At 71.3% G+C, this 57,671-nt stretch carries 40 protein-coding genes and 4 tRNA genes (2 of these 44 only partly in view); 24 read left to right on the plus strand and 20 right to left on the minus strand.

Annotation, left to right across the window (positions count from 1 at the left end):
• Window positions 1-1,193, minus strand: the 5' portion of a protein-coding gene (locus HZF07_RS12830) for a TRAP transporter substrate-binding protein (protein WP_309504906.1). 130 nt of this gene lie to the left of the window's left edge; only the first 1,193 of its 1,323 coding nucleotides appear in the window; it begins with the start codon at window positions 1,191-1,193; the stop codon falls past the left edge of the window.
• Here HZF07_RS12830 and HZF07_RS12835 point away from each other — a divergent pair.
• Together HZF07_RS12835 and HZF07_RS12840 are read left to right on the plus strand one after the other, a co-directional pair.
• Entirely contained in the window at window positions 1,078-3,171 is a 2,094-nt protein-coding gene (locus HZF07_RS12835; protein ID WP_309504721.1) for a sensor histidine kinase, read from the plus strand. The genes HZF07_RS12830 and HZF07_RS12835 overlap by 116 nt on opposite strands.
• Window positions 3,168-3,836 carry a response regulator gene (locus tag HZF07_RS12840; RefSeq protein ID WP_157342142.1) on the plus strand — a complete coding sequence of 223 codons (669 nt, stop codon included), beginning with the start codon at window positions 3,168-3,170 and terminating at the stop codon, window positions 3,834-3,836. Before HZF07_RS12835 ends, HZF07_RS12840 begins: the two co-directional genes overlap by 4 nt.
• Window positions 3,837-3,940: 104 nt before the next feature.
• On the opposite strand, the gene HZF07_RS23920 is transcribed toward HZF07_RS12840, so the two are convergent.
• A complete protein-coding gene (locus tag HZF07_RS23920) occupies window positions 3,941-4,069 on the minus strand; it encodes a hypothetical protein (protein ID WP_258562567.1) in 129 nt (42 codons plus the stop codon).
• 487 nt (window positions 4,070-4,556) lie between these two features.
• Here HZF07_RS23920 and HZF07_RS12845 point away from each other — a divergent pair, with 487 nt between their 5' ends.
• Window positions 4,557-7,697 (plus strand): AfsR/SARP family transcriptional regulator, encoded by a 3,141-nt coding sequence (locus HZF07_RS12845; RefSeq protein WP_157342144.1) that lies wholly within the window; start codon window positions 4,557-4,559, stop codon window positions 7,695-7,697.
• A 96-nt stretch (window positions 7,698-7,793) separates the two neighbouring features.
• Here HZF07_RS12845 and HZF07_RS12850 read toward each other — a convergent pair whose 3' ends face one another.
• Window positions 7,794-9,701, minus strand: coding sequence for a pectate lyase family protein (locus HZF07_RS12850; protein ID WP_157342146.1), 1,908 nt, complete (start codon window positions 9,699-9,701; stop codon window positions 7,794-7,796).
• Window positions 9,702-10,445: 744 nt separating this feature from the next.
• Between HZF07_RS12850 and HZF07_RS12855 the strand changes: the two genes are divergently transcribed.
• Window positions 10,446-11,315, plus strand: coding sequence for a hypothetical protein (locus HZF07_RS12855; protein ID WP_157342148.1), 870 nt, complete (start codon window positions 10,446-10,448; stop codon window positions 11,313-11,315).
• 657 nt (window positions 11,316-11,972) lie between these two features.
• Here HZF07_RS12855 and HZF07_RS12860 read toward each other — a convergent pair.
• The 4 genes from HZF07_RS12860 to HZF07_RS12875 all read right to left on the minus strand — a co-directional run bounded on the left by HZF07_RS12860 (window position 11,973) and on the right by HZF07_RS12875 (window position 17,791).
• Window positions 11,973-14,561: an alpha-L-rhamnosidase gene (locus HZF07_RS12860; protein ID WP_157342150.1), complete on the minus strand. Its 2,589-nt coding sequence runs from the start codon at window positions 14,559-14,561 to the stop codon at window positions 11,973-11,975.
• 45 nt (window positions 14,562-14,606) lie between these two features.
• Window positions 14,607-15,434 carry a carbohydrate ABC transporter permease gene (locus tag HZF07_RS12865; protein WP_181645139.1) on the minus strand — a complete coding sequence of 276 codons (828 nt, stop codon included), beginning with the start codon at window positions 15,432-15,434 and terminating at the stop codon, window positions 14,607-14,609.
• 1 nt (window position 15,435) lies between these two features.
• Window positions 15,436-16,320 carry a carbohydrate ABC transporter permease gene (locus HZF07_RS12870; protein ID WP_157342152.1) on the minus strand — a complete coding sequence of 295 codons (885 nt, stop codon included), beginning with the start codon at window positions 16,318-16,320 and terminating at the stop codon, window positions 15,436-15,438.
• A gap of 133 nt (window positions 16,321-16,453) precedes the next feature.
• Window positions 16,454-17,791 carry an ABC transporter substrate-binding protein gene (locus tag HZF07_RS12875; protein WP_198346395.1) on the minus strand — a complete coding sequence of 446 codons (1,338 nt, stop codon included), beginning with the start codon at window positions 17,789-17,791 and terminating at the stop codon, window positions 16,454-16,456.
• 135 nt (window positions 17,792-17,926) lie between these two features.
• On the opposite strand from HZF07_RS12875, the gene HZF07_RS12880 reads away from it, so the two are divergent.
• Window positions 17,927-18,979 carry a LacI family DNA-binding transcriptional regulator gene (locus HZF07_RS12880; protein ID WP_198346396.1) on the plus strand — a complete coding sequence of 351 codons (1,053 nt, stop codon included), beginning with the start codon at window positions 17,927-17,929 and terminating at the stop codon, window positions 18,977-18,979.
• 94 nt (window positions 18,980-19,073) lie between these two features.
• Here HZF07_RS12880 and HZF07_RS12885 read toward each other — a convergent pair whose 3' ends face one another.
• Window positions 19,074-21,383, minus strand: a complete 2,310-nt coding sequence (locus tag HZF07_RS12885) for a beta-glucosidase family protein (RefSeq protein ID WP_157342154.1) — start codon at window positions 21,381-21,383, stop codon at window positions 19,074-19,076.
• A gap of 246 nt (window positions 21,384-21,629) precedes the next feature.
• Here HZF07_RS12885 and HZF07_RS12890 point away from each other — a divergent pair, with 246 nt between their 5' ends.
• The 4 genes from HZF07_RS12890 to HZF07_RS12905 all read left to right on the plus strand — a co-directional run bounded on the left by HZF07_RS12890 (window position 21,630) and on the right by HZF07_RS12905 (window position 23,784).
• A complete protein-coding gene (locus HZF07_RS12890; protein WP_157342156.1) occupies window positions 21,630-21,959 on the plus strand; it encodes a phosphorylase family protein in 330 nt (109 codons plus the stop codon).
• On the plus strand, window positions 21,947-22,582 hold the full coding sequence (locus tag HZF07_RS12895) for an effector-associated domain EAD1-containing protein (RefSeq protein ID WP_157342158.1): 636 nt from the start codon (window positions 21,947-21,949) through the stop codon (window positions 22,580-22,582). The genes HZF07_RS12890 and HZF07_RS12895 overlap by 13 nt, the downstream gene beginning before the upstream one ends.
• Before the next feature lie 301 nt (window positions 22,583-22,883).
• Window positions 22,884-23,369 (plus strand): hypothetical protein, encoded by a 486-nt coding sequence (locus HZF07_RS12900; RefSeq protein ID WP_157342160.1) that lies wholly within the window; start codon window positions 22,884-22,886, stop codon window positions 23,367-23,369.
• 342 nt (window positions 23,370-23,711) lie between these two features.
• Window positions 23,712-23,784 (plus strand) — tRNA-Lys (locus HZF07_RS12905).
• A 135-nt stretch (window positions 23,785-23,919) separates the two neighbouring features.
• On the opposite strand, the gene HZF07_RS12910 is transcribed toward HZF07_RS12905, so the two are convergent.
• On the minus strand, window positions 23,920-24,456 hold the full coding sequence (locus HZF07_RS12910) for a GNAT family N-acetyltransferase (RefSeq protein ID WP_157342162.1): 537 nt from the start codon (window positions 24,454-24,456) through the stop codon (window positions 23,920-23,922).
• A 66-nt stretch (window positions 24,457-24,522) separates the two neighbouring features.
• Here HZF07_RS12910 and HZF07_RS12915 point away from each other — a divergent pair, with 66 nt between their 5' ends.
• Window positions 24,523-25,161: a PaaI family thioesterase gene (locus tag HZF07_RS12915; protein WP_232523047.1), complete on the plus strand. Its 639-nt coding sequence runs from the start codon at window positions 24,523-24,525 to the stop codon at window positions 25,159-25,161.
• A 3-nt stretch (window positions 25,162-25,164) separates the two neighbouring features.
• On the opposite strand, the gene HZF07_RS12920 is transcribed toward HZF07_RS12915, so the two are convergent.
• Window positions 25,165-26,652: an NAD(P)/FAD-dependent oxidoreductase gene (locus HZF07_RS12920; protein WP_157342166.1), complete on the minus strand. Its 1,488-nt coding sequence runs from the start codon at window positions 26,650-26,652 to the stop codon at window positions 25,165-25,167.
• A gap of 251 nt (window positions 26,653-26,903) precedes the next feature.
• Between HZF07_RS12920 and HZF07_RS12925 the strand changes: the two genes are divergently transcribed.
• The 3 genes from HZF07_RS12925 to HZF07_RS12935 are packed head-to-tail and all read left to right on the plus strand — an operon-like array spanning window position 26,904 to window position 28,554.
• Window positions 26,904-27,830 carry an ATP-binding protein gene (locus HZF07_RS12925; RefSeq protein WP_181645140.1) on the plus strand — a complete coding sequence of 309 codons (927 nt, stop codon included), beginning with the start codon at window positions 26,904-26,906 and terminating at the stop codon, window positions 27,828-27,830.
• Complete coding sequence (locus tag HZF07_RS12930; RefSeq protein WP_181645141.1) at window positions 27,827-28,231, plus strand: FluC/FEX family fluoride channel; 405 nt, start codon at window positions 27,827-27,829, stop codon at window positions 28,229-28,231. The genes HZF07_RS12925 and HZF07_RS12930 overlap by 4 nt, the downstream gene beginning before the upstream one ends.
• Window positions 28,228-28,554, plus strand: coding sequence for a fluoride efflux transporter FluC (locus HZF07_RS12935; RefSeq protein WP_181645142.1), 327 nt, complete (start codon window positions 28,228-28,230; stop codon window positions 28,552-28,554). The genes HZF07_RS12930 and HZF07_RS12935 overlap by 4 nt, the downstream gene beginning before the upstream one ends.
• On the opposite strand, the gene HZF07_RS12940 is transcribed toward HZF07_RS12935, so the two are convergent.
• Window positions 28,545-28,901: a metallopeptidase family protein gene (locus tag HZF07_RS12940; protein WP_157342170.1), complete on the minus strand. Its 357-nt coding sequence runs from the start codon at window positions 28,899-28,901 to the stop codon at window positions 28,545-28,547. The genes HZF07_RS12935 and HZF07_RS12940 overlap by 10 nt on opposite strands.
• Window positions 28,902-28,965: 64 nt before the next feature.
• Window positions 28,966-29,042, minus strand: a tRNA-Asp gene (locus HZF07_RS12945).
• 159 nt (window positions 29,043-29,201) lie between these two features.
• On the opposite strand from HZF07_RS12945, the gene HZF07_RS12950 reads away from it, so the two are divergent.
• Genes HZF07_RS12950 through HZF07_RS12965 form a run of 4 tightly spaced genes read left to right on the plus strand, consistent with a single transcriptional unit; the run spans window position 29,202 to window position 36,464 of the window.
• Window positions 29,202-32,258, plus strand: a complete 3,057-nt coding sequence (locus HZF07_RS12950) for an FtsX-like permease family protein (protein ID WP_157342172.1) — start codon at window positions 29,202-29,204, stop codon at window positions 32,256-32,258.
• The gene (locus HZF07_RS12955; RefSeq protein ID WP_157342174.1) at window positions 32,255-34,885 is read left to right on the plus strand and encodes an ABC transporter permease; all 2,631 of its coding nucleotides are present in this window, start codon (window positions 32,255-32,257) and stop codon (window positions 34,883-34,885) included. Before HZF07_RS12950 ends, HZF07_RS12955 begins: the two co-directional genes overlap by 4 nt.
• Complete coding sequence (locus HZF07_RS12960; protein WP_157342176.1) at window positions 34,882-35,763, plus strand: ABC transporter ATP-binding protein; 882 nt, start codon at window positions 34,882-34,884, stop codon at window positions 35,761-35,763. The genes HZF07_RS12955 and HZF07_RS12960 overlap by 4 nt, the downstream gene beginning before the upstream one ends.
• Window positions 35,760-36,464: an ABC transporter ATP-binding protein gene (locus HZF07_RS12965; RefSeq protein WP_181645143.1), complete on the plus strand. Its 705-nt coding sequence runs from the start codon at window positions 35,760-35,762 to the stop codon at window positions 36,462-36,464. Before HZF07_RS12960 ends, HZF07_RS12965 begins: the two co-directional genes overlap by 4 nt.
• Before the next feature lie 104 nt (window positions 36,465-36,568).
• Here HZF07_RS12965 and HZF07_RS12970 read toward each other — a convergent pair.
• Window positions 36,569-36,641, minus strand: a tRNA-Glu gene (locus HZF07_RS12970).
• A gap of 101 nt (window positions 36,642-36,742) precedes the next feature.
• On the opposite strand from HZF07_RS12970, the gene HZF07_RS12975 reads away from it, so the two are divergent.
• A tRNA-Phe gene (locus HZF07_RS12975) sits at window positions 36,743-36,816 on the plus strand.
• A 44-nt stretch (window positions 36,817-36,860) separates the two neighbouring features.
• Here HZF07_RS12975 and HZF07_RS12980 read toward each other — a convergent pair.
• The 3 genes from HZF07_RS12980 to HZF07_RS12990 all read right to left on the minus strand — a co-directional run bounded on the left by HZF07_RS12980 (window position 36,861) and on the right by HZF07_RS12990 (window position 43,561).
• Complete coding sequence (locus HZF07_RS12980) at window positions 36,861-40,739, minus strand: Ig-like domain repeat protein (RefSeq protein WP_157342178.1); 3,879 nt, start codon at window positions 40,737-40,739, stop codon at window positions 36,861-36,863.
• 85 nt (window positions 40,740-40,824) lie between these two features.
• The gene (locus tag HZF07_RS12985) at window positions 40,825-41,208 is read right to left on the minus strand and encodes a hypothetical protein (RefSeq protein ID WP_157342180.1); all 384 of its coding nucleotides are present in this window, start codon (window positions 41,206-41,208) and stop codon (window positions 40,825-40,827) included.
• An 85-nt stretch (window positions 41,209-41,293) separates the two neighbouring features.
• Window positions 41,294-43,561, minus strand: coding sequence for a DUF6351 family protein (locus HZF07_RS12990; protein ID WP_181645144.1), 2,268 nt, complete (start codon window positions 43,559-43,561; stop codon window positions 41,294-41,296).
• A 102-nt stretch (window positions 43,562-43,663) separates the two neighbouring features.
• Between HZF07_RS12990 and HZF07_RS12995 the strand changes: the two genes are divergently transcribed.
• Complete coding sequence (locus HZF07_RS12995; protein ID WP_157342182.1) at window positions 43,664-44,374, plus strand: thermonuclease family protein; 711 nt, start codon at window positions 43,664-43,666, stop codon at window positions 44,372-44,374.
• Here HZF07_RS12995 and HZF07_RS13000 read toward each other — a convergent pair.
• Window positions 44,346-45,401 carry an LLM class flavin-dependent oxidoreductase gene (locus HZF07_RS13000; protein WP_181645145.1) on the minus strand — a complete coding sequence of 352 codons (1,056 nt, stop codon included), beginning with the start codon at window positions 45,399-45,401 and terminating at the stop codon, window positions 44,346-44,348. The genes HZF07_RS12995 and HZF07_RS13000 overlap by 29 nt on opposite strands.
• Window positions 45,402-45,435: 34 nt before the next feature.
• Between HZF07_RS13000 and HZF07_RS13005 the strand changes: the two genes are divergently transcribed.
• From HZF07_RS13005 to HZF07_RS13015, 3 genes are all read left to right on the plus strand, one after another.
• Window positions 45,436-48,588, plus strand: coding sequence for a response regulator (locus HZF07_RS13005; protein ID WP_157342186.1), 3,153 nt, complete (start codon window positions 45,436-45,438; stop codon window positions 48,586-48,588).
• Between the two features lie 22 nt (window positions 48,589-48,610).
• Entirely contained in the window at window positions 48,611-49,846 is a 1,236-nt protein-coding gene (locus HZF07_RS13010; protein ID WP_157342188.1) for a hypothetical protein, read from the plus strand.
• Window positions 49,847-49,931: 85 nt separating this feature from the next.
• The gene (locus HZF07_RS13015) at window positions 49,932-51,008 is read left to right on the plus strand and encodes a Glu/Leu/Phe/Val family dehydrogenase (protein WP_157342190.1); all 1,077 of its coding nucleotides are present in this window, start codon (window positions 49,932-49,934) and stop codon (window positions 51,006-51,008) included.
• A 91-nt stretch (window positions 51,009-51,099) separates the two neighbouring features.
• Here the strand turns inward: HZF07_RS13015 and HZF07_RS13020 are convergent, their stop codons facing one another.
• From HZF07_RS13020 to purF, 3 genes are all read right to left on the minus strand, one after another.
• Window positions 51,100-51,288, minus strand: a complete 189-nt coding sequence (locus HZF07_RS13020; protein ID WP_157342192.1) for a DUF3073 domain-containing protein — start codon at window positions 51,286-51,288, stop codon at window positions 51,100-51,102.
• 120 nt (window positions 51,289-51,408) lie between these two features.
• A complete protein-coding gene (gene purM, locus HZF07_RS13025; RefSeq protein WP_181645146.1) occupies window positions 51,409-52,479 on the minus strand; it encodes a phosphoribosylformylglycinamidine cyclo-ligase in 1,071 nt (356 codons plus the stop codon).
• Between the two features lie 8 nt (window positions 52,480-52,487).
• Entirely contained in the window at window positions 52,488-54,032 is a 1,545-nt protein-coding gene (gene purF / locus HZF07_RS13030; protein ID WP_181645147.1) for an amidophosphoribosyltransferase, read from the minus strand.
• 68 nt (window positions 54,033-54,100) lie between these two features.
• On the opposite strand from purF, the gene HZF07_RS13035 reads away from it, so the two are divergent.
• On the plus strand, window positions 54,101-55,891 hold the full coding sequence (locus tag HZF07_RS13035; RefSeq protein WP_157342194.1) for a sensor histidine kinase: 1,791 nt from the start codon (window positions 54,101-54,103) through the stop codon (window positions 55,889-55,891).
• Between the two features lie 14 nt (window positions 55,892-55,905).
• Window positions 55,906-57,671, plus strand: the 5' portion of a protein-coding gene (locus tag HZF07_RS13040; protein ID WP_157342196.1) for a sensor histidine kinase. 4 nt of this gene lie beyond the right edge of the window; only the first 1,766 of its 1,770 coding nucleotides appear in the window; it begins with the start codon at window positions 55,906-55,908; its stop codon lies beyond the right edge, outside the window.

A 57,671-nucleotide genomic window follows, 5' to 3' on the forward strand; every position in this document is an offset into this window, starting at 1 on the left:
GCAGTGATCACCTCCTCCGAGCCCCAGTAGAGCGTCAGCCTGCCCGCCTCGTAGGCGTACTGCCCGTACTGCTCGTCAGTGGACCGATAGTGGTCGGCAGCCTGCTGGTACTGCCACGAGCCCGCGTCCAGCGTCCAGGTGAAGAGGCCGGTGTTGTCCCGGAGCTGGCCGCGATCGGTGACGCCCGCCTCCAGCAGATCGCGACGGTGCACGCGAGCGACGTAGATCCCGTCGAGGGCCCGGACGTCGTCGCCTGCGACTGCCGGCTCGGACCCCCGGTCGGGACATTTCGTGATGGCCGTGGCCGTCGGCACCGTCGCGACCACGTCTTCGATCGCGGCGATCAGTCGCGCGGTCGCCGGATCGCGCTCGAGCTCGGACCTCACGCGCTGACCGACCTTCTCGAAGGCGGAGACGTCGCCCGGTGTGGCAGCGACGATCTCGTCTCCCTTGCGGCAGAAGGACCGGGCCGACTCTTCGTCGGTGGGAAAGGACTCGAGCTGTTCGCGCCGGGTGGCCGCCGCGGACTCGACCAGGACCCGCCACTGCCCCGGCTGCAGGCGCGAGCGGAGCGCGTCGTCGGCGACCAATGTCTCGAGCTTGGCGAAGGGCACCACGTTGCCGGTGGCGACGGCGCCGACGCCTGCGATGGCGAAGGACGACTCGAGACCCCGCTGACCCGACGCGCCCCTGGCGGTCTGCACGACGTTCGCGCCCAAGGCATCCAGGAGCCCGCTCACCGTCCGCGAGGTGGGGCTGCGGATGTCGACGCCGCGGAACTCGGCCGGGCTCAGCAGGGGCGCCCCCAGTCCGAAGAACCGACGCATCTCGCTCGGCCAGAGGTCGATGCCGGTGACGCCGGCGACCTCCAGGCCGGCGAGCAGGTCCGGGCGCAGGTCGCTGGCGACCACGGCCCGCATCGCCTCGTCGCTGTCGATGAGGAACGGCGTGTTCAGCGCCTGCAGGCTGGTGACGCCGAGGACGTCCCAGGCCCGGCTGGGCACCAGTCCGAGGTCGTAGTCGCCACGAGCCACCCCCTCGGCGATGACCTGGTCCCAGTCCTCGACGCCCTCTGGCGTGACGTCCCACGCGACCTCGATCCTCATGGTCCCGCCGGAGCGCCGTTCGACCTCGCGGACGAACTGGTTGATGGCGGGGCCGTTGGGTTCGGTCGCGGCGTCCGGGCTGGCCAGTGACAGCACGAGGCTCGGCCCGTCGACGGGTTCCGCGCAACCCGTAGCCACTGACGCCAGGGCCAGCGTCAGGCCGGTCAGCGACACGGTGCCGCGGCGCGGGAGTCGCATGCCCCGAAGGTACGGCCGAGTGGCCCGATACGTCATCGGTCGATTACCGACGCGCAGCGGGCGGCGGCTGCGTCATCATGACCAGATGAGCGCCTGGAAGCGGGTGAGGACGAGGCTGGTGCTCGCGCTCGCCGGACTCGCTCTGCTCGCCGCCGTCGCCGCCGGCTTTCTGCTGGCGGCGTCGGCGCCCTACCTCTCTGCGCTGGAGGTCTGGCCGTTGCCGCTGGTCGGTGCTGCGTACGCCGCCACGGCGGCCTACCTGACCACGACCCGTCCGCGGGCGGCGCACCTGACGGCGCTGTTCGTCATCTCGGTCGGCCTGTCGGCTCCCGCACTCTCGGTCTCCCTCGCCCAGGACACCGCGCTCTGGGTGACTGTCGGAGCTCTCGCTGGACTCGTGGTGCCCGCAGTGGGCTGGGTCTGCGTGGTCACCTTGCGCGGGGATGCCTCGGATGCCCTCGAGCGGTGGCTGCTCCTCCTCGGCAGCGCTCTGGTCGTAGGCGCCGCCGTCGTCCAGGTACTCGTCGCCGACCCGGCGGCTTGGGGATGGTGTCGTTGCCTCGGCAACCCACTGGCGGTCAGTGACGGACCCGGCGCCTACGTCGGGCTTCGACCGTGGCTGACATCCGCCCATCTGGCGGCTGTGGGCATCGTCGTGCTTGCCGTCGGCCTGTCCTGGTGGAGTCGGCCGGGTCGCCACGGCATACCGGAGCTCGTGCTCCTGGTCGGGCTCCTCGTGGCAGCCGCCTCCTGGGTGACCGAGGACCTGGCCCAGCTGGCCGGGACCCCCACAGATGACGCGGCCCTGGGTGTCGCGATCGGTCTCGCGTCCATCCTGGCCGCCCACGTGCTCGGTCTCAGCCGCCGCCGGCCGAGTCGCGCCCACGTCGCTGACCTGCTGCTCGCGGCTCGAGAGCGCAGCGAACCCGCTCGGATCCGCGAGCTCGTGGCACGGGCCCTCGGCGACCCGGGGGCGGCGGTCTACTGGTGGGACGACGACGCGGCGTCGTACGCCGACCATCTGGGCCGCCCGGCGCCGCCGGCGCCGTCTGTGCCCGCGGAACGGGTCCTCGAGGTGGAGTCTGATCATCGACCCATCGCCCGCGTCGTGAGCGAACGTGGACTGCCGGAGGATCCCGGCATTCTGGAGCCAGTGGCCGAGGCACTACGGCTCTCCACCGAGAACCGGCTGCTGCAGGAAGAGCTCGCCGCCACGCTCACGCAGGTTCGGGAGTCCCGGTCCCGGATCGTCCAAGCATCCGACGAGGCCCGCCGCAGGATCGAGCGCAACCTCCACGACGGCGCGCAACAGCTGCTGATCTCCACCGGCGCGAAGCTGAACCTCGCGAGCAGCCAGATCGACCCGACCGTCGACCCCGGACTGGCAGACGCGCTGACAGCGGCCTCCGACGAGCTCGGCCGGGCCCTCGACGAGCTGCGGACCCTGGCCCACGGAATCACTCCCACGGCGCTGGTGCACGGAACCCTCCCCGATGCGCTGGAAGACCTGGCCCTACGGAGTCCGGTACCCGCAACGCTGCAGGTGGAGGGCAGCGCAGATGTCGCCCCGGAGGCTGCGGCGACCGCCTACTTCGTCGTCGGGGAGTGTCTGGCCAACGTAGCCAAGCACGCGGACGCCTCGACGGCGCTGGTCCACGTCGCGCTCGCCGACCCGCTCCGAGTCACCGTTCGCGACGACGGCCACGGCGGCGCCGACCCGTCGACGGGATCAGGGCTGAAGGGCCTCGTCGACCGCGTAGAGGCGCTCGGCGGGAAGCTCGAGATCACCACCGGAAGCACGGGTACGACCGTCGGCGCGAGACTCCCGAACCCGACGCCGAACCCGACGGCGCGAGCACGGTCATGACCGTCGCCCGGCCGCGGGTGCTGCTCGCCGACGACGCCGTACTGATCCGCGAGGGCGTGGCACAGCTCCTGAGAGCGGGCGGGTGCGAGGTGCTCGCCTCACTCGAGGACGCCGACGAGGTGCCATCCGCGCTGGCGTCGTTCGACGACATCGACGCACTCGTCCTGGACATCCGCATGCCCCCCACGCACACGGACGAAGGACTTGTCCTTCTCGAGCGGCTACGCGCCGACGGGGCGCAGATCGGCGTCCTGCTCCTGTCGATGTACGCCAGCCCCAGCCTGGCGCTCCGCGCTCTGTCGGCAGGCGGCGCGACCGGCTACCTGCTGAAGGACCGCATCCGAGACGGCGGCACCCTGGTCGACGCGGTGCGCACAGTCTCGCGGGGTGGCACGGTGGTCGATCCCGAGGTGGTCGCACTCATGCTCGAGGCCTCCACCGCCACCTCTCGCCTCGACGCCCTCAGCAGCCGGGAGCGCGAAGTACTGAGCCTGATGGCGGAGGGGCGCTCCAACGTCGGCATCGCCAAGCAGCTCCACCTGGCCGTCAAGACCGTGGACAGCCACGTCGACCACCTTCTGACCAAACTCCATCTCGAGGCCAGCACCGACGAGCACCGCCGCGTGCTGGCCGTCCTCGAACTGCTCCGCGCTCGAGAAGCCTGACCCGACAGGCGCTCCATCGCCGTCGCTCGACAACGGCGCTCTGCTCGGTCGTGACATCCATGGCCGCTGGCGGGTGGAGGGGCGCGCTTGCTATTGGATTTGCGTCAGAGCTGCTGGTCGTAGGGCAGCTGGTCGTCGATCCGCTCCAACCTGCGCTGCAGACGTCGTACGGACAGTGTGCCCGCCTCACTGGCCGTACGACGTCGCGCGACGACACGGATCTGCCGCTGCACGTGCGGATCGCAGCCGCGCCCTTCCGCCGCATGCCTTGCGCCCCGGGGACGTGGCGGTTGAGGTCTCATCCGGTAGACGCCGACCCCCGGAGCCAGCCCTCGGTCCCGTCCGGAGTTCCCAGGTGGCGAACCGCTCGGCAGTGTGCGTACCAGCCCTCGACGGCGTCGGGTGTGCGAGGTAGTTCGTCGACGCTCCACGCGCAGTCGCGCGGGCCGGCTGGGTGTGCGGCGTTCGCATCGGGAGGGACGGTTGTGGTGATGGCTGCTGCAGAGCAGACCAGAACGACAGTGCTGCGACGAACGGTTCCGACGGTTGACCTGGTGATCATGGCGATGCTCCTCTGTGGAAAGGGTTCACGAGGAGGCTGCATCGACGCGCTGGAACGGCCCTTGACTGCGGCTTGAAGCGTGCTGGACACCGATTTCAGTCGGGACGGGAGCGGGGCGCGCGTGGGAGACTGAGCGACCTCAGCGAAGGGGCGCCGCGATGGATGACGCGCTGCGGGTGGGCTTGCTCGGCCCGTTCGAGGTGCGAGTGCATGGCGCCCCGTGCGGGCCGGGTGGCAGCCGGCGTCGCGGCGTGCTGGCGCTGCTGGCGACGCGACCCAACGTCGTTCATCCGGTGTCGTCGATCGTCGACTCCTTGTGGGGCGACGACCCGCCCGCGTCGGCGGTGAATCTGATCCAGACGTACGTGTCGGCGTGGCGCAAGGCTCTGGGCGAGGCGGGCGCAGCGCTCACGACCGTCGGAGGTGGCTACGAGCTCGTGCTTGCGGCTGACCAGTCCGACCTGGCGACGTTCAGAGAGCTGGTGGCGGGCGCTCGGGCACGGCCCGTGCGCGCCGCCGCCGACGCGTTGCTGACTGCGCTGGACCTCTGGCGAGGGCCAGCCCTTGCTGACCTGGCCGGAGAGGTGTTCCATGCTGCGCTTGCCCAGCCGCTCGAGGCCGAGAGGGTACGCGTCACCGAGTTGTGGGCGGAGGCCGCACTGGCTGCGGGCGACGATCCGGACCAGGTCGTGTCCCGCCTGCACGACCTGCAGGTGAGCGAGCCGTTGCGGGAGAGCACGGCGGCGCTGGTGATGTGGGCGCACACGATCGCCGGGCGGCAAGCAGTCGCGTTGTCCGTGTACGACGAGATGCGTCGTCGACTCGACGAGGAGCTCGGGACCATTCCCGGCCATGCGTTGCAGGACATGCACGGACGGATCCTTCGCGCCGACCCCTCACTGCTCCCCCAGATGCATCCTCGAGCCGACGTCCGTGCCGTTCCTCTGGCGGTGCGGCAGGACGTCGCACCGGCTGACCGCTTCTTCGGCCGCGAGGACGAGCTCGCCGCACTCGCTCGGTTGGTCGAGGTGGAGCGACTGGTGACGTTGACCGGACCGGGGGGGAGCGGCAAGACCAGGCTCGCTCACGAGGTACTCCAACGCCATCGCGCGATCGACCAGCCCGGCTTCTTCGTCGAGCTGGCTCCGGTGCGCGAGACCGCACTCGCGTCATCGGCCGTGGCCGCTGCCCTCGGGCTGGGCGCCGCGGCAGGCACGGACCCCGCGGACATGTTGATCGATCGGTTGGCCGAGGCGAGCGGTTTGCTGGTCCTCGACAACGCCGAGCACCTACCCGGAGTCGCCGCCTTCATCCGACGCCTCCATCGAGGTTGCCGACACCTTCACCTCTTGGTCACCTCCCGGGAGCCGCTCCAGGTCGAGAGTGAGCACCGGTACGCGATCTCGGCCTTGCCCGTCCCTGCCACGACCGAACTCGATCACGTCGTGAGCCAGGCGTCCGTCCAGCTCTTCATGGATCGGGTGCAGTCGCACGAGCCCTCGTTCCGAGTGACTCAGGAGAACGCCGAGGACGTGACGATGATCGTTCGACACCTCGACGGCCTGCCGCTCGCCATCGAGATCGTGGCTCCGTGGATGCGCCTGCATGGGCCCGCGGGTCTCCTCCAGCGACTGACCCGTGAACGACTCGACCTTCCCGGGAGACGACTGGACACCGACCTCAGGCACCGGACCCTTCGCGAAACCATCGCGTGGAGCCACGACCTGATCACCGAGCCTGAACGCGTCGCATTCCGGCGGTTGGCGGTCTTTCCCGGCCCCTTCGGGCTGGATGCAGCAGGAGCGGTGTGCACCGGCGGCTCGGGTCGGGTGGACGAGGTGCTTCTCGATCTCGTCGACCGCAACCTCGTCCAGGCAACCGCTCCGATCGCGGGACAGCCACGATTCGGGATGCTGGCGGTGGTCCGCGAGTTCGCCCTCGAGCGTCTATCCGACCACCCCGCAGACTCCGTCGCCCACGACCGCATGCTCGACTGGTACGCGAACTGGGCGGCCCGGCTAGCCGGTCACAGTGAAGGCCCCGAGGCCCCGGGATGGCAGGCCCTGGCCGTCGCCGAGGCTGACAACCTCCGGGCTGCCATCGAGCACTGTTCGGAGCTCGGCCGCGACAGCGACCTGCTGCAGCTCGTGGTCGACGCCATGGCGCTGTGGTTCGAAGCCGGACACGAACAAGAAGGGGAAGAACGGCTGCGGAGGTCACTCGAACGAGCCGGTCCGACCGCCCCGGCGCGCGCCATCGGGCTGACCTACTGGGCGTGGTTGCGAGCGACACGGGACAGGCAGGGCGCCGCCGCGGCGGCGCTCGAGGCTCGCGACCTCGCCGTGGCCGCCGGGGACGTCCCCGTCGAGGCATTCGCACTCCAGACGCTGGGCGACTCTGTCCAGGATCCTCGTGAGGCCGAGACGGCCAGCCTGGCTGCCCTGACGGCCTGCGACCGCGCAGAGCACTCGCGCATCCGATACGGACCCACCGCTCCCGACGCCGTACGGTGCGGCGCCTCGGCAAGCATCGCGACGTGCTGGACCTACCGCTCCCTGCCCGAGGCACTGCGGTGGCAGTCCGAGGCATTGCGACGAGCGGAGCTCGAAGGCGACCGCCGCATCACCGCCGTCAACTGCGCACGACTCGCGCGCCTGCACCTCCTCGCCGGCGAACGCCTGCCCGCCCGCACCCTGCTCGACCGCGCCCATGCCCTGCTTTCCTCGACGATCAGCGCACGCTGGGAGGACACCGTCGCACTCGCGGACGCCGACCTCGCACGGCACGAGAGCCGCGACGACGACGCCGAACGCATCCTTCGGTCCACGACCGCCGGCGCGGTCGCGGCCGGCCGCGTGCTCCACGCACTTCTCGGCGCCGTCGCCCTGACGGACCTCTACCTCGACACCGGTCGATCATCAGAAGCCACCGCCACCATCGACCGGGCCGCCGAGAGGATGAGCAGCGACGCAGACCCGGTCCACGCGGCACGCGTCGAGGTTCGTCGCGCCCGCATCGACCGCGAACAGGGAAGCATCCACGATGCGCGACGCCGCCTCGACGCCGTCGCCCTCCACATCGAGGGGGTCCAGGGGATGCCGCCCGAACGGTCGCTGTGGCTGCTCGAAGTCGCGGCCCTCAGCGCCTCGACGGCCGAGACCGTCGACGCAGCCGCCAAACTCAGGCAACTGGAGGCCGGGCTCTTCGAGGCGGGCCTCCGGCTCCCTCCGTGGGAGCGTGCCCGAGCCGACTCAGTGGCGCGGGCTGTCGCTGGGGGCACGCGCGATTCTGCGCCGTGAGCGCGGGCCGTGCGTGGGCCACACGGCGCGGCTCGTGCGGTCGGAACCGCCATCGGACCGTGGGTCGCGCGGATCAGCGCTGGCGACCTCGCATGCTCAGGGGTAGTCGACGACGATCACCGGCACGTCCGGGTTGGCGATGGTCGAGGAGCCGCCGGTGTCGTTGACGACGTGGCGGATCCCGCCCTTGCCGTTGCTGGGATCGAGGAAGATGGTGAGCAGGTCGTGCAGGTGCACGCCAGGCCTGGTGGGCACCTCGTAGGCGTGCTCGGCGAAGATGTCGATCCCCTGGTTGAAGAAGGTGTAGGTCCCCATCCCGGCGCCGTCGAACGTCGTCACGTCCGGAGCGACCTTGAAGGCCGCGTAGCCGTCCGTGGTCGGGGAGGACCGCCACGCAGCCTGGCTCGGCACGTCGTAGGGCATCTCGCTCTGGAAGAAGATGACCGAGCCGCGGTCGCCGTTCCAGACCACCTGGTAGCCCTGGTAGTGCTCGACGAAGAGACCGGTGGCGCTGACATCGTCGCCGTTGACGACCACGCCGATGGTCGCCGTGTTCTCGGTCCAGCCGACGCCGGCGCCGTGGTCGGCGCGCCAGACCCACAGGTCGTCGAGGAGCACGTTGCTGCTGTTGACCTCGAGGCTCACCTCAGCGCGGCCCGCATGCGGCCCACCGATCCGGAAGAAGACGTCCTGGAGCGCCGTGGGGTTGCCGCCGTCGTCGCGGTGGTTGCGGCCGTGGGCCTTGCCGATGCGCACGAGCACAGGCGAGCTCACCGGCCCCGCGTCGACGGTGAAGCCCGCTAGGTCGACGCCTGGGACGTCGGCCACCGAGAGCGCCACCGCCCCGCGCTGGGCGGTCAGCGTGGCCAGGCCCAGACCGAGGACGACGCTGTCCGCGCGCTTGACGTCGATGGTGTGCGGCACGTCGTACACCCCGGGGGTGAGCAGGAGGTGGCGCCCGCGGGACAGCTGGTTGTTGATGGTGGACACCGAGTCGCCGGGGTGTGCGATGTAGAAGTCCGACAGCGGAAGGGACGTGCCGGGGGTCGATCCCGTCGCCCACGAGGTGCCACGTGCATCGCGCTTCGGCGACGGAACGAAGACCCGCCACTGCCCGGAGTCCGTGACGTAGAGGTAGGGCTTCTCGCGGGTCAGCGGAGTGGTCGAGAACGTCGTGTAGTAGGTGTTCGGGGCGCAGCCGAAGCACTCCTGCGGGGCTCCGAGGTCTCCGGAGAAGACCTGGTTCCACACACTGTTGGACCAGCCGTCGAGATCGGAGCTGCGCACGTAGAACTGCTGCTGCGACCCGTTGACGATCGTCCCGCCGGTGAACTTGGAGTCAGCGATGAAGCCGCCGCTGGCGAACGACGGACCCGAGCAGTAGTCCATCAACGTCACGAAGCCGTCCACGTGGACGCGTCGCATCGGCGCGGCTTGCGAGACCGCCCAGAACTCGCCGGTGTGGCAGCCCGCGGTGGGGTTCGTGACCCGGATCGTCAGGTTGGAGAGGGACCGCCAGAAGTTGTTGAGCGCAATGCAGCTGCCGGCGTCGCACTGGTTGTACACGTTCACCGACCCGTTGATGACGACGTCCCCCGGGTCGCGACCCAGCCCGGCGACCTCGGTGTAGTAGCCCACCTGGAAGTTCAACGGCTGCTGGCTGGTGCCGTAGGTGCCAGGCTTGAACAGCAGGGCGTACCGCTCCTCGCCGAACTGGTTCGTCAGCTGCTGCGCGGCGACCGCGTCGACCGTCGCCTGGATCTGGGCCACCGGCATCGACGGGTCGAACACGTAGGCGTTGGGCCCCAGATCGGGCGCTCCGGTCGGCGGCGTCGCCGGCGCCAGACCCGCCCCGGACTTCAGCTCGGCACCTCCCCCGCCGCCGGGGGCGGCGGATCCGGCCGGTGCGGCGCCCAGCAGCGCGCTGACGCTGACGGCGACCACAGCAACGAGAACCTGGGTACGCCCGACCGCGCGGCGCCCGAGACCAGAGCGAGGAGTCATGGTCGGAGCCTGCCCCTTGCGCCGGGAGAGGACAAGAGGCCCATTCGTCCGGAGGTCGGCGGATGGCGCGACCTGATCTGGTCGGTCGACGCTCCGGCTCGATCGAACCGTGGGCGGTTTGCCGGTGAGCGCGGCCGGGGCGACTCGGCAGCTTGCCGTGGCGTCGCGCGGACGAGCAGGTTCGGGAATCATGTCGCCATGGCCCTCTTCCGGAGTCCGGTCATGGTCGGCCGGGCGGCCGAGCTCGACCGGCTCCGTCGAGCAGCCGCTGCGGCCGCGGTTGCCGTCTCCGGCATGCACGGACCCCAGCACCTCCTCGACGCCCTCCGACACTCCGCACCGAGCCGACCGGCGAAGAAGGCCGCCCGAAGGTTTGCGCCAGCGGCCGCCTGAGCGCGTACGAACTCCCGGGGGGTTCACTCTGCCCAGTAAGCAGCAGAACACAACGCGGTCCTTCGTCTGTGCGAGCGCGTTCATCTGATGGCTGAGCCCCGGCAGGCGAATCGTTGGCGGTCGATACGTCTAGCGGGGAGGTCAAATCGCGTGGGACCTGGCTCGCCGAGCGACGCCAACCAGGGCTGTGACAACGCCGGCAACTGTCAGTTGGGCAGTAGACTCGGCAAACGATCATGGACAGATTTGCTGTGCATGGTCCGGAGGTGGCAAGCCATGGAGCGGTGGAGTTCGGGGCGGAGAGCTTCGCGATTGCGCTGGTGGTCGTGTGTCCTCACCTTTGGGTTGCTGGTGGCGTTTCTCCCCGCCGCGACGACGCCGTCTGCGGAAGCGGCTACTGCGGGTGCCGCAGTGCTCCCGCTCCGGTGGACCGGGACGGTGTCGTGGCAGTGGCACGAGGAGAGCTACCCGGACCACCTCCTGTGCACCCCTCCCAACGACGGCACGGAACACGCCGTCTGGGACGAGGCAGTCACGGTCTCGCTTCCCTCAGCGGACAGCACCCCCGCCGGACGAGGCCAGTTTCAAGGGGACATCTCCTACACCGAGGACGGCTACACCTGCCAACCCGGCGCTCTCATCGCCGACGCCCAATGGCATGGCACCGGCGCGATGAATCTGTCTTACGGGACGAACCCTGATGGCAGCTCAGACATCGTCGGCTGGTCCAGCGGCAGCCAGCGTGACCCATTGATTGGTCAGGTTTTCGACCTTGCCGCCAGCCGGTACGTCGCGACGGCGTATTCCGTCGACTTCGCGGTGACTGTGCCAGCCGGCGTCACAGCGTTTGACGGCGTATTGCCGCTCGAGTTCGGGGACTCGGTCAGCAACGTCGGCGGTCCGACCACAGCGCTCGTGCACCTGCGGGCCGTTCCCCCGCCCGAAGCGGTGCTGAAGGGCAAGGAGGTCATCCTCGACACCGTGCTTGCCAAGAACGCCTCGGCGAGGTGCCCCGCGAAGGCGCGAGTCACCATCAAGACCAAGTCCAAGCAAGGGCGGATCGAGGTGACCAAGCAGTTGAGGACCAACGCCGATCCCGCCGGGTGCCGCGTCAAGGGCAAGGTCAGGCTGCCCACCGAGCCGAAGCATACCGCCAAGGTCAAAGTCACCATCACCGGCAAGAAGCTGACGACCAGGCGCCTGGTCGCCGCACGACTCTGACAGCAGTACTGTCAGAGACATGCCGTCGACGATCTGCTGACCCCCGACGAGCTGTGCGTGCGGGTCGGGTGAGCGTGCGCAGTGTCCGCTTCTACACCGGCCGGGCCTATGCCGCCGCCGATCCGCAAGGGGCGGTCGGGTTGCTACTCGCTAACAGTCACCCAGGAAACGTGCACCGCCTCCACCTCCCGAACTCGGTAGTCGTCGAGGGTCACGGCACAAACGCACGGGGTTCCGGGTCGATCACGATGCGCGGTCAAACTCACTCAATTGCTGCGATTTCGGTGGTGGCGCGAACGCGTCTTTCGCCGCGAATGCTGCACCGTCGGTGTTCCTCAAGACGCCCGCACATGCCGCGATGAGCACATAGATGGTTGCGCACATGCGAAGGGCCCTCACAGTCAGACTGTGAGGGCCCTTCGCTTCTGTAGCGGGGGGAGTTCGCAGATCTGCGCTCCCGCAGTTGAACCTCGCCACGCTGCCGCCTCACGACGCAGGTGCCATGGCGTATGCCAACCCTTGCTCAGGGCTGGATCGAAGCACATCACGCGGACACATGAAGGTCGAAGGAATACCCGGCGGCGCACACACGGCTGTGACGGCTGGTGCCGCGGACTCGGCGATTTGCCATGGCGATGGGCGCAGTCCTTCACTCCATCAGAGATCCACGGTGACTTGCGAGCGTCCTGCGGCCACCTCGAGCTCGCTCCCCGGCAGGACGATGCGTCCGCTAGCACCGGCCGGCACTACGACGTCGACGTGAAGCGCGGCACCGTCATGGATGACCTCCCACCGAATGGATGCGGTGCCGTAGGGGGTGTGATGACTGGCGCGGGCGGATGTGATTGGTCCGTGTGGGTTGGGGCAGAAGTCGATGACCCGGTAGCCGGGCTCGGCGGGCGAGATGCCAGCCACGCGCCGGTGCAGCCAACTTGCGACCGCGCCCAGGGCGTAGTGGTTGAACGACGTCATGGCGCCCGGGTTGACCGTGCCGTCCGGCAGCATGCTGTCCCACCGCTCCCAGATCGTGGTGGCACCGTGGTCAACGGCGTAGAGCCAGGACGGGCACTCGCGCTCGAGCAGGAGGTCGTACGCCGCCTGGATGTGACCTGTCCGGCTGAGTGCCTCTGTCACCAGCGGCGTGCCCGCGAAGCCGGTGGCGATCTTGTTCCCGGCCTTGCGGACCAGTTCCGCGAGCCGTGCGCCGGCGGTTGCAGTGCCCTGCTCGTCGAGCAGCTCGAAGGCGATCGCCAGCGCGTAGGCGGTCTGGGTGTCGCTGGCCATCAAGCCGTCGTCCGTCAGGTACCTCGTCCGGAAGCCGCCCCTCACACGGTCCGCGACCTCGACATAGCGCCGCTGGTCCTCCTCGCGTCCGAGCACCGCCGCGATCTCGCTCAGCCGTCGAGCGGAGTGCGCGAGGTATGCCGTGGCCACGAGGTAGGGGTCGGTGAGCGCAGCGATGGGATCTTCGGGCGGAGCGTTCGGGTCGAGCCAGTCCCCTAGCTGGTAGCCGCCGTGGTCCCAGGCGCCATCGTCGGCGGTCATGCTGGCCGCGAGCTCCACCCACGCCTTCGCGCTGTCGTACTGACGGGCCAGCACCTGCTGGTCCCCGGTCGCGACGTACAGGTCCCAGGGCGTCAGGACGGCGGCGTCACCCCAGACCGCGCTCGGCTCGGGGGGCGTCCACATTGGGATCGTCGGAATGTAGGGCACGTACCAGGGGACGTTTCCGTCTGGCAGTTGCTCGGCAGCGAGGTCCTTGAGCCAGGAGGACAGCATGCCGGTGCAGTCATAGAGGAACGCCGCTGTCGGGGCGAACACCTGCAGGTCTCCTGTCCAACCGAGCCTCTCGTCGCGCTGCGGACAGTCGGTAGGGATGTCGAGGAAGTTGCCGCGCATCGACCACACGACGTTCTCGTGCAGCCGGTTCACCAGTGGGTCGGAGCACTCGAACTCACCCAGCCTGCGCAGGTCGGTGTGGTAGACGCGCGCGACGACGCCGGCTAGGACCTCGCGCACCGGGTCGGTGCCGGGCCACCCGCTGATCTCGGCGTACCGGAAACCGTGGAAGGTGAAACGGGGCTCCCAGGTCTCAACCCCGTCGCCCGCGAGGATGTAGGTGTCGGTCGCCGCCGCGCCGCGCAGCGGTCGGGTGGCCAACTCCCCGTGCTCGAGGACCTCGGCGTGCCGGAGGGTGATGGTCTCGCCGCTGTCTCCCTCGACCGTGATCCGCAGTCGACCGACGAGGTTCTGCCCGAAGTCGACGAGCACAGTCCCTGCCGGGGTGCTCCACGCCGACAGTGGCCGCCTTTCCTCGGTGCACCGCACGGGTGGACCGTCCGGGGCCACCAGGGTCGCGGGGTCGCGCTCGACGGTTTCGACGCCTGCCCATTCGCTCTCGTCGAAGGCGGGTCGGGACCAACCGGTGACCTCGCCGCGAGCGTCGTAAACCTCGCCGTCGTAGAGGCTGCTGGCTGTGATCGGTCCGGTTCCGGAGCGCCAGGAGGTGTCGGTGGCGATGACCTGCCGGGTCCCGTCGGCGAGGACGACCTCGAGCTGGGCAAGAAGGGCCGTGCGCTCGCCGTACCGGTTCGACTCCCCTCCGTGGAAGCCGAGACGGCCGCAGTACCAGCCATCGGCGAGCCAGGAGCCGATCGCGTTCGCGCCCTCCTGAAGAAGGGCGGTCACGTCGTAGGTCTGGTACCGCAGCCGGCTCGAGTACGAGGTCCAGCCGGGGCTCAGCGTGTCATCGCCGACCCGCGCACCGTTGATCTCGACCTCGTGGACCCCGTGGGCAGTCACGTAGAGACGAGCCCGGGAGACCGGACCGGCGATCTGGAACTCTCGGCGCAGCAGCGTGGGGGCAGTCGCCTCGCGGGCGACGTCGCCGACGGCGCTGATGGCCAGCGCCAGCCAGTCCTCGGGATCGAGCAGTCCGACCTCGACGTCGGCGGGTGGCGACCAAGCGCTCGGGGTGCCGTCGGCACCCCAGACCCGGGCACGCACGGTGGCCGACTCCCGCGATCCCAGGGCGCTGGTCGGCCACGGCAGGAGCACGGAGTCGCCGGACTCGACGCGGCCGGTCGACCAGGTCTCATCGGCGGTCCGGATCTCGAGCTCGTAGGCGCGCTGCGTCCAGCCCTGGTCAGCGCTGACCTCGAAGCTGATGCGAGGCTCGGCCTCGCCGATGCCGAGCGCCTCGCGGTGGTGCTCGAAGGTCGGGGCGGAGACGGAGGGGGTACCCATGTGGCTGCTTTCTGGAATGAGGGCTGCGGCGTGGTCGGGTTCGTGTCAGCCCTTCACGGCGCCTCCGGCAAGACCCTTCATGATCTTCTGGTTGAGGACGAGGTAGAGCGCGAGAGCGCCGAAGACGTTGATGCAGATCCCGGCGAAGAGAGGGCCGTACTGGGTCTGACCGAACTGGCCGGTGAAGTTGAGCAGGCCGACCTGAACAGTGCGCAGGTCGCTGGAGTTGGTGAAGGTCAAGGCGATGAGCAGGTCGTTCCAGAGGAAGAAGAACTGCACGAGCGCGACGGTGAAGACGGCGTTGCGGACCATCGGGAAGCCGACGAAGAAGAACGCGCGGAACATGCTCGCGCCGTCGAGAACGGCGGCTTCGAAGATCTCGCGGGGGACGGCACGGAAGTAGCTGGCCATCATGAAGACCGTCAGCGGCAGCCCGATGGCGGTGTAGGTGATGATCAGCGGCCACAGACTGCCGGTGAGGCCGAGCTGGAAGTAGGTGGTGAACAGCGGCAGCAGGATCATCTGGCCGGGCACCATGATGCCAATGAGGAACGCCAGCAGGATCGCGTTGCGGCCCCGCCACACCATGACCTCGAGGGCGAAGCCGGCTGCCGTGCCGAACAGGACGATGAACGCAAGAGCGGGAAAGACGGCGACGACGCTGTTGCGGAGGTAGGTGCCGAGCTGGCCGGTCGTCCACGCCTCGCTGTAGTTGCTGAACTGCCAGTGGTGCGGCAGCGACCAGGCGGGGTCGTTGAGGAACTCGGCCTGGGTCTTGAACGAGCCGAGGAGGAGCCAGACCAGCGGGTAGATGACGATGACCAGCAGGACGGCGACGATGATCTTCGCGGGCAGCGTGCGGAGGTCGCGCACGTCAGGCCTCCGTCACGTCGCGGCGGGCGGAGCGGAAGATGAACACCGTGAAGAGCAGGCAGAGCACGGTGAGCATGAGCGCGATCGATGCGCCATAGCCGTAGTCGCCGTAGCTGAACGACGTCTGGAACATGTAGAGGGTCAGCGGCGTTGTCTCGTTGCCTGGCCCGCCGTTCGTCAGGGCCACGATGGAGTCGAAGACCTTCAACGTGCCGTTGATGCTGAAGATCAGCGCCGAGAGAAGAACCGGCATCGACAGCGGGATGATCATGTGCCGCACCAGTCGGTAGGTGGAGGCCCCCTCGAGCCGCGCGGACTCCAGCATCTCCTCCGGGACGTCGACCAGGCCCGCGTAGAGAAGCACGCCGTAGAACCCGGCAGATCGCCACAGGTCCATGAGGATGACGACCCAGAACGCGTGCCCACCGTCCCCGAAGAAGTCGATCGGCGAGCCCCCGAGGACGCCGAGGAACGCGTTCACCGGGCCTTCCTGCGGCGCGATCTCGAAGAGCTTCTGGAACAGCAGCGCCACCGCGACCGTCGGAAGCACGACGGGGAAGAAGATCAGGGTCCGCACGAGCGCGGACCCGCGTTGGAGGACGAAGACGTACAGCAACGCGAGGCCGTACCCGAGTCCGACCTGGAGCACAGTGAGGATCAAGCCGTACTTGAGCGTGAACCAGAGCGAGGAGCGCACGTCCGGGTCGTCGAAGAGCCGCTGGAAGTTGTCGGTTCCGGTCCAGGTGAACCCGGTGATGGCATTGCCGTCGAAGAACGCGTACCCCATCGAGATGACGACTGGGGCGAGCATGACGACGGTGTAGACGATGAGCGCCGGGCCGAGGAGGACCAGGATCGTCTTCTTGTCCCCGAGGACTCGTTCCATTGGGTGACACCTACCTTCGTCTGTGGCCGTGACGCTGTCGGAACGCAGGCGGCAGTGCCCTCGTTGCCTTCATGGTTCGGCAGAGGTGGCGGTCAGGTCGAGGAAGACCGCCACCCCTACCGGCTCTGCGGCGCTACTCGCTGTCGAGCGCGTCCTGGACCTTCGACATGAAGTCCTCGGCCGAGGTGCTGCCGGAGACCAGCGGGGCGGCGTTGGTCTGGCTGACCGTGGTGGCCTTCGATCCGAAGAGGGCCTCGAACCACAGGACGCTTTCCTTGGTGTTCTCTACCTGGTCCTGAACCAGCTGCGTCAGCGGGTCGAGGTCGGGCTGGGTGGCGGGCACGAACCCGGAGATCGAGTTCTGGTCCTCCAATGACGCCTGTCCGTAGTTCTCCGCGATGCACTTGAGCCAGGCACCCACCTTGTCGTTGTACTGGTGGGCCGAGAAGGTCATCGGGAGACCGACGTTCGACGGGGTCTGGGTCGACGAGCCGGCGCCGCCCTCGACGTCGGGGAACGGGAAGAAGCCGATGTTGTCGTTGCCGATCTTGTTCAGGCTGTCATCGGCGAAGCTGCCCAGCACCCAGCTGCCCATGTAGAGGATGCCGGCGTCGCCGCTGAGGAAGGTGTTGATCGCGGTGTCGTAGTCGATGGAGCCGACGCCGTCACCGAAGTAGCCCTTGGCTCCGAGGTCGGCGACAGCCTGGGCGCCGCTCACGTAGTCGGGGTCGGTGAGCTTGGCGTCGCCGTCGGCGACCTTCTGCAGGGCGTCCGGGCCGAGCTCGCGGAAGATGTAGCCGCTGATCAGGCGGGTGAGGGGCCAGCCCTGCTCACCTGAAGCGGACAACGGCTGCACGCCGGCGCCATCGAGCTTCTCCGCGGCGGCCACGAGGTCGTCCCACGTCGCGGGGATGTCAAGGCCGTTGTCGGCGAAGATCTGCTTGTTGTACCAGAAGCCTTCGATGTTGTACTGATACGGGAGCACGTTGAACTTGCCGCCGTAGAGCGACTTGATCGTGCTGATCGCGGCGGGCGAGATCTTGTCGAGCACCCCGAGGTCGTCGAAGGTCTTCTCGAAGTCGAGCAGCTGGCCGTCCTCGTCGAGGGTCGCGGTCAGCGCCGGAGTGTTGCCGGCCGCGAAGGACACGGGCAGGGCGTCCTGGCCGGCGAGCAGCTGGAGCTTCTGGTCGAGCTGGGTCTGCGGGACGGTCTCGACCTTGAGGGGCAGGTCGTCGTTCGCGGCCTTGCACTGGTCCTCGCTGAGCGTGGTCAGCTCGTCCGGGATGGTGGTGTTCTCGGCGTTGACCAGGAAGGAGAACTCCGACGGGTTGCCGCCGCCGCTGGCGGAGCCGTCGCCATCGCTGTCACCGCCGCTGCCACCACAGGCGGTCAGCACGAGGAGCGCGGCGGTGCCGACGCCCGTCCACTTCATCGCGGCCCGACGCCGGCCACCGATCGAGCTGATCTTCACGTGATCTCCCTGAGGTCGTGCGCTCTTGAAGCGCTTCAATAGGTGTGACCGTAGACACACAACTCCGCGATGTCAATGATTCGTTTCAATGTCGTGTCGACCTCGGCAGGTCATGGTGCGGTCTAGAGTTCCGACGTGAGCACCGCTGACCGAACCGGCCAGGACATCGCCAGCCGGCCGGTCCGCATGGAGGACGTCGCGCGCCACGCCGGGGTGGCGCTGGGCACCGTCTCGCACGTGCTCAACCACCCGCACAAGGTGGCGCCCGCGACCCTGGAGAAGGTTCGCCACTCGATCGACGAGCTCGGCTTCGTACCCGACCGCCGCGCCCGAGCGCTGGCGGCCGGGACCAGCAACGTGATCGGGTTCGTCGTTGTCGACCTCAGCAACTCCTTCTTCCTGGACATGGCCCGCGGCGCCGAGCAAGAAGCCCAAAGACACGGCATGAACGTGCTCCTCGCCAACTCCGACGTGCAGCCGGAGAAGGAGCTCGTGTACATGCACCTGTTCAACGAGGAGCGTGTTGCTGGCATCCTGCTCGCTCCGCAGCCCACCAACGCCGACGACGTCTTGCAGCGCGGCCGCTGGCGCAGCGACGTGGTCGTGCTCAACACCGTGCCCGGCGACCCCGACCTCTGCGCGGTCACCGCCAACAACGAGCTCGGCGGATACCTCGCCGCTCGGCACCTGATCGACACGGGCCGACGCAGCCTCGCCTTCGTCGGCGGCCCGTTCAGCCTCTCCCCCGTCACCGACCGGCACCGCGGCGTCGAGCGGGCAGTTGCAGAGTCGAACGGAAGCGTTCGTCTCACCACCATCAAGACCTCCAACGTCCAGGCCGCCGATGGCCGCAAGGCGGGACGTCAACTCGCCGCGCTCCCGGCGAACGAGCGGCCCGACGGCATCGTCGCGGCCGCCGACCTCGTCGCGCTCGGCATCGTGCAGGCGTTCCTCGCCGAGCGTGGTCCTCGGGTACCCGAGGACGTCAGCGTCATCGGCTACGACAACAACCGCGCGGCCTGGGACAGCGAGATCTCGCTCTCCACCCTCGCCCAGCCCGGCGAGGAGATGGGGCGCGTCGCGACAAGGCTTCTGATCGAGGAGATCAGCCACCCCGCCAACCACGAGCACCAGCGACTCGACCTCGAGCCGACCCTGATCGTGCGCCAGAGCAGCACGCGGGAGTGAGCCGCCCCGAGGAGCGCTCGCCATCCGTCGGGTGCCGCCCACGTGCTTCGGGGGCCGGTGGCACCTGCGTGCCACCGGCCCCCGGCTTGAATCGCTAGTGGATGGTGAAGGTGTCGGACAGGGCCGTGTCGAAGGAGCCGCCTACGGTCACCTGATAGGTCCCCTCGGCCTTCTCCCACTCCTGGCTAGCCGTGCTCCAGTAGTCCAGGAGGTGCAGATCGCTGATGTCGCTCGGCGACAGCGTGATCTGGACATTCTGGAACTCACCGGGTTGCAGAGTCACACGCTTCCAGCCGAGCAGCCGCTTCGAGGGCTCGCCGGCAGCACCCGGCAACCTCACGTACGCCTGAGCGACCTCGGTACCCGCGACGAGCCCGTCGTTGTCGAGTCGGAATCGCACGCGGATCTCCGCCTTCCCCTTCGCGGTGGTCGGCGTGATCTGCAGGTGGCTGTACGTGAAGTTCGCGTACGACAGTCCGTACCCGAACGGGAACAGCGGCTCGACGTTCTCACTGGCGTACCAGCGGTAACCGACCTTCATGCCTTCGCTGTAAGCAACCTGGCGGACCTCGAACGATCCGGCTGGCCGCGTAGTCGAGCCGTTGGCGAACACACCCGGGTACTGCGCCGGGGAACCGGCGGTCGGAAGATCAGCCACGGACTTCGGGAAGGTCATGGGGAGCTTGCCACTCGGATTGACGTCGCCGAACAGCAGGGCTGCGATGGCCGGTCCCATCTGCTCGCCCGCGTACCAGGTTTCGAGAATGCCCTGGACCGAATCGATCCACGGCATGGTCACCGGACCACCGGTCTGCAGTACGACAACCGTCCGCGGGTTCGCGGCAGCGACGGCGCTCACGAGGGCGTCGCCGTTGCCATCGAGGGAGAGGTTGGCGCGATCGCTGAACTCGCCCTCCTTGTAGTAGCCGAACACGACGACGACGTCAGCGTCCGCGGCGGTCGCCGCGGCAGAAGCGAGGTCGCTGCCGTTGTTGTAGACGACCGATCCACCCTGGGACTCTGCTCGCGCCCGAATGCTGTCCAGCGGTGCAACCACCGACTCGGAGCAGCCACTGGTGAGTGCGGTGCCGTACGTGCAGACGCTGGATGCATCGGCGTCGCCCGTGGCCGCTGTCTTTGCGGCCGTGGGTCCGATGACCGCAATGGTCTCGCCGGCGCCCTGCAGCGGCAGTACGCCGCTCTCGTTCTTGAGGAGGACCGAGCCCTGCTCAGCCACCGCGCGCGAGACAACCTTGTGTTCGGGCGTGGTTACAACCGGTTGGGCGGTCGCGGGCTTGGCCACGTCGAAGAGGCCCGCCGCGATGTGAGACCGGACCACCCGGAACGCGGCGTCGTCGACATCTGCCTCGGTGATCAGCCCGGCGGCGATCTGGTCCTTGATGATCTGCGGCGTCCACTCACGCCACGCGTTCAGTTCCTGGTCGAGGCCGGCCTTCAGCGACGATGCCGGAATCTTGTACTGGTGGGTCGAGCCGAAGTCGGTCATGACGAAGCCCTTGAAGCCGATCTCGGTCTTGAGGATCCGGCGCAGCAGCGTGTGGCTCCCGCAGGTCCAGTCGTTGTTCAGGGCGTTGAATCCGCACATGACACTCCCGACGTTGCCCCGGTCGATGCCGATCTCGAACGGCAGGGTGTAGATCTCCCGCAGCGTGCGTTGGTCAACGTTGGACGAGCTGAGCTGGCGGTCCAGCTCCTGCTCGTTGCCGACGAGGTGCTTGAGCTGCGAGGACACCGGCCGCTCGGGATTGCTGGTGATTCCGCGTGATCCCGCCGCCGCTGTGAGGCCGGCGAGTAGCGCGTCTTCGCCGAGGTACTCGGAGGTGCGACCGTTACGCGGGTCACGCCCGCTTGCGAGGCCGGGAGCGAGAAGGACGTTGCGCGACTTCAGCCACGCCTCGTCGCTCTGCGCGGCGCCCTTCGCGTGTGCGAGGTCCGTGTTCCAGGCCGCCGCCTGGGCGATCGGTGCCGGGAAGTAGGTGACGCCGCTGCCGGCGTTCACGTTCTGGGGCCCGTCTGCGTAGGCGATGGCCGGCGTGCAGGACACCTGAGCCGGCATCGTGAACGAGGTGGTGTCGATGGGGTCCGAAGCCGGAATGTTGCGAGGGCGTTGGCGGGCGAAGACCGTGCGGGCGGGGTCGTTCGCTGCCTGCTCGTTGAGCCATCGCAGCTTCTGATCGAGGCTGGATGCGTCCAGGAGCGCGCGAGCACGCTCACTCGGACTCCTGGTCGAGTCCATCCAGGGCACGCCGGCGCACGGGTCGGCGGCAGCCGGGGCGGCATCAGTCGCAGAGGTCGCGGACGGCACGACCACGGTGGAGACGGTGATCGCAGCTGCTGCGACACACCAGGTGAGTGATCTGGCGGTGAGGTGTCTGATCTTCACGGAACGGCTCCCAAGAGGTGTTTTGCGGACGGGTGAGCGACCTGATCAGTTCGAAAATGAAGCGCTTCAATTCCGCTTGGAACGTATATGACGTTCCTCACACGGTCAACGGGCCAAGATCCGGATCTTGCGGTCCATCGGGGGCGCAGGAGGTCGATTCGGTCCCTGTTCCTGCCGTCCCAGGCGCTCACCAGCTCGGCGTACCGTCGCACGTCGCGGGTCGGTCATCGAGGGCGTTCGTGCCCAATGGCCGCGATCATCGGCACCAGCGTGTCCAGCCCCGGCCAACGCATCGCCATCATCGAAACTGGCCCCGGGAACGTCAGTGCAGGAATTCTGACCGCGCAGGCCGAAGAGACGTTCCGCCCCGAGTACATCGTCATGTTCGGCATCGCCGGAGGCGTCAAGGACGTCGCTATCGGCGACGTTGTCGCCTCCAGTAAGGTCTATTGGGTCGAGGGCGGCAAGGCAGCCGACAAGTTCAAGCCCCGCCCAGACTTCGCCGCGGTCAGCCCGTCAGTGCTGCAACTCGCCCGCGCTGTGTCCCCGCAGATAACGCCTGGATGGGCCGCGTGAAGAGTACGGGCGGCACTTGGCCAGGAACAGGACGCGAACCCGAATCCTTCGTCGGCCCCATCGTCGTCGGCGAAGAGGTCGTCATCGACGAACGCGCCAAAGTCGCTCAGCTCATCTCCCAAACGTTCTCCGATGCCATCGCGGTCGATATGGAGGACTTCGGAGCGCTGCGTAGTGGGGCCGCGAACGAACGCGCCAAGGCCATCGCCATTCGAGGCATCTCTGACCTAATGGCGCACAAAGCTGATGCCGACGACGCCGGGTCCCAACCGCTCGCCGCGTCCAACGGCGCAGCGTTCCTCTTCGACCTCCTCGACCGACTCGCGTCGAGCACAATGGTCGCCGCTGCTGAAGCAATCGCTCCACCACCCACCGACCGGATCAACCAGTTCGTGGCCGTGGCAAGGCAGCTTTACCCCGGCGGACCAGAGCAGGACGCACTTTGGGAGCGCGCGGGAGGCGACCCGTCCCGTCTAAACCGCGAAGGTGCCGGCGCCACCAGATGGTGGCACGCGGTCCAACTCCTAGAGAACGGCGGAGGCGGCAACATCACCATCGACACCCTCCTTGCTCAGATGCTCTCCGACTACACCAACAACGATGACCTCAATAGCCTGATTTAGCCTCACCCTTCGGCGGGTGCGAGTGCCGGCAGACAGAACAGTGATCGCGTCAACCCGCCGCGAGAGCCCCGGGTTGTCCGAGCGATCGGCCCGGCGGCCGGGGGCACAATCGGTCGATGCATCGACCAGTCGCCTGTCATCCAGGCCAGCCGCGTTCGCCTGCGAGACTGTGGCTGCAGGGTCTCAAGACGGGGTCTGGGCGATCCGAAGGACTGACGTGGTCCAGTTCGCGCCGACTCCCGATGACGACCAAGCACCCCAAGGACTAGAGCCTCGACGGTTTCCAGTCAACTCGCAGGCCGTGATCGAACGCGGGCGGGCGACCGTCTGGGACGGACTCACACATCCCGGTCATCCGGCGTGGAACGACTACCCCAGCGGACAAGGCTCGCTGAAGGTGGTCGGTACGTGCACCCCCCTTGAGGTCGGATTCGCCCAGATGGCGCTAGTTCCGGCATCCAGTGCCGACGGTGTTCGCGGCGTTCTGTACACCGAGATCACCGCGATCGAGCCGGGCTACATGTTGGCGACGAACACGATTGCAACTGGGGCATTCGAGCAAACAGAAACCATCCGTCTTCTCGATCACCCCGACGGCGGCGCCATCGTCGACTGTCTGGCCTGGGTCAACACGGTGGCAATGACACAAGCTCGCGCTCGACGCCTCCAGCACAACCTCGGCCGGTTGCAGGTCGGGTACCTCAGGCGAGCCCAGAACTGGACCTCGCAGACTGGCCACCGGCCGAACATCCTTTCTCCCGAAGCTGACGACCTGCCCTACATCTGAGCGCAGTGGCTCTAAGCGAAGGCGGCCGAGGATCCCGAGCAGGTTTAGGGCGCCAGATCGAGGTGACCCGAACCACCACCTCCGGACGCGGAAAAGCGCGAGACCAGCCGCCCGGGCGCCCTACTTCGGCTACAACCGACCAAGGTGACAGGCGCCCCGCCTCGCGCCGAACTACAGCGACGTTGTCCGGAGGGTTCTCACGAGCGGTTCACCGATTGCTGGCGCAATCGGCCGCCCGGACTCTTCACGCTCGCCGGGCATAGGGCAGGATGACCTGGACATGGTGCGCGAACCACGCCGGTGTAGTCCGGTGGGTACGCAGAATGAAAGTAACCACGTCCCGGGCCCCTAGCTCAATTGGCAGAGCATCGGACTTTTAATCCGCGGGTTGTGGGTTCGAGTCCCACGGGGCCTACTCCCAGGCAGGTCACCCGGACGGGTCATCCCGACCCCAGTGTTCGGGAGAACGTCGGTGAAACGCTCGCCATCGGCGGACCGAGGCCTTAGTTTCCCCGAGGTTGAACCGTCGGTGGCCCGAGACGCAGGCGGTTCACTCCATTTCCCGGGTGGTGTCGATCCAGAACCGGAGCTTGTGGTTGCGGGTGTCCTCGTAGACCCCGCCGCAGCGCTCGATCGTCCGGCGCGAGCCGAGGTTGTCGTCGTCGCACGTGACCAGCGCGCGCTCGATGCCGAGGTCGGCGGCGGCCGCCAGCGAGAGGGCGAGGGCGCGGGACGCGTGGCCCTGGCGCCGGCGCGAGGGGCGTACGCCGTACCCGATGTGGCCGCCCTCGTTGAGCAGCCACTCGTTGAGCGAGTGGCGCAGCGCGAGGAAGCCGACGATGTCGGGGCCGTCCGTGATCCAGAAGTACGAGCAGTGCACCCGCCCCGGGGGCAGGACGGTGGCGGGGTCCGCCTGGGACAGCAGGTGGTCGACGACCGTGCGGCAGCCCTCCTCGGTGACGTCGAGCGTCTCGAAGTCCCAGAGCCCCGACCCGTGGATGTGCTGCTCGCCGCCGGCGTGGAACTCGGCGATGGTCTCCGCCCAGGAGGCGGCGAGGGCGGCGTCGGGACGGACCAGCGAAGTCATGCCGCATTCCATCAAATGGAACATGTTCTAGCATCGGGTTTTGTGGCCGGCTACCAGCGTGACGAGATGACCGAGGCGGAGATCGAGTACGAGAAGTCGGTCTACGGTCCGCTCACCGACGCTGTGCGCGAGCTCGTCGACGCGACGATCCGCACGACGGTGGACGACGACGAGATCAAGGCGGTGCAGGTCGAGGTCGAGGGCATCGTGGCCCGCCTGCGGACCAGCCAGCTCGAGGGCGCGTACGGCGTGCGCTACGGCGCCACCGGTCGCGGCCGGCCGTGGGGCAACCCGACCGTCGGGCTGCGCAACGCGATCGCGCCGCCCCTGGTCGTCGACCGGTCGAGCGACGGGCGAGCGTGGTGCGGCTTCCACCTCGGCGCGGCCTATGAGGGGCCGCCGGGGCTGGTGCACGGCGGCGTCTCCGCCCTGATCCTCGACCAGATGCTCGGCGAGGCGACCGGTGCGGGCGGCAAGCCGGGCATGACGGCGACGCTGACGCTGCGCTACCGGCGCGGCACCCCGCTCGGCGACCTGCGCGCCGAGGCCTGGATCGAGCGCAGCGAGGGCATCAAGACCTGGGCGCGCGGCCACATCGCGGACGCCGAGGGCGTCACCGTCGAGGCCGAGGGCCTGTTCATCCTGCCGAGGTGGGCCCGGGAGCGGATCGCCGCGGAGGCGGCGACCCCGAAGTACTTCGAGTAGGCGTCAGGCGCGCTGCTCGGCGGGTACGCCGCGCTGGCCGGCGTCGGTGAGGCGCGCCTCCTCCTCGGCCTGCGCCTCGAGCTCCGCGCGCCGGGTCGTCTCCAGCACCGACCGTGCGGCGTCGTAGATGCCGGGGTCGGAGACCAGGTCGGCAGCGCCGCGCTTGAGCCGCCCGAGGGCGCTCCGGGCGAAGATCTGCTGCTCGGTGGTCGTGCGCTCGGAGCGGCCGCGGCCGATGAACGACACGAACCAGTGCAGCAGCGCGGTGACGCGGTTCTTGAAGCCGGTGATGTAGATGAGGTGCAGCGCCAGCCACATCAGCCACGCGACGACGCCGGTCAGCCGCAGGCTCCCGATCAGCGCGACCGCGCGGAAGCGGCTGATGATCGCCATCGAACCCTTGTCGAAGTACCTGAACGGGCCCTGCGACGGCTTGGAGCTCAGCCGGTTGTCGATCTCCTTGGCGGCGTACTTGGCGCCCTGGATCGCCACCTGCGCGACACCGGGGAGGTTGTCGAGCGCGATCATGTCGCCGACCACGAACACCTCGGGGTAGCCGGGGAGCGTGAGGTCGGGATTGACCGCGATCCGGCCGGCGCGGTCGAGCGGCGCGCCCGTCTGGTCGGACAGGGTGCGGCCGAGGGGGTTGGCCTGCACGCCGGCGGCCCAGATCTTCGTGACGCTGTCGATGCGCTCGACGCTGCCGTCCTTGAACTTCATCTCGATGCCGCGCTCGTCGACGTCGGTCACCATCGCGCCGAGCACGACCTCGACACCGAGCTTCTCCAGCTCGCCCTTGGCCTTCTCGCCGAGCTTCTTGCCGAACGGCGGCAGCACCTGCGGCGCGGCGTCGACGAGCACCACCCGCGCGTGGCGGGAGTTGATCGCCCGGAAGTCCTTCTTGAGCGTGCGGTGCGCGAGCTCGGCGATCTGACCGGCCATCTCGACGCCGGTCGGACCGGCGCCCACGACCACGAACGTCAGCAGGTGGTCGACGTTCTCGCCGCGGGTCGCGCCGATCTCGGCCATCTCGAAGGCACCGAAGATCCGGCCGCGCAGCTCGAGGGCGTCGTCGATGCTCTTCATGCCCGGGGCGAACTCGGAGAAGTGGTCGTTGCCGAAGTAGGACTGGCCCGCGCCGGCCGCCACGATCAGGGAGTCGTACGGCGTGACGGTCGAGCGGCCGAGGACCTGCGAGGTCACGGTGCGGGCCTCGAGGTCGATGTCGGTGACCTCGCCCAGCAGCACCTGCGCGTTCTTCTGACCGCTGAGGATCTCGCGGGTCGGCGGGGCGATCTCGCCCTGGGAGAGGATGCCGGTCGCGACCTGGTAGAGCAGCGGCTGGAAGAGGTGGTGCGTCGTCTTCGCGACCATCGTGACGTCGACGTCGGCGCGTCGCAGGGCCTTGGTGCCGAAGAGGCCACCGAAGCCGGATCCGATGACCACCACCCGGTGCCGCTGGGACGTCGGGGAGATCGGCTGCGCTGCCATCAGGGACCTTTCACTGCTGCTCGTCGGAGGTGTGGGGAAAACACGCTCCGGGGTACCCATTCTTCCGTCCGGATGCCCGATTCCTCCAATTCAGGGCGTCTCCTCGATCACACTGAAGATCGGCACGCAGATCGGTTGTCGGGGCCGGTCTGGACCGAGAAGATCGACGTACGAGCGCAGGTTTCGGCACGATTTCTGCGGGGTAGGAGCGCTTGGATGGCACGCAGTGCCAGACACAGTGGAGGGTGCGCGTGCCGCTGAGCAGGCCGGCCCTGTCGTTGGGCCCGGGACCCCGCGGTGTGCAGGACGCGCGCCGATGGGTGGTCGACACCTGCCATGACATCGGTCGCGACGACCTCGTCGAGTGCGCGGAGCTCGGCGTCTCGGAGCTGGTGACCAACGCGCTCCTGCACGCCTCCGGTCCGATCTCGGTCCGGGTCCGCGGCACCCGCGAGCACCCGCGGGTGGAGGTCCACGACGGCTCCCGCGAGGTGCCGGAGCTGCCCGTCACCGAGCCGCTCGACGAGGACGACCTGCTGCTGACCTTCGGCCGTGGACTCGGGATCGTCGCCCGGTGCAGTGACGCGTGGGGCGTCGACATCGAGGAAGACGGCAAGACGGTCTGGTTCGCCCCCGCCGCGCGGCCCGCCCGCGAGCCCGCACCCGGCGTCGTGACCGGCGAGCCGGCACCCGTCCCCGCGTCGCCGGGGGTGGAGGAGATGCGGATCGACATCCTCGGCGTGCCCCTGCGCTCGTTCGTGGAGTTCCAGCGCCACTACCGCGAGCTGCGCCGCGAGGTGCGGCTCCTGGCCCTCGCGCACGAGTCCGACTACCCGCTCGCCAAGGACCTCTCCGACCTCTTCGGGTCCCTCGAGCGCGACCTGCGTGACGGCATCGGCGCCGACCAGATCGAGCAGGCGCTCGCCTCCGGTGCCGACCGGGCCGACCTCCGGGTCGCGATGCCGCGCCCGACCGCGGCGACCATCGGCCGCTTCATCGAGCTGCTCGACCTCGCCGACGCGTTCTGCCGCGAGGAGCGGCTGCTCTCGCTCGCGCGCACCGCCGACCAGCAGCAGTTCCAGCGCTGGTTCCTCAGCGAGTTCGTCCGCCAGGAGCGCGGCGAGGGCCCGATCGCGTGGCAGGATGCCGCCGTGACGCGAGCCCCGAGCATGCCGTGACCCCTGCGGGCCCGGCCCCGCGGCTGGTCGCCGCGGTGGCGGTCGGGGGCGCGGTCGGCGCACTGGCGCGCTGGGGGCTCACCGAGGCGTTCCCGGTGAGCGCCGACGCCTTCCCGTGGACGACGTTCGCCGTCAACGTCACCGGCGCGCTCGCACTCGCGCTGCTGCCGGCCCTCCCAGCCGTACGCCGGAGCCGCGCGCTCGCCGTCGGGCTCGGCCCGGGCGTGCTCGGCGGCTACACCACGCTGTCGACGTACTCGGAGCAGACACGGGCGCTGCTCGCCCACGGCGAGCTCGCGACGGCGGCGTGCTACGCACTCGGCACCCTCGCGGCCTGCCTGGCGGTGGTGGCCCTGACCGCCCGCCTCGTGCCGCCGGAGCCCGAGGGGGCCGTCGAGTGACGGCCCTGCTCGTCGCGCTCGGCGCGGCCGTGGGAGCACCCCTCCGCTTCGTGGTCGCGACCCGCCTCGACGGCCGCCTCCCCTGGGGCACGCTCGTGGTCAACGTCCTCGGCTCCGCGCTGCTCGGCGTCCTCTCGGCGATGTCGCTGTCGGAACATGCGGGCGCGCTGCTCGCCACCGGCTTCTGCGGCGGCTTCACGACGTACTCGGCCTTCGCCGTCCAGACCCACGACCTCGGGCCGCGGCAGGGGGCCGCGTACGCGGGCCTGACGGTCGTGCTGTCGCTCGCCGCGTGCGCCGGGGGGTTCGCGCTCTACGCGTAGCCGAGGTCGTGAAGCCGGGCGTCGTCGATGCCGAAGTGGTGCGCGATCTCGTGCACGACGGTGATCCGCACCTCCTCCTCCAGCTCCTCCGGGCTCGCGCACATGTCGAGCAGCGGGTTGCGGAAGACGAGGATCCGGTCGGGCAGGTCCATCTGCGGGTCGCCCCACCGCTCGGTCAGCGCGATGCCGTCGTAGAGGCCGAGCAGGTCGTCGGGCTCGCCCTCGGGCGGCTCGGCCTCGACGAGCACGACCACGTTGCGCACCAGCGCGGCGAGCTCGTCGGGGATGCCGTCGAGGGCGCGGTCGACGAGCGCGTCGAACTCCTCGGGCGACATCTCCACCGGCATGCGCCCATTGTGTCCGGGCCGGGAAATGCGCTGAGCCCCGGATCTCTCGATCCGGGGCTCAGACTGGCGACCCCGACGGGACTCGAACCCGCGGCCTCCGCCGTGACAGGGCGGCGCGCTAACCAACTGCGCTACGGGGCCAGGCGCTGCACTGGTGCAGCGGGTGGAACTCTAACCCATCGATGTGGCGGACTCCCAATCGGGAGTGACGGGGCCTGATCGGCGCCGTTCCCCACGTGTGGACGACGCCGATGTTAGCGTTCCCATCGGTCGAGGTGGTCGGAGATCGCGAGGTGGCGCTTGGTCGTCGTCCCGCGCCTTCGCGTGCACGGTCCGCTGCTCTCGGGCTTCCTCGGAGCGGCGATGCTGCTGTGCGGGGTCGGCCTGGCCATCGTGGGGCAGGTCGACGCGGCTGTCGACGACGGGGCCCGGGCCGTCGCCGGCCGGCACGCGGGTGCCGACCTCGTGCTGCGGGTGTCCGTCGACCTCGCGGACGACGCCGACCGCCAGGACGAGCAGGTGCGAGCCGCACTCGCCGACTCGCTCGACACGGTCTCGACGCCCTGGTCGGTCGATCGCACGATCACCGCCGACGTCCCGCTGACGGTCGCGGCCGCCGGGGCCTCCGGCTCCAAGCGCGTGGTGACCGCGCTGAGCGTCGCGGACCTCTCCGCCCGCGCCGACCTGGTCGCCGGATCCTGGGCCGAGGACGACGGGGACGTGCTCGTGCAGGCGGACGCCGCCGACGAGCTCGGCGTACGACCGGGCGACGACGTCGTGCTGGGCGGGGTCGGGCTGCGCGTGGCCGGCACCTGGCGGGCGCGCGACCACCTCGACCCCCGCTGGGTGGGCGACCCGCAGGTGGCCTCCGGGAGCAGCGACGGCCGGTTCGGGCCGGTGGTCGTCGCGGAGAGCCGCTGGGGGCAGCTGACCGCGGAGCCCCGCGCGCACTGGGTGGTCGTGCCGGAGGTCGCCGACCTCACCGTGGCCGACCTCGACGCCGTGACGCGCGCCCGCGGACGGCTCGACCTGGACTGGCAGGACCGCATCGACGACGTCGACAGCCTGGCGGTGGACGGTCGGATCCTGAACGTCGCCCATGAGGTGGCGCTGCGGACCGACGGGCTGCGGGCCGTGCAGCCCGCCGTCGTGGTGCTGCTCGCCGCCGTCGGTCTCGTCGCGATCGCCGCCCTCGCCCGCCTGTTCGTGACGACGCACGCCGCCGAGCTGTCGCTGCTGTGGGCGCGCGGCGCGGCGTCGGGCGCGCTGGCCGGGTCGGCCGCGGTCGAGGCGGCGACCGCCACGGTGGTCGGCGGAGCGCTCGGGGCGCTCGCCGCCGTCGGAGCGGCCCACGCGCTCGGGCGTCCGGACGCCGCGCCGTCGGGGCCGGCGGTGGTCGCCGCGGTGCTGCTGGTGTCGGTGGCCACGGCAGCTCTCACGGCCCTGCAGGTGTGGCGCTCGACGGGCCGGACCGCGTGGCGCGGCCCGAGCGGACGGGCCGGACGGTTGGTCGGCCCCGGGCTGGTGGCGCTCGCGGTCGGTGCCGCAGGGCTCGCGGTGTGGCAGCTCCGCACGTACGGCTCCCCGGTGACCGTCGACGCCGACGGCGTGCCCGCCGTCGACCCGATCGCCGTGACCGCTCCGGCCGCCCTGCTGGTGGCGCTCGTGCTGCTCGGCCTCGTGATCTTCCCCGCCCTGGCCGCTCGCGCCGAGCGCCGGTCCGACGCCGGGGACGTCACGCGCACGCTGGCCGCGCGCCATCTCTCCCGCCGGCTCGTCCCGGTCACCGCCCCGGTGCTGGTCGTCGCCATCGCGGCCGCGACCCTGGTGACGGCCGCGGCGTACGACCGGACGTGGTCGGACGGGTTCGACCGGACCCGTCAGCTGCGCGCGGGCGCCGACGTCCACGTGTCGACCGACGAGCCCGGTCCCGACGCCGCCACCCGTGCCGCCGTCGCGCGGGTCGCCGGCGTGCGCGCCGTGGCTCCGGTCGCCACCGAGCTCGGCGGCGACGTCGGCGCACTGGTCGCGGCCACTCCGGCCGCCCTCGCCACCCTCGGCCGGGGGCTCGCCGACCGGCGCGAGACCGCCGCGGCCCTCACCAGCCGGTCCTCGGCACCGGAGATCCCCGCCGGGGCGGGCGAGGTCGCGGTCGAGCTGGAGGCCACGGGCCTGGCCGGCCGCCCGGAGGTCCGGGTCGTGGTGGCGGACGCCGGGGGCGCGTTGCGCACCGTGCGGCTCCCGCGCCGGACCGGGTCCGCGCCGGGGACCGTGTCGTACGCCGCGCCCCTGCCGGCCGACACCTCCGGTGTCGCCGGCCCCCGGACGATCGCGGCGCTGGAGCTGGGGGTCGAGGGGCGCGAGACGCGCGCCGGCAGCCAGCCGCGGGTCGGGCTCGTCGCCCTCACGGCGACCGGCCCGGACGGTCCCACCGAGCTGGGCGACGGTCCCTGGACGGCCCGCATGCCCGGTGACCGGGAGCTCACGCTGGCGCCGGGCGGGCAGGCACCGGGCGGCGCCGTGGTCGTGGACCCGGGCGTGCGCCGGATCCGGCTCACCCCGACCTTCGCGCCGGGCTCGCCCGACGGGCCGCGTACGCCGGTCGTGCTGTCCACCGTCGCCGCCGACCACCTCGACCTCGACGTCGGCGACTCGCTCACGCTGTCGCTGGACGGCACCTACGAACAGCTCCAGACGACGGTCGCGCGGGTCGTGCCGGCCGTGCCCGGCGCGCCGGACGAGTCGGCCGCGCTCGTCGACCTGCGCGCGCTCGAGCAGGCGAGGCTGGCCGGCCAGAACGTCGTGCCCTCCCCCACGGGTCTGTGGATCGCGGCGGCCGCCCCGGAGTCGACCGCCCACGACCTGCGTCGGATGCTGCCGGCCAACGCCAGCGTCGACACCGCCACCGACGCGGCCGGGCGTACGGCACTCGCCACCACGACGCGGGCCTGGTGGCTCGGCGCGGCCGGCTGCGGGCTGCTCGCCCTGCTCTCGCTCGTCACCGTGGCCCGGGGGCAGCTGAGCGCGCGCCACGACGACGCCGAGATCCTCCGAGCCCTGGGCATGTCGGTGCGCGACCAGCAGCGGCTACGGGTCCGGGAGCTGGCCTGGACGGCGGCCTTCGCCCTCGTCGTCGGCCTGCTCGCCGGCGCCGCGGTCGCCGTCCTCGTGGTGCCCCAGCTCGCCCGCGCAGCGGTGCCCGAGCCCTACCCGACGATCGGCACCAGCCTCGCCGTCGACGCCGTCGCGCTGCTGGCGGGGACGGCGCTGCTGGTCGGGACCCTGGCCGCCGGCATCGCCTGGTACGCCGCGCGGGTGGGCGCCGACCTGCGCCGTGGGCCGGTGACCGACCGATGAGCCGCCGCTCGCTCCTCGGCGACGCCGGTCTGCTCCGTCGCCACTACTCGGCGGGGTGGCGGGCCTCGCTCCTGGTCGCGCTGCTCGTCGGCGTCACCGTGGCCGGCGTGGCGCTCGCCCCGCGGGCGCTGGCCCGGCTGGGCGACCGCGAGCTCCGGCACGCGCTGATGACGACGTCGGCGACCGAGCTCGACCTGGCGGGCATCGGGCAGCTCGGCTACGCCGACACCGCCGCGCAGCAGAACGTCGCGACCGACGTGGCGATCCGCAACGTGCGCCTCGGCCTCCCCGAGCCGCTGCGGGACCTGGTCGGGCAACCGCACTGGCTCGCCCGGACCTCGGCGAGCACCGTGACGCTGCCGCGCGAGCAGCAGCTCACGCTCGACCTCCGGTTGGCCATCGACCTCGCCTGGGACCAGGTGGCCCGCCCGGTCGAGGGCCGGCTCCCCGACGCGTACGACGGCCGCGGCCCCATCGAGGTCGCCGTGTCCCGGGCGCTGGCCGAACGGGTGCACCTGCGCGTCGGGGACCGGCTCCCCAACGATCCCGCGCCGCTCCTCGTCACCGCGATCGTCGAGATCGACGACCCCGACGGCAGCTACGCCGTCCACTCCGGCGACCTGGTGGCCCCGACCGTCCAGGAGGCCCCCGACACCCTGCCCACCGTGCTCGGCACGGCCCTCGTCCACCCGGACTCGGCCAGCGCCCTGCGCGAGCCGATGGCGGGCGGATCGATCGTCGCGTGGTTCCCGATCGATGCCTCGCGCGTCCGCTACGCGGACGCGGACACCCTGCAGCCGCAGGCCCGCCGCCTGGCGAGCACTCCTGTCGAGCTGCCCAACGGCGGCCGCCTGAGCCTGCGCACCGGCCTGGCGGATGTCGTCGAGCGGACCAGCGACCGCATCGCGTCGACGTACGCCCTGCTGGCGCTCGCCCTCTCGGGGCTGGCGGGGGTGCTGGTGGCCGTGTTCGCGCTGGGGGTGCAGACGGTGCTGGACCGGCGGCGGCCGGCACTGGCGCTGGCGTCCGCGCGGGGCGCGGGGCGGATGCAGGTGCGCGCGGTGATGGTGCTCGAAGGACTGCTGATCGCGGTCCCCGTGTCGGCACTCGCCATCCTGGTCGTCTCGACCCTCGTGCCGGCGACCCTCGGTCCGGTCGGGCGGGCCCTGCCGGTGCTCACGGCGCTCCTGGTGCCGCTCCTGTTCGGGGTGCTCACGAACCCTCGGACCCTGCACCAGCCGCGGCGAGACCTCCGCGTGGCCACCCACGGCCGGGGCCGCCCGGTGCTGGAGATAGCAGTGGTCGCCCTGGCGGCGCTGTCGCTGCTGTCGCTGGTGCGCCGCGGCGTCGTCGAGTCGAGCCGCGCGGTCGGCATCGACCCTCTGGTGGTCGCCGCCCCAGCCCTGCTCACCGCCGCCGTCTGCGTCCTGGTGCTGCGGGTCTTCCCGTGGCCGCTCCTCCTGCTCCAGCGCCGGCTCCGGTCGCGACGCGGCCCGGTCGCGGTGCTGGGCGCGGCCCGGGCGGTGCGCAGCCCCGCCCTCGGCTTCGCCGCCGCGCTCGCGCTGGTGGTCGGCCTGTCCGTCGTCACCTTCTCCGCCGTGATGGCCACCACGATCCGGTCCGGGCTCGAGCACTCGGTGCGCGAGGGCGTCGGGGCCGACGTCCGGCTCTCCGCGGCGCGCTTCGACGACGGCGACCTCGCGGCGGTACGCCGGCTGGCAGGCGTCGACGCCGCCGCCCTGCTCACCGTGCGCTCCGGCGTCGAGCTCGACCTCGGGCGGACCGCCCGCGTCGAGGTGGTCGTCACCGACACCGCGGCGCTGCACGACGTGCGACCCGACCTGCCCGTGCTGGCCGGCCGCGGCCAGGATGCGCTGCCGTTGCTGCTCGGCACCGACCGGGCCGAGGAGCCGGAGGACGTCCTGCTCGACCAGGTGCCGGCGGTCGTCACGAGCGTCGTCGGCCGCGACCTGCTGCCGGGCCTGGACCGCCGCTGGGTCCTCGTGGACCAGTCCGCGCTGCCCACCGGGGCCGCCGAGGGCGACGGCGAGCCCCGGGAGCTGCTGCTGGTCCGGGTGCAGGACGGTGCGGCCGCGGACGAGGTGGCCGGCCTGGCCGCCGCAGCGGTCGGCGGTCACCCCGACGTCGAGGTCGTCGACGTCGACGAGGAGCTGGCCGCGGTCAGCTCCTCGCCGGTGGTCGGCGGCCTCCGGCCGGCGCTGCTGGTCTCCGCGCTCGTGGCGCTCGTGCTGACGATGCTCACCGTCGTCCTGGCGTCGCTGGCCGCGGCCCGGTCCCGCCACCAGATGCTCGGCGTGCTGCGGATCCTGGGGATGTCGCGCCGCCAGCTCCGCGGCGTGGTGGCGTGGGAGCTGGGGCCGATCGCCGTGACCGCCGTGCTCGTCGGCACCGTGTTCGGGCTGCTCCTGCCCCGCGTCATCACCCGGGCGCTCGACCTGCGTCCGTTCGTCGGCGGCCGGACGCCGCCCCAGCCGGTGGTCGAGCCGCTGCTCGTGCTCGCCGGCGTGGCCGCGTTCGTCGGCGTCGTGGTGGTCGCGGGGCTGGTCGCCGTCGCGGTGGGCCGCCGGCTCGCGCCTGCCGAGACCGTCAAGATGGGAGAACGATGACAGCACAGATCGAGTGCGCCGACCTGGTGCGGATCTTCAGCGCCGAGGGCGTCGAGGTGCAGGCGCTCCAGGGCCTCACGCTCCGCGTCGACCGCGGCGAGCTGACGGCCGTCGTGGGCGCCTCGGGCTCCGGCAAGTCCACGCTGCTCTCCATCCTGTCGGGCCTGGACGTGCCGACGGCGGGGTCCGCCAACGTGGCCGGCCACGACCTGCTGGCGATGGACACCCGCGAGCGCACGGCGTACCGGCGCCACAGCGTGGGCTTCGTCTGGCAGCAGACCTCGCGCAACCTGCTGCCCTACCTCACCGCCGGCGAGAACCTGGCCATGGCGCTCGCGGTCGCCCGCTCCCCGCGCCGGCAACGGTCGGCCCGGGTCGGCGAGCTGCTCGACCTGCTCGAGGTGGGGGCGGTGCGCGACCGGCGGCCCGCGCAGATGTCGGGAGGCCAGCAGCAGCGCGTCGCGATCGCGGTGGCGCTCGCCAACGCACCGGAGGTGCTCTTCGCCGACGAGCCGACCGGCGAGCTCGACGAGGCCAGCTCGCAGCTGGTCTTCGACGCGCTGCGCGACGTCAACGAGCGGCTCGGGGTGACGGTGCTGATCGTGACCCACGACCAGCGCGTCTCGCACCAGGTGCGCCGCACGGTGCAGATCCGCGACGGCCGGCTCTCCACCGAGGTCCTGCGCACCACCCGGCTCGACGCCCAGGGCGTCGAGCAGCATCACGCCGAGGAGTACGCCGTGCTCGACCGCGTCGGCCGCCTGCAGCTGCCCGAGGAGTACCTCAAGGCCCTGTCGCTGAAGGACCTCGTCCGCCTCGAGCTCGAGCCCGACCACGTCAAGGTGCATCCGACGGCCGACGAGGAGGCCCCGTCGTGAGCCGGCCGGCCGTGCTGCGCTGCGAGGCCCTGTCCCGGACCTACGGCGACGGCCCCACCGCCGTGCACGCGCTCCGGGACGTCTCGCTGCAGGTGCCGGCGGGTGAGCTGCTGGTGCTGCGCGGCCCGTCGGGCTCCGGCAAGACGACGCTGCTCAACCTCCTCGGCGGCCTGGACCGGCCGAGCTCGGGACGCGTGTGGTTGGGCGATCGCGAGGTGACGTCGGCCTCCGAGGCCGAGCTGGTGGACATGCGCCGCCACGAGGTGGGCTTCGTGTTCCAGTCCTTCGCCCTGCTGCCGGTGCTCTCGGCGGCTGAGAACGTCGAGCTGCCGCTGCGGATCCGGGGCCTGTCGGCCGCCGACCGCGACGCCCGTGTGGCCGAGCTGCTGGACGCGGTCGGGTTGTCCGCGCACGCCAACCAGCGACCGGCCGAGCTGTCCGGAGGGCAGCAGCAACGGCTGGGCATCGCCCGGGCGCTCGCCAACGAGCCCAGCCTGCTGATCGCCGACGAGCCGACCGGACAGCTCGACAGCGTCAACGCCGAGGCGATGATGTCGCTGATCGCGGCGCTCGTGCACCAGCGCGGCGTGGCCGCCGTCGTCTCGACCCACGACCCGAGGATGGCGGCGTACGCCGACCGGGTGCTCGACCTGCGGGACGGGCGGCTGGCGGTCCCCGCCGGGAGGCACGCGGCCAGCTGACGCCGACTCGGCGCGTCTTGCCCGTCGCACGAGCGCGAGTCGGCGCGTCTTGCTCGCCTACCTGTGGAGACAGCGAGCAAGATGCGCCGAGTCGCGCGGATGAGCACCCCCAACCGGATTCGAACCGGCGCTACCGCCGTGAAAGGGCGGGGTCCTGGGCCGCTAGACGATGGGGGCCAGAAACGCACCTGAAGCATAGGGCCGCGCGCGACGTCGTACGAATCTGAACCGCCCCATTTTCGTCGGACCCGGGAGGCCCTGTAGGGTGTCCGTCGCTTGGGCAGGTAGCTCAGTTGGTACGAGCGTCCGCCTGAAAAGTGGAAGGTCGGCGGTTCGACCCCGCCCCTGCCCACAAGCACAGGAAGCCCCCGCCCCCTCGGCGGGGGCTTCCTGCTCTCAGCGCCTGGCGACCTTCAGGCGGACCGACGACTTCGCGCCCAGGACCTGAGGGCCGCCGCTGTAGACGGCCTTGACCGTGAACTTGCCGGCCGGCAGCTTCGGCAACCGCAGAGTGACCTTCGTGCCGGTGCCGAGCGCGAGCACCTTGATCCGCTTGGCCCCGACGTAGAGCGACACCGAGCCACCCGGTGCGGCGATCCCCGACGCCGTGATCGTCACCGTCGCTGTGACCCGCTTCCTCACGGTCGTGGTCGTCGCGCTGAGCAGGACCTTCGCGGTGGAGGCGACCTTGGCGACGCTGACCGGAGCGCTCGTGGCGGTGCCCGGCTGGTAGGCCGTCAGCGTGGCGGTCTCCACCGCCTTGAGCACGCGGCCCGCGTCGGCCGTCGACGGCGTGTACGTCGAGGCGATGGCCCCGGGGATCGCCGCACCGTCGCGGAACCACTGGTAGGTCAGCCGCGCGCCTGCCGGCCAGCCGCCCGGAGACACCGAGAGCTTGCCGCCCACTGCCGCGGTGCCGGTGACGACCGGAGCGCGATCAGCGACCAAAGGCGCACCCGGCGCCCCCACGACAGCGTTGCTCGTCGAGGTCGTCGGCTGGTAGCCGGCGACAGCTCCCGTGGCCTTGACCGTGATCGACTTGCTCAGGTCGGTCGCGACCACCGCGTAGGTGTCACCGGTCGCGCCCGTGATCGCGGTCGTGCCGCGGAACCACTGGTACGTCGTCGCCGCCGCCGGGTCGAACGTCGGGGCCACCGCACTCAGCACGGTCCCGACCGCTCCGCTGCCGGTGATCGAGACCGGGATGGCGACCGTGAGGGCGGGGGCCGGCGCGCCCGTGATCGTGTTGCTCGTCGAGGCCGTGTCCTGGTAGCCGGGAGCCGTGCCCGTGACCTTGAGCGTGATCGCCTTGCCGATATCGGTGGAGACCACGGTGTAGGTGTCGCCGGTCGCCCCGCTGATCGGGCTGGTGCCGCGGTACCACTGGTACGCCGTCGTCGTGGCCGCCGGCTCGAACGTCGGGGCGTAGCCCTGGAGCACGGACCCGAGGGTTCCGCTCCCGGTGATCGACACCGCGGTGACGACCGCCAGCGAGGGTTCCGCGGTCCCTGTGATGGCGTTGCTCGTCGACGTCGCGTTCTGGTAGCCGGCCACCGTGCCCGTGGCCTTCACGGTGATCGCCTTGCCGATGTCGGTGGAGACCACGGTGTAGGTCTCCCCGGTCGAGCCGCTGATCAGGCTGGTGCCGCGGTACCACTGGTACGCCGTCGTCGTGGCCGCCGGCTCGAACGTCGGGGCGTACGCCCGGAGCTCTGACCCCAGGGCTCCGCTGCCGGTGATCGTGACGGGGGTGACGACGAGCGGCGGGTCGATCACGACGAAGTCGCGCCAGGGCGAGGCCCCGAGACTCACGCCGGAGGCGTCGAGGGCGACCACCCGCCACTGCGCCGTGCCGGCGGCGAGCGCCGCGATCGGAGACCAGACGGTCGCCCGGGTCGTCACCGTCTCCGCGAGGTCGGTCGTGCCGGGCTTGCGCCGCTCGAAGCGGTAGCTCGTCGCGCGGGCGTCCGGAAGCCAGCTGAACCGTCCGGCCGTCGGCGCGACGACCGCCGACGGGGCGGGCGCGACCAGTGACGGCTGGAAACCTTCGAAGCGGAACGAGCGGGTTGCGCTCCAGTCGCCCTTGCGGCCGCCGGCGTCGACTCGCCGCACCCGCCAGGTGTAGCCGTCGGCCGAGGCCGGGAACGGGGCCGAGGGTGTCCACGAGGAGTAGATCGAGGTGGCGGTCGCGACCTTGGTCGGGCCGGCGTAGACCTCGACGTCGTACGACGCCGCGAAGTCGAGCGGCTTCCACCGCAGGGTGTAGTCCTGGCCGAGCGCGTCGCCGTCCGCGGGCGTCAGCAGCTCGGGCACCGGTGAGCGCTTCTCGAACGAGCGCACCGCGCTCCAGACGCTGGACGTGCCGCCGCCGTCGATGGCGCGCACGCGCCAGTAGACGATGCCCTCAGGGTAGGTGCCGGAGAACGAGGTGAATGACGTCTGGTCCACGAGGGTCGACTCGATCTTGGACGCGAAGCCCGGGTCGATCGAGGTCTCGACGAGGTAGTTCTTCGCCTCCATCGTTCCCGCCGTCGTCACGGCAGAGCCGTCCGATGCCCCAGGCTCCGCCAGCCTGGAGAGCTCAGAGCTCCAGGAGAGCTGGACGTCGTCGGAGACGACCTCGCCGTTCGCGGGGCTCAGCAGCGCGGGGGCGATCGTCTTCTTCGCGAAGGAGTGGGTCGGGAACGCGGTGGGGGCACAGCTCACCCCGCAGGGCTGCACGACCCAGAAGTACGCGGAACCCGCCTGGCTGTCGGGCAGCGTGGTGGAGGTCGGGGGCGTCCACATCGGCTGACTGACGGTGTAGGTGCCGTAGACGTTGGTGAGCTCGCGGTCGTAGGAGATCGTGAGCCGGTAGGAGCTCGCGCCCGCAACGGGGTCCCAGGTCAGCACGGGCGTCTGGCGCAGGTCGAGGCAGGTCGCCGGCAGCATGCCCTCGCAGGTGTCGCCGGACAGTCCGCTGAACGCCGCGGTGCCGGTCAACGAGACCCGCATGCCGGTGACGTCCGAGACGCTGAGGCTCCCGGCCGGAGCAGGGGTGACGACGCCGGGCAGGGTGTAGTCGAACCAGGTCGGCGCCTGCGCCAGCCAGACCGTGACGACGCCCTGCGTGTCGTCGATGCCCTGCACCTTCCACCGGAAGGTGCCCGTCTTGGTCGGGACGCACGCGCCAGCGATCGTCGTGTGCACGGTGGTCGTGGTGCAGACCTGCTCGCCGGTCTCGTCGTAGAGGTAGACCTTGTACTTGCTGGCACGCTCGATCGGCTGCCACTGGTAGAAGAACGGTCGGCTGGTGTCGACGGTGCCCTGAGGGTAGGTCGCGGTCGGCTGGGCGGACCACGCCCGCCGGAACTTCCACGGCGTGGCGGGCCACGGTGCGGCGTTGCCGCTGCCGTCGACGGGCCGCACCCGCCAGTAGTACTCGTCGTTGGCCAGCGTCGTCGGCGGCGAGTAGCGGGTGCCGGTGATCCCGGACTCCTCGTGGACGACGGTGAGGAAGTTCTCGTCCGTGCCCACCTGGAGGTCGTAGTTCGCCGCCCCGGGGACCGGCTTCCAGTCCAGGACCACGTCGGTGACCTCGGGACCGAAGTCGTCGACCGGGGCCTGGAGCTCGGCGGGGGGAAGCCCGTCGACGTGGTAGAGCAACGGGGCGGACCAGGCGGTCGCGTAGCCGGTGCTCAGCTCGGCCTGGACGCGCCAGTAGTAGTCCCCGGCGGGCGGGTACCCGCCGAGGTATGCCGCCGTCGTCTTCTGCTTGTTGGTGGCGTAGAGGGCGGGGTCGGTGAACGCCGGATCGGGACCGGTCTGCACCGTGTACGAGGTCGCGCCGGCGACCGGCTGCCACGAGAACAGCGGCGCGGTCGGCGCCTGGAACGTGTGACCGGTCAGCGGCTCGATCGGCACCGGGGCGGCGCCCGCGGTGACGGTGAAGGACGAGATGGTCCAGTCCCCGAGCGTCGAGCCCATCTTAGCCCGCACCCGCCACCAGACCTCGCCGGCCGGCAGTTGGACGACCGGGACGTACTCGTCGTTGACGGTCGAGACGCTTGCCAGGGTCGGGCTGAAGGACGGGCTCTGCGAGACCTGCACGTCGTACGCCGTGGCGCCGACCACCCGGTCCCATGACAGGATGCGCGCGCTGCCGTCGGCCACGCTCAGCCCGCCCGGGCTGTCGAGCGCGGACGCGGAGCCGGGCGTCGCCACGACCAGCAGGGCGGTCACCAGGGCGGCGGACACGACAGACGCGAGGCGGGCGCCGCTGCGGCTCCAGGACATGCAGACTCCTCGACGGGTCGACTGTGCCGACACCGACGGCACATCGACAACCTCGGTCGGTGGAGCCTCCGACTTGAGGGCAGGGTCAGGCCGAGCGCTCGTGCGGGACGGCCAGACGGGGGACGCCCCCGAGGCCGGGCCGGTAGCGCACGTGGTCGGCGTACTGCTCGAGCGTGCGGTAGAGCGTCTTGTGGGCGACCCACGGGAGCGGGTCGGCCCCGTCGTACCAGCTCTCGCCGAAGGAGATCCACACCGGCGTCCAGTCGGCCGCCAGCTCCCACTCGCCCCGGCGGGCCATCAGCATCCGGCGGCGCTCCTGGAAGGCCCGGCGCGGCCCGTCGGGACAGATCGGCGCGGTCGCGATGGGCCACACGCGCAGGTCGAGCGTCATCAGGTGCACCTCGAGCTCGCGCAGCACGGCGGGATCGACCAGCACGGTCGCGACGTTCTCGTGGGGCGCGCGCTCCATGGCGGGACGCTCCCCGATCGATGCCGTCCCGTCAAGGGTTCTGCTCAACCCGCGGGCCGTCGCGACGGTGTCGCAGCGAGCGCCGTCAGCGCCTCAGCATCGGGCGGAACGACGGACCGACGACGCCGGTCGCCGACCGGGCCGGTACGGCGGGCAGGTTGCGGCCGCCGTACACGACGCCGCCGCCGCGCGCGTCGTACCGGAGCCAGGTCTCGGCCGGCCCCTGGCCCGGACCGGGCCTCGTCCAGTCGCAGACGCCCGCCGGGAAGACCTGCTGGAGGCGGGCCCACTCCGCGGCGGTGAAGGGCAACGGTGACGCGACGAGCTCGCGGGTCAGCGGCTGCAGCGCGCACGACACGACGTCGTTGGCGAGCGGGCCGCCGGCCTCCTGCCGGGGCGTCGACAACCGGGTCTGGAGCGCCTGCAGCTCCTTGACGTCGCAGGCCTGGGCGAGCTGGTCGACGACGCAGCGGTCGGTGACGTCGGCCGGCCGGTCGGCCACCACCTTCGCCGCCAACGGCTTGCGGGAGCGGTCCTTCTCGACCGCCGCCAGCCAGGAGTCCATCTTCGCCAGCGCCTCGTTGGCCCAGCGGGGGTCGCCGATGAGCGGCGCCGGGCCGAACCACATCACCCGGTTGTCGGTGTGCCCCTGGTCGGCCCGCAGCCGCTCCTCGGTCCAGAACGCGTGGGCGTAGTCGTGCGCCAGGCCGGGGTCGGGGCCGCCGTGGTTGATGATCGCGACCTCGTCGAGGTGGTTGGCCTCGTTGATGAGGCCGGTCCGGTAGGCCCGGGCGATGGACGCCGGGTCGCCCGCGATCCGCTGCGGGATCGGGCGGGAGTCGACGTCGAGGCCGCCCACCTTCTCGTTGAGATCGACGAGCTGGGCCGGTGTGATCAGCCCGCTCCGCAACGCCGACAGGCCGTAGAGAACACCGGTGTTGGAGAAGGGCAGGCCGCCGAAGCCGTGGCCGGCCCGGGTCTCCTCGGCTCCCCAGACGCTCCGCGGCCGTGGACCGAGCTGGTTGACCAGCAGGTCGAGCACCGAGCAGCGGACGCCGCCGGGGTTGGTCTGGTCGTCGTACCTCGTGGTCGCGTCGCCCGCCTGCGTCGGCAGGGTGCCGGGGCAGTCGTGCTCGGGGTTGAGCGCGGCCTTGAAGAGACCCTCGTCGGCCACGACGGCGTTGACGTGGCTGAGGTGGCCCTCGACCTGTGCCATCTGGGTCGGCAGCCAGACGACGCCCGGCGCCCACCGGCTCGGGTCCTCGAAGTAGAGGCGCAGCAGGTGGTAGTCCGCGAACTGCGCGCCCGCGGTGAACGTGTCCGGGTAGGAGCAGGTGGTGATGAGGCCCTGGTAGATGCCCGGGTAGGCGTTGGCCACCGTGTGCTGGGCGATGGAGCCGCCCGAGCAGCCGGTGCCGATCGTGTAGCGGAGCGTGCCGTAGCGCTCCACCAGGCGCTCCTTGGCCATCATCACCGACTCGGCGTTGAGCGCGACGTTGCAGTTGTGCCCGGTGTTGTCGAGCGCGGTCGAGATCACCGCGAAGCCCTTGCCGAGCGCGGTCACGTGGCTCGGCGTCGCGACCGGGACGTCGTCGAAGGTGCCCGAGTAGTCGGCGAGCGGCGGATCACCCGGCGTGTACGACGCACCGCAGCCGCCGCCGTGGGTGACCAGCAGCTTGTGGTTCCACTGGGGTTGCGGCCGCCTCGCGCGCCACGGCGTACCTGGCCTGAAGAGCGTGAGGATCGTGTAGCGGTCGCGGTCCTGGAAGCCGCGCTCCCGGCGGACCACGAACGGCACCTCGACGCCCCGGTCGGTCGTGGTGGTGGCGACGTCGGACGGCGGACTCGCCGGGTCGTAGGGCTGGAGCCCCTGCTTGCTCGGGTCCGTGGACCTGTAGAGGTAGTCGTAGGTGGCCGGCTGGTTGCAGCGGGCGTCGCGCGCGCCCTCCTGGCAGCGGTAGTGCCGGGTCTGCGGGCCGCTGAACACCGGTCCACCGTTGGGGTGGTTGGTGACCACGATGCGCCCCGTACGCGCCTTCGGCGCCGTGGCCGTGAGGTCCGTGCGGCCGAGCCGGAGGCCGGTGACCAGCGCGGTGAGCGTGCGTCCCTTCCTGGCGAAGCGCTGGGTGACCTCGCGCCTGCCGGCGCGGACGGTGACGTCCTGCGGCCGGACGCCCCGCGGCACCCTGACCCTCACCAGCGCGTCGCCGCCGGAGATCAGGTCGGCGCGGTTGCTGAGCACCTCCACCTGGAGCCGGGGCCTCCGCGGCGCCGGTGCTGCCTCGGCGGGGTGCGCCAGTGGCACGAGGAGAGGCAGGACCAGGGCCAGCAGGGGCAGGGATCTCGCGCGCATGTCTGTGTCAACGAGGCTCGGCCCGCGTCGTCACTGTCGGTTGCTCGCGGTTGACGCGGTCAGGGTGTTCAGGAGTCGCGGCTACCTGCCGATCCCCTGGTCATGCGCTCCCTCCTCCGCCCCCTCGGCGTGGCCCTCGCGGCCGCCACCGTCGTCACCGCCCTGCTGTCGTCCGCCCACCAGGCGTCGGCGGGCACCGCCACGTCGTACGACCGGGACTGCGGCGACTTCGGCAGCCAGGCGGCCGCCCAGCGGTTCTACCTCGCGGCCGGCGGCCCGGCGGCCGACCCGCACGGGCTGGACGCCGAGGGCGACGGGGTGGCGTGCGAGTCGCTGCCGTGCCCGTGCCTCTACGGCACAGGCAGCAAGCCGAAGCCGCCGCCGGCGACCCCGCCGAAGGGCACCCAGCGCGACGGCGTCCGCATCGTGCGGGTCGTGGACGGCGACACCGTGGAGGTCCGGTTCCCCACGGGGCGCACGTCGTCGGTGCGGCTGATCGGCATCGACACCCCGGAGGTGTACGGCGGCGTGGAGTGTGGCGGCCCGGAGGCGTCGCAGTCCGCGCGGCAGCTGCTGCCGGCGGGGACCCGGGTCCGGCTCGTCTCGGACCCGACCCAGGACGAGGTCGACCGCTACGGCCGGCTGCTGCGCTACGTCATGAAGGGCGCGAGGGACATCGGCCGGGTCCAGGTCGCGCGCGGGCACGCGACGGTCTACGTCTACGGCGGGGTCCCGTTCCAGCGGACCAGCGGCTACCAGGACGCCGAGCGGACCGCGCAGGACCTCAACCGCGGTCTGTGGGGTCGCTGCTGAGCAGCTCCCGCACCCGCGGCACCACCTCGGTGCCGTAGAGCCGGATCGACTCGAGCCGCTGCTCGTGCGGCAGCGCGCCCACGGCGTACTTGAGCTGGAAGCGGGAGAGGCCGAGAGTCCTCACGGCCCAGGCGATCTTCTGCGCGACGGTCTCGGGCGAGCCGACGAAGAGGGCGCCCTCGGGCGCGGCGCCGGCCTCGAACTGGTCGGGCGTGTACGGCCCCCACCCGCGCTCGCGGCCGATGCGCGTGAAGGCGGCGGCCTGGTGGGGGTACAGCTGCTCGCGGGCCAGCTCGTCGGTGGCGGCGACGTGGCCGGGGCTGTGCATCGAGACCGGCCGGGTCGGGTGCTCGTAGTGCGCGAGCGCGCGGTGGTAGAGCTCGACGAGCGGCACGAACTGCGCGGGTGAGCCGCCGATGACGGCGACGACCAGCGGCAGTCCGTACGACGCGGCCCGGACCACCGACTCCGGGGTGCCACCGACGCCGATCCAGGCGACCAGCCCGTCCTCGGTGCGCGGGAAGACCGAGACGCCCTCCAGCGGCGACCGGACCGAGCCGGACCAGGTGACCGGCTCCTCGCGCAGCAGCTCGGCGAAGATCTCGAGCTTCTCGGAGAACAGCACCTCGTAGTCGTCGAGGGAGAGCCCGAAGAGCGGGAACGACTCGGTGAACGACCCACGCCCGAGGGTCACCTCGGCGCGGCCGCCTGAGACGGCGTCGAGCGTCGCGAACCGCTGGAAGACCCGGATCGGGTCGTCGGAGCTGAGCACCGTGACCGCCGTGCCGAGCCGGATCCGCGAGGTCTGGCCGGCGATCGCGGCGAGCACGACGTCCGGCGCGCTGATCGCGAAGTCGGGTCGGTGGTGCTCCCCCAGCCCGATGACGTCGATCCCGACCTCGTCGGCCAGCACCGCCTCGGCGACCACCTCGCGGATCGTCGCGGCCGCCGAGCCGCCGGCGACGTCGCCGAAGGTGTCGAGACCGAACGTCGGGTGCTGCGGAGTGCCGAGGGCGTCGATGTCCACCACGCCATCCTCCCCTGTCGGGTAGTAATGGTGCATGGACGACCCCGGGTTCATCCGCCGTCTCTTCGACGCGCACCCCGACGGGCTCTGGGTGTTCGACGACGACGGCGTGACCGTGTGGGCCAACGACCACATGGCCCGGATGCTCGGACGCGATCCCGCCTCGATGCCCGGACTCCCGGTCCACGAGACGATGGACGAGCAGGGCCGGCGCGACTTCTCGGCGGCCCTGGCCCGGATGGTCGAGTCCGGGACCGGCGGGCAGAACATCGACTCCCACTTCGTCCGCCCGGACGGTACGGCGGTCTGGGGGCTGGTCAGCTTCGCGCCAGTGGTCGACGACGACGGCAGGCGGATCGGCTGGCTGCACCGCGTCACGCCGTACACCGACCGCAAGCAGCTGCTCGAGACGATCAACAAGCGCGAGCAGCAGCTGGCCACCGCCCAGCAGATCGCCCACCTGGGCAGCTGGGAGTGGGACGTCCGCCACGACCGGGTCGAGTGGTCCGACGAGATGTGCCGCATCTTCGGGGTGCAGCAGGCCACCGAGATCGACTACCTCACCTACCTCGAGCGCATCCACGTCGACGACCGCGACCTCGCGCTCGCGGCGCTGGACCAGGGCCTGCACGGCACGGCGTTCGACTTCGACCACCGGATCATGCGGCCGGACGGGGAGGTGCGCTGGATCCGGGGCCGGGGCATCCCCGACGTCGACGAGACCGGCACCGTCTGGCGGCTGAGCGGCACCGCCCAGGACACCACCGCAGTGCACGACGCCGACGAGCAGGCCGCCGAGGCGACCAGGCGCCTGCAGCTGCTGCAGCAGATGGCGGAGGTCGCCAACCGGGCGACGAGCCTGCGCGAGCTCCTCTTCATCGCCGGCGCCGGCGTGCCGATGAACACCAGCTGGTCGGCCGTGGCCGCCTACCTGTACGGCTCCCCGGCAGAGCCGCCGGAGCTGCTGGACATCGGTCGCGACCAGTCGCCGGTGCCGCCCGACGCCGAGCTCGCCGAGCGGGCGCGCGCGACGGGCGAGATGGCGGTGCGGGCGGCGCCCGGGCTCGAGGAGACGCACTCGATCGTCGCGATGCCGGTCTTCCTCGCCGACGAGGTGGTCTGCGTCGTCGAGCTGCTCGCCGACGAGGTGCCGCCCGACGAGAACTCCCACCGCCTCCTGTCCCAGATCGCCCACCAGCTCGGCGTGGTCGCCGAGCGCGAGCGCAGCGCCAGCGAGCTCGCGGAGGCCCGCGACGCCGCGATGGAGGCGTCCCGCCTGAAGTCGGAGTTCCTGGCCACCATGTCCCACGAGATCCGCACGCCGATGAACGGCGTCATCGGGCTCACCGACCTGCTGCTGCGCACCGACCTCGACGAGCACCAGCGCCGGCTGGCCGAGAACCTCCAGGGCTCCGGCATGACCCTGCTCGGGATCATCAACGACATCCTCGACCTGTCGAAGATCGAGTCCGGCAAGCTCGAGCTGGAGGCTGCCGACTTCGACGTCCGCGGGGTCTTCGACCAGGTCGCGTCCCTGCTCAGCGGTCCGGCGCACGAGAAGGGGCTGGAGCTCGTCGTCGCCTGCGACCCCGACGTCCCGGCGCAGCTGCGCGGTGACTCGGTGCGCCTCGGGCAGGTCGTGAGCAACCTGGGCGCGAACGCCGTGAAGTTCACCGATGCCGGCGAGGTCGTGATCGCGGCGCGCATCGAGCGGGCGTCGTCCCGCGACGTCGTGCTCCGGGTCGACGTCACCGACACCGGCGTCGGCATCGACCCGGCCGAGCGCGAGCGGCTGTTCGAGGCGTTCACCCAGGCTGACCCGTCCACGACCCGACGGCACGGCGGCACCGGGCTCGGGCTGACGATCTCCCGGCAGCTCGTGGAGGCGCTCGGCGGCGAGATCTGGGTGGTGAGCGAGCCCGGCTCCGGCAGCACGTTCTCCTTCACGGCCCGGCTCGGCCTGGTCAGCGGCTCGGCGGCGCGCCGCCTCGACGTACCCGTCCAGCTGCGCGGTCGCCACGTCCTGGTCGTCGACGACAACGCCACCAACCGGCTGATCCTCGAGCACCAGCTGGCGGCCTGGCACATGCGGCCGCTCGCCGTCGACTCCGCGGAGGCCGCGCTCGCCGCGCTCCAGGACGCGCGGTGGGGCCGCGACCCCTTCGAGGTGGTGTTGCTCGACCTGCGGATGCCGGACACCGACGGGCTGGAGCTGGCCCGGCAGATCGGCGCGCTCGAGGGCCTCCCGCAGCCCGCGATGCTGTTGCTCACGTCCGAGCCGGTGTCGCGCCAACAGGTCGTCGACGCCGGGATCCGCGGCAGCCTGGACAAGCCGATCCGGCACGCGGAGCTGCACGAGACCCTGCTCGCCCTGCTGGCACCCCGCCCCGGCACGACGACCAGCGCGCCCGCGCGTCGCCGGCCGGCCCTCGGCGTCCGCGTCCTCGTGGTCGAGGACAACCCGGTCAACCAGCTGGTCGCCGCCGGCTTCCTCGAGGACCTCGGCTGCGCCGTCGACCTCGCCGGCGACGGGCTCGAGGCGGTCGCACTGCTCTCCGGTCGGCACTCCTACGACGTGGTGCTGATGGACTGCCGGATGCCGCGGCTCGACGGGTTCGACGCGACCCGGCGGATCCGCAAGCAGGAGCCGCCCGGGGTGCGGGTCCCCATCATCGCGATGACCGCCTCCGCCCTGGAGGGCGTGCGCGAGCGGTGCCTCGAGGCCGGCATGGACGACTACCTCACCAAGCCGGTCGACGGCACGGAGGTCGAGCGGGCGCTGCGCACCTGGGCCGGCTCGACGGCGGGCGGCGCGACCGAGGCGGAGGCGATCATCGGCGTGCTCGACCCCGAGCGCGTGCGGATGCTCGAGGGCCTGGTCAAGGACGGCACGACGTTCTTCGAGCGCACGGCCAACTCCTTCATCAGCCGGGTCGGCGAGCAGGTGGTGGCGATCCGTGACGCCGCCGAGTCCCGCAACGCCAACGACCTGCTCACCACCGCCCACCAGCTCAAGGGCAGCGCGCTCAACCTCGGCCTCCCGCGGGTCGCCGCCGCCGCGGAGCGACTGGAGTCACTCGGGGCGGCCGGGCGCACCGGCGACACGAAGGCGCTGCTCGACGACCTCGCTGCCGAGGTCGAGATCGCCGTCTCGGCGCTCGTCCGGGCCACCGGGTCGGACCGCTGAGCACCTCTGGGAGACTCGGGGCGTGTCCCTGCTGCCCCCGTTCGTCGAGGTCGGCCGGCAGCGGCCCGTCGACCTGGTCGTGCCGGGCTCCTCGCTCGACGAGGTGGTGGCGCCGTACGCCGCGGCCACCGGCGCCGGACCGCTCGAGCTGACATCGGGGGCGGACCGCCTCGTGGCGCGCTACGACGGCGACGCGGTGTGGCTGGAGGTGACGACCCGCGGCCGGACGACCCGACACCGGTCGCGCCGGTTCGCGCGGCCGCCCGGGCCGGTCGAGGAGGTCGGCCTGGCGCTCACCGGGACGCACCTGACCGCGCTCACCCGCGAGGGCGACCGGTGGGTCGCCCGCGCCCGCACCGACCTGCGGGGCCGGATCGACACCCGGTCCGAGGCCTGGCTGGCCGGCCTGGCCACCGCCGCCCCGATCGCCGGTCGCTTCGGCCAGCTCGGGCTGCGCGACGTGCGCGTGGTCTCCGGGGTGCCGGACGGCCGCGTGGTCCTGTCGGCGACCAGCGCCGGCCCCGGCTTCTTCGACACCGCGCACACCTCGCTGTGGGAGCTCGACACCCGCACCCTGGCGCTGACCCACCTCTCCGACCTCTTCTTCCGCCGGCCCGACCGCGCCGGCGCGTACGGCGACCACGCCACCCACGTCCTCCGGGACGGTGACGAGTGGCTCGTCGCCACCAGCACCTGGGGCGACTTCCACAGCAGGCACAAGGTCATCGGCGTCACGCTCGCCCGGACGACCGCCGACGTGCTGAGCGGCGTGCACCTGCTGGACACCGAGCCGCTCCCGCTGCCCGTCGGTGGGCTGCGCTCGGTCGGCGTCTGGGACCCGCACCTGGCCCGGACCGACGACGGCTGGCTGGTCGGGTTCGTGAGCGCGACGAGGTTCTTCCGGTTCCACCCGGCGCTCGCCGGCGGCCCGTCGCTGGACGCGCTCGCCCTGCGCGGCGCGGCCGGTCACCTCACCCAGGCCGAGGGCACGACGCTCGCGCACCTCGGCGGCGGCTGGCGGGTGCTGGCCAGCGACAAGCGGGCGCAGCGCTTCCCGACCTACGACCTCGCGATGCGCGAGACCGGCGCCCTGACCGCGCCGTACCCCTCCAACATCCCGTGGCCGACGCTGGTCCGCGACGGTGACGGCTGGCTGGTCGTGACGTTCGACGGGACGCCGTACGGCGGCCCCGTGTGCGGCTACGGCACGCACGGCGACGTGGTTTTCCTGCGCCCGGAGGCTGGGACTACCGTGTGACCCAGAGCACGCGCCACCCCTGCGTGCCCTGACCTCACGACGGCGCCACACCACCCCCGTGGCCGACACGAAAGCAGGACCATCCATGTCCGACGTCTTCGAGCTGGGATCCGAGCACGAGCAGGTCGTCTTCGCCCACGACCCCGGCTCCGGCCTCAAGGCCATCATCGCGATCCACTCGACCGCCCTCGGCCCGGCCCTCGGCGGCACTCGCTTCCACCCCTACGCCTCGACGGCCGACGCGCTCCGCGACGTCCTCAACCTCTCGCGCGGCATGTCCTACAAGGCCGCGCTCGCCGGCCTCGACCTCGGCGGCGGCAAGGCCGTGATCATCGGCGACCCGGCCACGGCCAAGAGCGAGCCGCTGCTGCGTGCCTACGGCCGTCAGGTGCAGGCGCTCGGCGGGCGCTACTACACCGCGTGCGACGTCGGGACCTTCTCAGTCGACATGGACGACATCGCCCGCGAGTGCGACTTCGTGACCGGCCGCACCGTCGCCCACGGCGGCGCCGGTGACAGCTCGGTGCTCACGGCGTACGGCGTCTTCCAGGGCATGCGCGCCGCCGCCCAGGTCGCCTGGGGCACGACGTCACTGGCCGGCCGCACGGTCGGCATCGCCGGCGTCGGCAAGGTCGGCAGCCACCTGGCCCGCCACCTCGTCGAGGACGGCGCCACCGTCATCGTCACCGACGTCCATGCACCGGCCGTCGAGCGGCTGCGCGACGAGCTCCCCACGATCCAGGTCGTGGCCGACGAGGCGGCGCTGGTCGCCTCCGCGCTCGACATCTACGCGCCGTGCGCGCTCGGTGACGCGCTCACCGACGAGGTCGTCGAGGTGCTGAGCGCCAAGATCGTGTGCGGCGCGGCCAACAACCAGCTCGCCCACCCGGGCATCGAGAAGGCGCTCGAGGAGCGCGGGATCCTCTACGCGCCGGACTACTGCGTCAACGCCGGTGGCCTGATCCAGGTCGCCGACGAGCTCGAGGGGTTCTCGTTCGAGCGCGCGCAGCAGCGCGCCACCGGCATCTTCGACACCACGCTGCGGGTCTTCGAGCTGGCCGCCGCCGACGGCGTGCCGCCGGCGATCGCCGCCGACCGGCTCGCCGAGCGGCGGATGCGCGAGGTCGGCCGGCTGCGCGGGATGTGGCTGCCGCAGCACTGACCGGTCCGACACCACCGGTCCGACACCGGGCGCGCTCGACGACGAGCCGCCCGGTGTCGGGCGGCTCGGTCAGACGAGACTCAGAGGAGACTCAGTCGCGACGGGAGTCGGAGTAGTCCGACCACTTCTCGAGCTCTTCCGGCTCGATCTGACTGGTGTCGTCGCTGTTGCTCTGCCCGTGCAGCTCGTTGGCCAACGCCCCGAAGTCCGTCTCATGAGTGCGGTACTTCAGGTCGCGGGCGACCTTCGTCTGCTTGGCTTTCGCTCGGCCGCGCCCCATAGGGTCAGCCCCCTCGCACACTCGGCCGGGGCGCTCAGGCTCCCGGACTGTCTCAAAGAGTTCTCGTGGGCCCAACGCTACCTGTTGGGTGGGTGTTCCCGCACATCGGATCGCCGATTCTCACCAGCCGGGGTGCTGGCCGACCAGCCGGACGGTGCCGCCGGCCTCCGGCGCGGCGGCCACCTCACCCGCGATCCACGCCCGCACCCCGTGCTCGGCGAGCACGGCGACGGCCGCGTGGGCGTCGTCGGGGTCGGTCAGGGCGACCATGCCGACGCCGCAGTTGAGCGTCATCTCCAGGTCGGGCTGAGCGACCTCGCCCACGCGCCGGACCAGGTCGAAGACCGGCTGCGGGGTCCAGGTGGCGCGGTCGATCGTCGCCCCGAGCTCGACCGGCATCACCCGCTCGAGGTTGGCGGCCAGGCCACCGCCGGTGACGTGGGACATCGCGTGGGTGCGGGTCCGGTCGGCGAGCGCCAGGCAGGCCTTGGCGTAGATCCGCGTCGGCTCGAGCAGCTCCTCGCCGAGCGTGCGGCCCAGCTCGTCCACGTGCCGGTCGAGCGACCACCCGGCCGTCGCCAGCAGCACGTGGCGCACCAGGGAGTAGCCGTTGGAGTGCAGCCCCGAGGCCTCCATCGCGATGACGACGTCACCCGGGCGCACCCGTCCGGGGCCGAGCAGCTTGTCGGCGTCGACGACGCCGGTGGTCGACCCGGCCACGTCGTACTCGTCGGGGCCGAGGAGGCCCGGGTGCTCGGCGGTCTCGCCGCCGAGCAGCGCCGCGCCGGCCTCGACGCACGCCTCGGCGATGCCCTTGACGATCGCGGCGATCCGCTCGGGCACGACCCGACCGGTGGCGATGTAGTCGGTGACGAAGAGCGGCTCGGCCCCGCAGACGACCAGGTCGTCGACGAGCATGCCGACCAGGTCGAAGCCGATCGTGTCGTGCTTGTCGAGCGCCTGCGCGATCGCGACCTTGGTGCCCACCCCGTCAGCGGAGGTGGCGAGCAGGGGCCGGTCGTAGGCCTTGAGGGCGGAGGCGTCGAAGAGCCCGGCGAAGCCGCCGATCCCGCCGATCATCTCCGGGCGGCGGGCCTTCTCGATCCACACCTTCATCAGCTCGACGGCCTTGTCACCCGCCTCGATGGAGACACCGGCCTCGGCGTAGGCGTTGGGCTTGTGGTCGGTCACGGAGCTCCCTAGGGATTGTTGAGGACCGGCAGAGCCTCGCCGGAGGCCGGCGACTTCAGCGTCGCCTCGAGCAGGTGCTTGCCGAGCAGGCTCTCGTCCGGCAGCGCGATGGGGTACTCACCGGTGAAGCAGGCGCGGCAGAGCCGGTCGCCGGGGACGCCGGTGGACTCGACCATGCCGTCGAGCGAGATGTATCCCAGGCTGTCGGCGCCGATGCTGGCCGCGATCTCGTCGACGTCGAGCCCGTTGGCGATCAGCTCGGCCCGGGTGGCGAAGTCGATGCCGTAGAAGCACGGCCACTTCACCGGCGGGCTGGAGATCCGGACGTGGACCTCGAGCGCGCCGGCCTCGCGGAGCATCCGCACCTGGGCCCGCTGGGTGTTGCCGCGCACGATCGAGTCGTCGACGACGACGATCCGCCGGCCGCGGATCATGTGCTCGAGGGCGTTGAGCTTGAGCCGGATGCCGAGCTGGCGCAGCGTCTGGCTGGGCTGGATGAACGTGCGGCCGACGTAGGCGTTCTTGACGAAGCCCTGGCCGAACGGGATGCCGCTCTCCTCGGCGTACCCCGCCGCGGCCGGGGTGCCCGACTCGGGGACCGGCATCACCAGGTCGGCGTCGACGGGGAACTCGCGAGCGAGCCTGCGGCCCATCTCGACCCGCGCCTCGTGGACGCTGCGGCCGCTGATCGTGGCGTCGGGACGCGCGAGGTAGACGTACTCGAAGACGCAGCCCTTGGGTGCCGGCTCGGCGAAGTGGTGGGAGCGCAGGCCGTTCTCGTCGATGACGATCATCTCGCCGGGCTCGACCTCGCGGACCACGCTCGCGCCGATCGTCGCCAGCGCGGCGCTCTCGCTCGCGACCACCCAGCCGCGCTCGAGGCGGCCGAGGACGAGCGGCCGGATGCCCTGCGGGTCGCGGGCGGCGTAGAGGGTGTCCTCGTTCATCCAGACGAAGCAGAAGGCACCCTCGAGCTTCGGCAGCACCTCGAGCGCCCGCTGCTCCAGCGAGGTGTCCGGGTGGTGCGCGAGCAGCGCGGTGACCAGCCCGGTGTCGTTGGTGGAGCTCTCCATCGGCCGCGTGTGCAGGTCGAGCTCGTCCTCGGGCCCCGGCAGGTCGGTGACCATCTGCTGGAGGTCGTGGGTGTTGATCAGGTTGCCGTTGTGGCCCAGCGCGATCGAGCCGTCGGCGGTCGGCCGGAACGTCGGCTGGGCGTTCTGCCAGGTGCTGGCGCCGGTGGTCGAGTAGCGGGTGTGACCGATCGCGAGGTGGCCCTTGAGCGACGCCAGCGTCGTCTCGTCGAAGACCTGGGAGACCAGGCCCATGTCCTTGTAGACGAGGATCTGGCGGCCGTTGCTGACCGCGATGCCGGCCGACTCCTGACCCCGGTGCTGGAGCGCGTAGAGACCGAAGTAGGTCAACTTGGCGACGTCCTCGCCGGGCGCCCAGACCCCGAAGACGCCACATGCGTCCTGCGGTCCCTGCTCGTGCGGGTCGAGGGCAGCGGTGAGCCGGCCGTCGCCGCCCTTGCGTCGGCTGGTTTCGAAGGGCACGTGAGGATTCTAAGGCGCGGGGTGCCTCGCGGATACGATGGGCCCGCGACCATGACCGAAGAGGACCCATGTCTCGGGACACTCCCGTAGCACCGACCGCGCCCAGCCGCCAGCCGGCCTGGGTCGACGCGCCGTCCCGAGACGCCCTCCAGCTGATCGCCGAGGGCGTCACCGAGATGGCCGGGTTCGGGATCGCCTCGATCAGCGTGGTCCGCGACGACGGCCTCCTCGAGTCCGTCGCCGTCGCCGGCAACGAGGAGGCCAAGGCCGAGCTCGAGGGCACCCGGACGCCCGTCGACCGGCTGCTCGCGGAGCTCGCGAAGGCCGACGACTGGGGGCTGCTGCGCTTCGTGCCGCACGAGCGCCTCGACCCGAGCGCCGGGGAGACCTGGGGCTGGGTGCCCGACATCGACCCGATCGACGACAGCCCGGACGCCTGGCACCCCCTCGACCTGCTGATCGCGCCGCTCTACGACGACTTCGGCGCCCTGAGGGGCAGCCTCGCGATGGACCTGCCCGCCGACGGCCGGCGGCCCAGCCAGGCGCAGCGCGCCGTGCTCAACAGGTACGCCGAGCAGGCCGGCCGCGCCGTCGTCGTGGCGCTGGAGCGCCAGGCGCTCGCGGAGCAGGTCCGGATGGCCGAGGCCGCCCGGCTCATCGTCCGCCGGGCCTCCGCCCAGCTCAGCCTGGAGCGGATCATCGACGACTGCAGCGAGGCGCTGGTCGAGGGGTTCCGGTCGGCCGGGGTGTGGATCCAGACCTTCAGCGTGCGCGGCGTCGGGCGCGGCCACGTCTTCTCCGCCGCCGGCACCGACGTCGCGCTCGGCGACGATCTCGTCGGCATCGCCGAGGAGGCAGCCCGGGAGGCCTGGCGCCGGCAGGAGGTCGCGATCGTCGCCCCCGACCGGCCGTTCCTGCCGCCGGTCACCGAGGAGAGCGGTGGAGCGATCCTCGAGTTCCTGCGCGGGATCGGCGTCGAGTCGCTGCTGTTCGTGCCGCTCGGCGCCGGGCCCGAGTGCGTCGGCAACCTGGTCCTGACCCGGCTCCCGGGTGCGCCCGAGTGGACGGCGGCCGACGCCACCGCGGCCCTCGACATCGGCCACGACCTGGGCCGGGCGATCCTCAACGCGCGCACCTTCGAGCGCGAGCACCGGCTGGTCGGGGAGCTCAAGGCGCTCGACGACTACAAGGGGCAGCTGCTCGCCACCGTCGCCCACGAGCTGAAAAACCCCCTCAGCTCGGTGCTGGGTCACCTCGAGATGCTCGAGGCGTCCCCCGACCTGACCGGCACCACGCGCACCTCACTCTCCGCCATGGAGCGCGGCGCCCAGCGGATGGTCAAGGTCATCGACGACCTCCTGCTGCTCTCGAAGGTCGAGGACGCCGCGAACCCGGTGATCGCCCGGCCCGTCGCCCTCGATGACGTCGTCGCGAGCGCGATGGACCTCGTCTCGGTCGCCGCGCAGAACAAGGGCGTCACGGTCCACGTCGTCCGCGCCGCCGAGCCGGTGGTCGCCCGCGGCGACGCCGACGAGCTCGATCGGGTCTGCACCAACCTGCTCAGCAACGCGATCAAGTACACGCCGGCCGGCCGCTCGGTGACGGTCCGGCTCGAGAAGGGCGACGACGAGGCGCTGCTGGTCTGCAGCGACGAGGGGATCGGGATCTCCGCCTCCGACGTCGAGCGGCTCGGCACCGAGTTCTTCCGCTCGACCAACCCGGAGGCGGTGGCCCAGCCCGGCACCGGCCTGGGGCTCGCGATCGTGCGCCGGATCATCGAGCGCCACTCCGGGCGCATGGAGGTCACCTCCACGCTCGGAGAAGGCAGCACCTTCACCGTCCACCTGCCGGCCGCGTGAGGCAGGAGCGACCCATGATCGACTCGCCCGACTTCGAGCGACCCGTCCGTGGTTCGCGGTGGTCCGACGACCAGTCCCGGCAGGCCCTGCAGGCCATCGCCGAGTCGATCGTCGAGACCACCGGCTTCGACCTGGTGGGCATCAGCGCGGTCCGCGACGACGGCTACCTCCAGCAGCTGTGCGTCGTCGGGCCGGAGGAGGCCCGCGCCGCGTTGGTGGACTCGCTCGCACCGCTGGACCCGCTGCTCGTGGCCCTGGAGGACGCCGAGGACTGGGGCTGGCTGAAGTACGTCCGCCACGACAAGCACGACATCGATGTCGACAAGTGGGGATGGACCTCCGACGGCCCGCGCGTGGTCGCGGACGGCTTCTGGCACCCCGAGGACATCCTCGTCGCGCCCCTGCACAGCGACGACGGCCGGCTGATCGCCGTGCTCGGCCTCGACCTGCCCCGGGACGGGCTGATCCCCGACGTCGCCAAGCGCGCCCTGCTGGACGTCTTCGCCCGCCAGGCGAGCCGCGCCGTGGTGGCGACCCTCGAGCGCGAGCGGATGGCCGAGCAGATCCGGCTCGCCAGCGCCGCGGCCGACATCGTGCGCCGGGCGACCGGGTCCATGTCGGTCGACGACGTGCTCGCCGAGTGCGGCGCGGCGATCGTCGAGGGCTTCCGGGCGACCGCCCTGTGGCTGCAGCTGGCCGGCAGCGAGCCGCGACCGGTGCACGACAGCCGCCCGGTGCCGCCCCCGCCGTCCTTCACCGACCCGGTCGCGAGGTTCGCCGAGGCCGCGTGGGCCGCCCAGCAGGTCGGCGTGTTCGCTCCGGAGCGCCGGATCCCCGAGCCCCTGCGTGCCGACGAGGCCGCGGCCGTGATGCGCTTCCTCACGACGGAGACCACCGCGGAGTCGCTCCTGGTCGCACCCCTGGGTGCCGGGTCGGAGTACCTCGGCTGGCTCGGCCTGAGCCGGCGCCGCGGCGAGGCCGAGTGGAGCGAGGGCGAGGCGGCTGCGGCTCTCGACATCGGCCGCGACCTCGGCAGCGCGCTCGTCACCGCCCGCAACTTCGAGCACGAGCACCGGCTGGTCGAGGAGCTCAAGACGCTCGCCGACTACAAGTCCCGCCTGGTGGCCACCGTCTCGCACGAGCTGCGGACGCCGTTGACCAGCATCGTGGGCTACCTGGAGATCCTCGACGGCGACGACGGTCTCTCGGAGCACTCGCGCAAGGCGGTCGCGGCGATCCAGCGCGGCAGCACCCGGCTCTCGAGGGTGGTCGAGGACCTGCTCGTCCTGCACCGTCTGGCCGACGGGTGGATCGGCACGACGGGCCCGGTCGACCTCGCCCCGATCGTCGCGGCCACCGTCGATCTCAACCTCGGCCCGGCCGGCCGGCGGGGGATCGCCGTCGACTCGGAGCTGCCCACCGCCGGGGCGACGGTGCTCGGCACCGCCCACGACCTCGAGCACGTCGTCGCCAACCTCGTCGGCAACGCTGTGAAGTACGCCCGCGACGGCGGCCGCGTGCAGATCGTCCTCGAGCTCACGCGGGACGAGGTCGTGCTGCGCTGCACCGACGACGGCATCGGGATCGCCCCCGAGGACCAGGACCAGGTCTTCGAGGAGTTCTACCGCTCCCCCGACCCCGAGGCGGCCAGTCGCCAGGGCACCGGTCTGGGCCTGGCGATCGTGCGCCGCGTGGTCGACCAGCTGGGCGGCCGGATCGAGCTGGAGTCCGCGCTGGGCGTGGGCAGCACGTTCCGGGTGCACCTGCCCGTGGCCGGGTC

Origin of the sequence: Nocardioides agri (assembly GCF_013778305.1) — a bacterium.
Classification (GTDB): Bacteria; Actinomycetota; Actinomycetes; order Propionibacteriales; family Nocardioidaceae; genus Nocardioides; species Nocardioides agri.

What these genes read in the sequence shown, in the direction of transcription:
- HZF07_RS12955 (WP_157342174.1), top strand. Translation starts at nt 32,255, where the DNA reads ATGAGCCGCCGCTCGCTCCTCGGCGACGCCGGTCTGCTCCGTCGCCAC.
- HZF07_RS12910 (WP_157342162.1), bottom strand. Translation starts at nt 24,456, where the DNA reads ATGACTTCGCTGGTCCGTCCCGACGCCGCCCTCGCCGCCTCCTGGGCG.
- HZF07_RS12890 (WP_157342156.1), top strand. Translation starts at nt 21,630, where the DNA reads ATGGCCGCGATCATCGGCACCAGCGTGTCCAGCCCCGGCCAACGCATC.
- HZF07_RS12840 (WP_157342142.1), top strand. Translation starts at nt 3,168, where the DNA reads ATGACCGTCGCCCGGCCGCGGGTGCTGCTCGCCGACGACGCCGTACTG.
- HZF07_RS12995 (WP_157342182.1), top strand. Translation starts at nt 43,664, where the DNA reads ATGCGCTCCCTCCTCCGCCCCCTCGGCGTGGCCCTCGCGGCCGCCACC.
- HZF07_RS12915 (WP_232523047.1), top strand. Translation starts at nt 24,523, where the DNA reads ATGACCGAGGCGGAGATCGAGTACGAGAAGTCGGTCTACGGTCCGCTC.
- HZF07_RS12990 (WP_181645144.1), bottom strand. Translation starts at nt 43,561, where the DNA reads ATGCGCGCGAGATCCCTGCCCCTGCTGGCCCTGGTCCTGCCTCTCCTC.
- HZF07_RS12960 (WP_157342176.1), top strand. Translation starts at nt 34,882, where the DNA reads ATGACAGCACAGATCGAGTGCGCCGACCTGGTGCGGATCTTCAGCGCC.
- HZF07_RS12850 (WP_157342146.1), bottom strand. Translation starts at nt 9,701, where the DNA reads ATGACTCCTCGCTCTGGTCTCGGGCGCCGCGCGGTCGGGCGTACCCAG.
- HZF07_RS13015 (WP_157342190.1), top strand. Translation starts at nt 49,932, where the DNA reads ATGTCCGACGTCTTCGAGCTGGGATCCGAGCACGAGCAGGTCGTCTTC.
- HZF07_RS13035 (WP_157342194.1), top strand. Translation starts at nt 54,101, where the DNA reads ATGTCTCGGGACACTCCCGTAGCACCGACCGCGCCCAGCCGCCAGCCG.
- HZF07_RS12940 (WP_157342170.1), bottom strand. Translation starts at nt 28,901, where the DNA reads ATGCCGGTGGAGATGTCGCCCGAGGAGTTCGACGCGCTCGTCGACCGC.
- HZF07_RS13020 (WP_157342192.1), bottom strand. Translation starts at nt 51,288, where the DNA reads ATGGGGCGCGGCCGAGCGAAAGCCAAGCAGACGAAGGTCGCCCGCGAC.
- HZF07_RS12860 (WP_157342150.1), bottom strand. Translation starts at nt 14,561, where the DNA reads ATGGGTACCCCCTCCGTCTCCGCCCCGACCTTCGAGCACCACCGCGAG.
- HZF07_RS12985 (WP_157342180.1), bottom strand. Translation starts at nt 41,208, where the DNA reads ATGGAGCGCGCGCCCCACGAGAACGTCGCGACCGTGCTGGTCGATCCC.
- HZF07_RS12895 (WP_157342158.1), top strand. Translation starts at nt 21,947, where the DNA reads ATGGGCCGCGTGAAGAGTACGGGCGGCACTTGGCCAGGAACAGGACGC.
- HZF07_RS12920 (WP_157342166.1), bottom strand. Translation starts at nt 26,652, where the DNA reads ATGGCAGCGCAGCCGATCTCCCCGACGTCCCAGCGGCACCGGGTGGTG.
- HZF07_RS12870 (WP_157342152.1), bottom strand. Translation starts at nt 16,320, where the DNA reads ATGGAACGAGTCCTCGGGGACAAGAAGACGATCCTGGTCCTCCTCGGC.
- HZF07_RS13005 (WP_157342186.1), top strand. Translation starts at nt 45,436, where the DNA reads ATGGACGACCCCGGGTTCATCCGCCGTCTCTTCGACGCGCACCCCGAC.
- HZF07_RS12980 (WP_157342178.1), bottom strand. Translation starts at nt 40,739, where the DNA reads ATGTCCTGGAGCCGCAGCGGCGCCCGCCTCGCGTCTGTCGTGTCCGCC.
- HZF07_RS12845 (WP_157342144.1), top strand. Translation starts at nt 4,557, where the DNA reads ATGGATGACGCGCTGCGGGTGGGCTTGCTCGGCCCGTTCGAGGTGCGA.